The sequence below is a fragment of the Candidatus Thiodiazotropha sp. AKAK3 genome (assembly GCF_058244645.1).
Genome location: NZ_JBSYOQ010000035.1, coordinates 57,672 through 110,516 on the forward strand (window position 1 = coordinate 57,672; position 52,845 = coordinate 110,516).

The 52,845-nt window shown below is 48.6% G+C and carries 36 protein-coding genes (1 of these 36 cut by a window edge); 25 read left to right on the top strand and 11 right to left on the bottom strand.

Annotation, left to right across the window (positions count from 1 at the left end):
- From prsT to AC4IE7_RS06770, 9 genes are all read left to right on the top strand, one after another.
- Positions 1-2,763: the 3' portion of an XrtA/PEP-CTERM system TPR-repeat protein PrsT gene (prsT, locus tag AC4IE7_RS06730; RefSeq protein ID WP_490776047.1), read on the top strand. The gene continues 15 nt to the left of window position 1, outside the view; the window shows 2,763 of its 2,778 coding nt (coding positions 16-2,778); its start codon lies off the left edge, out of view; its stop codon occupies positions 2,761-2,763.
- 183 nt (positions 2,764-2,946) lie between these two features.
- Positions 2,947-3,594, top strand: coding sequence for an XrtA/PEP-CTERM system exopolysaccharide export protein (locus AC4IE7_RS06735; RefSeq protein WP_490776048.1), 648 nt, complete (start codon positions 2,947-2,949; stop codon positions 3,592-3,594).
- Between the two features lie 54 nt (positions 3,595-3,648).
- On the top strand, positions 3,649-4,626 hold the full coding sequence (locus AC4IE7_RS06740) for an XrtA-associated tyrosine autokinase (protein ID WP_490776049.1): 978 nt from the start codon (positions 3,649-3,651) through the stop codon (positions 4,624-4,626).
- 519 nt (positions 4,627-5,145) lie between these two features.
- Positions 5,146-6,240, top strand: a complete 1,095-nt coding sequence (locus AC4IE7_RS06745; RefSeq protein WP_490776050.1) for a Re/Si-specific NAD(P)(+) transhydrogenase subunit alpha — start codon at positions 5,146-5,148, stop codon at positions 6,238-6,240.
- Between the two features lie 62 nt (positions 6,241-6,302).
- Entirely contained in the window at positions 6,303-6,590 is a 288-nt protein-coding gene (locus AC4IE7_RS06750) for a proton-translocating transhydrogenase family protein (protein ID WP_490776051.1), read from the top strand.
- Positions 6,591-6,601: 11 nt separating this feature from the next.
- Entirely contained in the window at positions 6,602-8,002 is a 1,401-nt protein-coding gene (locus tag AC4IE7_RS06755; RefSeq protein WP_490776052.1) for an NAD(P)(+) transhydrogenase (Re/Si-specific) subunit beta, read from the top strand.
- A 100-nt stretch (positions 8,003-8,102) separates the two neighbouring features.
- Positions 8,103-12,041 carry an ATP-dependent RNA helicase HrpA gene (gene hrpA / locus AC4IE7_RS06760; RefSeq protein WP_490776053.1) on the top strand — a complete coding sequence of 1,313 codons (3,939 nt, stop codon included), beginning with the start codon at positions 8,103-8,105 and terminating at the stop codon, positions 12,039-12,041.
- A 381-nt stretch (positions 12,042-12,422) separates the two neighbouring features.
- On the top strand, positions 12,423-12,911 hold the full coding sequence (locus AC4IE7_RS06765) for a YchJ family protein (protein WP_490776054.1): 489 nt from the start codon (positions 12,423-12,425) through the stop codon (positions 12,909-12,911).
- Between the two features lie 96 nt (positions 12,912-13,007).
- Positions 13,008-13,643, top strand: coding sequence for a transglycosylase SLT domain-containing protein (locus tag AC4IE7_RS06770; RefSeq protein WP_490776055.1), 636 nt, complete (start codon positions 13,008-13,010; stop codon positions 13,641-13,643).
- An 80-nt stretch (positions 13,644-13,723) separates the two neighbouring features.
- Here AC4IE7_RS06770 and AC4IE7_RS06775 read toward each other — a convergent pair whose 3' ends face one another.
- From AC4IE7_RS06775 to AC4IE7_RS06785, 3 genes are all read right to left on the bottom strand, one after another.
- Positions 13,724-14,059, bottom strand: a complete 336-nt coding sequence (locus AC4IE7_RS06775; RefSeq protein WP_490776056.1) for a PilZ domain-containing protein — start codon at positions 14,057-14,059, stop codon at positions 13,724-13,726.
- Positions 14,060-14,073: 14 nt separating this feature from the next.
- Entirely contained in the window at positions 14,074-16,440 is a 2,367-nt protein-coding gene (locus AC4IE7_RS06780; protein WP_490776057.1) for a DUF1631 domain-containing protein, read from the bottom strand.
- 257 nt (positions 16,441-16,697) lie between these two features.
- Positions 16,698-16,922 carry a decarboxylase gene (locus AC4IE7_RS06785; protein ID WP_490776058.1) on the bottom strand — a complete coding sequence of 75 codons (225 nt, stop codon included), beginning with the start codon at positions 16,920-16,922 and terminating at the stop codon, positions 16,698-16,700.
- A gap of 189 nt (positions 16,923-17,111) precedes the next feature.
- Here AC4IE7_RS06785 and AC4IE7_RS06790 point away from each other — a divergent pair, with 189 nt between their 5' ends.
- From AC4IE7_RS06790 to sat, 5 genes are all read left to right on the top strand, one after another.
- Positions 17,112-17,996, top strand: coding sequence for an HDOD domain-containing protein (locus AC4IE7_RS06790; protein WP_490776059.1), 885 nt, complete (start codon positions 17,112-17,114; stop codon positions 17,994-17,996).
- Positions 17,997-18,141: 145 nt separating this feature from the next.
- Entirely contained in the window at positions 18,142-21,312 is a 3,171-nt protein-coding gene (recC, locus tag AC4IE7_RS06795) for an exodeoxyribonuclease V subunit gamma (RefSeq protein ID WP_490776060.1), read from the top strand.
- Between the two features lies 1 nt (position 21,313).
- Complete coding sequence (recB, locus tag AC4IE7_RS06800) at positions 21,314-24,865, top strand: exodeoxyribonuclease V subunit beta (RefSeq protein ID WP_490776061.1); 3,552 nt, start codon at positions 21,314-21,316, stop codon at positions 24,863-24,865.
- The gene (gene recD / locus AC4IE7_RS06805; protein WP_490776062.1) at positions 24,862-26,730 is read left to right on the top strand and encodes an exodeoxyribonuclease V subunit alpha; all 1,869 of its coding nucleotides are present in this window, start codon (positions 24,862-24,864) and stop codon (positions 26,728-26,730) included. Before recB ends, recD begins: the two co-directional genes overlap by 4 nt.
- A gap of 368 nt (positions 26,731-27,098) precedes the next feature.
- Complete coding sequence (gene sat / locus AC4IE7_RS06810; protein ID WP_490776063.1) at positions 27,099-28,286, top strand: sulfate adenylyltransferase; 1,188 nt, start codon at positions 27,099-27,101, stop codon at positions 28,284-28,286.
- Between the two features lie 182 nt (positions 28,287-28,468).
- Here the strand turns inward: sat and AC4IE7_RS06815 are convergent, their stop codons facing one another.
- Together AC4IE7_RS06815 and AC4IE7_RS06820 are read right to left on the bottom strand one after the other, a co-directional pair.
- On the bottom strand, positions 28,469-28,837 hold the full coding sequence (locus AC4IE7_RS06815; protein ID WP_490776064.1) for a type II toxin-antitoxin system VapC family toxin: 369 nt from the start codon (positions 28,835-28,837) through the stop codon (positions 28,469-28,471).
- The gene (locus AC4IE7_RS06820) at positions 28,834-29,031 is read right to left on the bottom strand and encodes a type II toxin-antitoxin system VapB family antitoxin (RefSeq protein ID WP_490776065.1); all 198 of its coding nucleotides are present in this window, start codon (positions 29,029-29,031) and stop codon (positions 28,834-28,836) included. Before AC4IE7_RS06820 ends, AC4IE7_RS06815 begins: the two co-directional genes overlap by 4 nt.
- Before the next feature lie 54 nt (positions 29,032-29,085).
- Here AC4IE7_RS06820 and AC4IE7_RS06825 point away from each other — a divergent pair, with 54 nt between their 5' ends.
- Positions 29,086-29,202 (top strand): hypothetical protein, encoded by a 117-nt coding sequence (locus AC4IE7_RS06825; RefSeq protein ID WP_490776066.1) that lies wholly within the window; start codon positions 29,086-29,088, stop codon positions 29,200-29,202.
- 100 nt (positions 29,203-29,302) lie between these two features.
- Here AC4IE7_RS06825 and AC4IE7_RS06830 read toward each other — a convergent pair whose 3' ends face one another.
- Positions 29,303-29,431, bottom strand: a complete 129-nt coding sequence (locus AC4IE7_RS06830) for a hypothetical protein (RefSeq protein WP_490776067.1) — start codon at positions 29,429-29,431, stop codon at positions 29,303-29,305.
- A 205-nt stretch (positions 29,432-29,636) separates the two neighbouring features.
- On the opposite strand from AC4IE7_RS06830, the gene AC4IE7_RS06835 reads away from it, so the two are divergent.
- Positions 29,637-31,097 (top strand): B12-binding domain-containing radical SAM protein, encoded by a 1,461-nt coding sequence (locus tag AC4IE7_RS06835; RefSeq protein WP_490776068.1) that lies wholly within the window; start codon positions 29,637-29,639, stop codon positions 31,095-31,097.
- 52 nt (positions 31,098-31,149) lie between these two features.
- Here AC4IE7_RS06835 and AC4IE7_RS06840 read toward each other — a convergent pair whose 3' ends face one another.
- Entirely contained in the window at positions 31,150-33,345 is a 2,196-nt protein-coding gene (locus AC4IE7_RS06840) for a tRNA(Met) cytidine acetyltransferase TmcA (RefSeq protein ID WP_490776084.1), read from the bottom strand.
- 178 nt (positions 33,346-33,523) lie between these two features.
- Here AC4IE7_RS06840 and hypF point away from each other — a divergent pair, with 178 nt between their 5' ends.
- The 5 genes from hypF to AC4IE7_RS06865 all read left to right on the top strand — a co-directional run bounded on the left by hypF (position 33,524) and on the right by AC4IE7_RS06865 (position 40,759).
- Positions 33,524-35,875, top strand: a complete 2,352-nt coding sequence (gene hypF, locus AC4IE7_RS06845; protein ID WP_490776069.1) for a carbamoyltransferase HypF — start codon at positions 33,524-33,526, stop codon at positions 35,873-35,875.
- A 167-nt stretch (positions 35,876-36,042) separates the two neighbouring features.
- Positions 36,043-37,125, top strand: a complete 1,083-nt coding sequence (gene amrS / locus AC4IE7_RS06850) for an AmmeMemoRadiSam system radical SAM enzyme (protein WP_490776070.1) — start codon at positions 36,043-36,045, stop codon at positions 37,123-37,125.
- Between the two features lie 141 nt (positions 37,126-37,266).
- Positions 37,267-38,055: an AmmeMemoRadiSam system protein B gene (amrB, locus tag AC4IE7_RS06855; RefSeq protein ID WP_490776071.1), complete on the top strand. Its 789-nt coding sequence runs from the start codon at positions 37,267-37,269 to the stop codon at positions 38,053-38,055.
- Positions 38,056-38,178: 123 nt separating this feature from the next.
- A complete protein-coding gene (locus AC4IE7_RS06860) occupies positions 38,179-38,871 on the top strand; it encodes a DNA-primase RepB domain-containing protein (protein WP_490776072.1) in 693 nt (230 codons plus the stop codon).
- 100 nt (positions 38,872-38,971) lie between these two features.
- Entirely contained in the window at positions 38,972-40,759 is a 1,788-nt protein-coding gene (locus tag AC4IE7_RS06865; RefSeq protein WP_490776073.1) for a hypothetical protein, read from the top strand.
- Between the two features lie 219 nt (positions 40,760-40,978).
- Here the strand turns inward: AC4IE7_RS06865 and AC4IE7_RS06870 are convergent, their stop codons facing one another.
- The 4 genes from AC4IE7_RS06870 to AC4IE7_RS06885 form a co-directional block, all read right to left on the bottom strand.
- Entirely contained in the window at positions 40,979-42,259 is a 1,281-nt protein-coding gene (locus AC4IE7_RS06870; protein WP_490776074.1) for an FGGY-family carbohydrate kinase, read from the bottom strand.
- A 31-nt stretch (positions 42,260-42,290) separates the two neighbouring features.
- Positions 42,291-42,680, bottom strand: a complete 390-nt coding sequence (gene queF / locus AC4IE7_RS06875) for a preQ(1) synthase (RefSeq protein WP_490776075.1) — start codon at positions 42,678-42,680, stop codon at positions 42,291-42,293.
- A gap of 341 nt (positions 42,681-43,021) precedes the next feature.
- Positions 43,022-43,903, bottom strand: coding sequence for a hypothetical protein (locus AC4IE7_RS06880; protein WP_490776076.1), 882 nt, complete (start codon positions 43,901-43,903; stop codon positions 43,022-43,024).
- A gap of 44 nt (positions 43,904-43,947) precedes the next feature.
- On the bottom strand, positions 43,948-44,967 hold the full coding sequence (locus AC4IE7_RS06885) for a hypothetical protein (RefSeq protein ID WP_490776077.1): 1,020 nt from the start codon (positions 44,965-44,967) through the stop codon (positions 43,948-43,950).
- Between the two features lie 777 nt (positions 44,968-45,744).
- On the opposite strand from AC4IE7_RS06885, the gene smc reads away from it, so the two are divergent.
- From smc to AC4IE7_RS06905, 4 genes are all read left to right on the top strand, one after another.
- Positions 45,745-49,248 carry a chromosome segregation protein SMC gene (gene smc / locus AC4IE7_RS06890; protein ID WP_490776078.1) on the top strand — a complete coding sequence of 1,168 codons (3,504 nt, stop codon included), beginning with the start codon at positions 45,745-45,747 and terminating at the stop codon, positions 49,246-49,248.
- 4 nt (positions 49,249-49,252) lie between these two features.
- On the top strand, positions 49,253-50,104 hold the full coding sequence (locus AC4IE7_RS06895) for a cell division protein ZipA (protein WP_490776079.1): 852 nt from the start codon (positions 49,253-49,255) through the stop codon (positions 50,102-50,104).
- Positions 50,101-52,131 carry an NAD-dependent DNA ligase LigA gene (gene ligA / locus AC4IE7_RS06900; protein ID WP_490776080.1) on the top strand — a complete coding sequence of 677 codons (2,031 nt, stop codon included), beginning with the start codon at positions 50,101-50,103 and terminating at the stop codon, positions 52,129-52,131. Before AC4IE7_RS06895 ends, ligA begins: the two co-directional genes overlap by 4 nt.
- Before the next feature lie 65 nt (positions 52,132-52,196).
- A complete protein-coding gene (locus tag AC4IE7_RS06905; RefSeq protein WP_490776081.1) occupies positions 52,197-52,490 on the top strand; it encodes a segregation and condensation protein A in 294 nt (97 codons plus the stop codon).
- Positions 52,491-52,845 lie beyond the last annotated feature (355 nt).

Consider the following 52,845-nt stretch of genomic DNA (forward strand, 5'->3'; position numbering starts at 1 on the left):
TCGATATTGATTACAGTTATTTTGCTGTTGTCAGGCTGTTCCGGTGGTGTCAGTGAAGAGAGCCGATTTCAGGATGCATCGGCAAGTTATTCGAATAAAGAATATTCAAAAGCAGTTATCGAACTTAAAAATTTATTGCAAGCAAATTCAGACCATAAGGCTGCGAGAATTCTGCTGGCAAAAAGTTATCTCGCACTGGGTGATGGTAGCTCTGCAGAAAAGGAGATCAATAGTATCAATGTTTCTCAGGAAGTAAGTGTTGAGGCCAAACAGATCATCATCACTGCCTGGGAACTGCAGGCAAAACATCAGAATATAGTTGAAAAATATGAGGAAGGTTATTTTTCCGCTCTGGATAAGAAAACCCAAAACAGCAAAGTCGCAAATTCATATATCCATGTTCGTCAGCCAGAAAAGGCAGATGAGTTGGCTCAAGAATTATTGCAAATTGAACAAAACAATGTTGATGCCCTTGTTGTTCGGGCTAAAGCTGCAAGCATGCGGAATAATGATGAGCAGGCAATCGAATATCTCAACAAGGCCATTGCTCTGGATGCTGAAAATCATCAAGTGTGGCGAGCCTTGGGGGGGATACAGTCGAAGCTGCAGGAGTTCGATCAGGCGATAGAGTCTTTGAAACGGGCAATCGCACTGGCTCAACCGGAAGACTCAAAGCAGGAGCAGTTTCTGACAAAGGTTTCGTTGATTCAATTACTGGTTCAGAAATCTAAATTCGATGAGAGCAAGCTCTATCTGGAAGAGCTGAAGAGAGGCTATAAGAGCAATCCGATCGTCGGTTATTTATCAGGACTACACAACTATATCGACAAAAAATATGATGCTGCTAAAACTGAACTGACAGAGGTTCATACTGCCTTACCCAGTCATCTGCCGACCGTACTACTGCTGGGGGCAACCCATTTTTCGGAAAACAACCTGGAGCAGGCGAATGTGCTGTTATCGCGCTATGTAAACCAGGTGCCAACACACCTGCAGGCGAGAAAGTTGCTGGGGGAGATCAAACTCAGACTGAACAAGCCAAAGGAAGCGCTTAAGATTCTCAAATCTTCTGGTGAACAGCAAAGAGATTATGAACTGCTCTCCATGATTGGCTCTGCAGCGAGTCAGTCTGGTGATTATCTGCAGGGGGTTGAGTATCTGAAAGAAGCGGTTAAATCCCATCCGGAGAATACGCGTATTCGTGAAGAGCTGGCAAAGCTCTACCTGAGCCAAGGTGCGGTAGATGACGCCATTGCAGAGTTAGAGCAGCTGGAGAGTTCACAGCAGGGTAACAGCAGTAACCTGCTGATCCTCTCATATCTGAAGAAACAGGATATTGAATCTGCCAGAAAGCAGTCAGACCAGGTCTTCGCTGGCGGTGGGGCGCTGACCGCCACGGATTTCTATCTGCGGGCAGTGATCGAGCTACTGTCAGGCAATCGACGTGAAGCGCGGAGTAATCTGAATAAGGCAGAGGAGTCAGATGCTGCCTACACACCGGCGCTTGTTGCCCTTGGCAGAATGGATCTTGAGGATGGCCGATTGAGTGAAGGCAGTGAACATCTCAATCTTGTGTTGGCGACGGATCCTTACAACACGCATGCAATGCTACTGTTAGCGCAGATAAGTGAACGCTCCGGACAACAGAACGAAGCCTTGAAATGGCTCGACAGAGCGGCTCAATCATCAAGAAATAGTACGCTGCCTCGGATTATCATCGCTCGCTACTATTTGCGAACAAAACAGGCAGATAAGGCCGCTAAGTATCTGGATGATCCGGCCCTGCGACAGAGTGAGAATCCGGCCATACTCTCGTTGATAGCTGAAATGGATCAACAGATGGGCAACCACGAGCAGGCAGAATCACTGATCGAAAGAATGATCACAATCAATCCTGACAATCGGGATGCTTATCTGCAGTTGGCTGATCTGCAGAGTAAACGTGGAGACTATAAGTCTGCACAGTCAACCCTCGACAAGGCCAGGCCCTTGTCGCAGAAGGGTCAATTGCTGCAATTCAAGATTGCCCTCGGAGACAAGCGCTTCGATAAAGCAGAATCTGTAGCCAAGGCACTGAGTAACAAGCCAGAGACTAAATACACGGGAATCATACTGCTCTCCGGAGTGGCCCAGGCCAGAGGCAGACCCCAGACTGCTATATCCCAGCTGAAAAAACATCTATCTCCAGAGGCGCCCTTTGTTCTCTATAGAAAACTGGCCGATCTCTACGCCATGAATGGTGATATCAACTCGGCAACTGCACTACTGACACGCAGAATCGAGACAAAACCAGGTGGAGATAATCAAGCGAAATTGGCGCTGGCAATGATCTACCAGTCCAATGGAAAGGTTGAGAATGCTGTAAAACTCTACGATGAGCTATTATCGGTAGAACCCGAGAATATTGTGGCGCTGAACAATGCAGCGCTGCTGATATTTGACTCTAAACCTGAAAGGGCACTGAATTTAGCGCGCAGGGCGTTTGAACGTGTTGGTGATTCATCCCTGGCAGTTACTGATACCTACGCCTGGCTTAAGCACCAGACTGGGGATACTAAGGCGGCCCTTAATTTGATAAGGCCAATTTTGAACAGAACTTCCGATCCATCCATACTTTACCACTATGCAGTGATGCTGGCGGAAGTGGGGCAAAAGGGGGAAGCTCGCGAGATTCTTGAGTCTGTTTTTGAAAATAATCAGCAATTTCAAGAATCCAATGAAGCCAAACAGCTGTTAAGTGAGTTATCATCCGCAAATGGTTAGAACTAGTTTAGTGTCTCGCCTGGAGACAGGCCTGACAGCCCCAATCCTGCGTTGTGCCTGTGCATCCCAAAGGCATTTCCATCGGGGCATCCAGGGGTCTGTGTGGGCCTCTGTAATCGCGCATTAGTGTGAGACACTACATCAGGATCTGTTCTTGATATCATTATATGACAGGAAAGTGTTATGTTATCAATACGTTATATGAAAATTAAAAAATTTATAATTCCATTCTGTTTACTTCTGGTGACTGCCTGTTCCGGCACGCCAGAAATGAATGCAGCCAACTCCGGAGGAACTGGGGGTCAGGATGGCAATTCACCCTCTTCACCGCTATATTTGATCGGTCCAGGGGACACATTGAACGTTTTTGTCTGGGGAGACCAGGAGCTGACCACAGATGTGGTTGTTCGTCCTGACGGTCTTATCACGACACCTTTGGTGGAGGATCTGCAGGCGAGTGGTAAAACACCTACCCAGTTGGCAAGAAATCTCGAAAGCCGACTATCAAAGTTTGTAAAAAACCCTAAAGTTACAGTTAGTGTTAGACAGTTTGTTGGACGCTACACAGAGCAGGTTCGTGTTGTTGGACAGGCTTCTCAACCCCAGTCCATCCCATTTCGTGAAGGAATGACCCTGTTGGATGTAATTATCGAGGTCGGTGGGTTGACTGAATTTGCATCCGGCAACAGCGCCACAATTGTTCGTAAGATCAATGGAAAAACCTCTCAGTATCGTGTCAGATTGGATGACCTGATTCGTGACGGTGATATTTCTGCTAACGTGAAAATGATACCTGGAGACGTGCTGATCATTCCGGAAACCTGGTTCTGATCAACCGGTTCCGACTATATTCAGACAGTGCCATCGAAATTGGAATTGGTTTAAATGAGCAGCATAGAAAAAGCGATTGAGCGTCTCGCTAAATCGAAGACAGAGAGTAAAAAAGCAGCTTCGCCTGATGCAGAGTCCGAACAGTCTGTAGAAGAGGGGAAGGTTACTGCTGAGATGGCAGCGCCCGAAGCGGTTGTAACTTCTGAGATGGCTGCAACTGAAGTGGTGGCGACCAAGACAGTCTCTGAAACACAATTACCAGAAGAGAAAAAGAGACCTAAAGAGAGAGATAAGTCAGATCCTGAGCAGGAATCGAAGCGGGTACGCCTCGACTATGAAGCCCTCTCAAAAATTGGTCACATAGTGCCTCATGCCGGCAACAAGCAGTTGTCAGAGGAGTATCGGATCATCAAACGACCGATAATCAGAAATGCTTTGGGTAAGGGAGCTGCCCCTTTAGCCCACAGCAATCTGGTCTCAATTTCAAGCTCTTTGCCTTCGGAAGGTAAAACCTTTACCGCCTTCAATCTTGCCCTGAGTATTGCAACAGAATTAGATTCCACCGTACTGCTGATTGATGGGGATGTACTTAAGTACTCAATGAGTCGGCTGCTCGGCATCGAAAATGAAAAGGGTCTGATCGATCTGCTGAGTGATAAGCAGTGTCATGTGGGTGATGTCATCATTCAGACCCAAATACCGAGATTAAAGTTGATTGCAGCAGGTACTCGTTCGGAAAAATCGACAGAACTCCTTGCCAGTACTGAGATGGAGCGACTGCTGGATGAGTTGTCCAGCCGATATAAAGACAGGATTATTATCTTTGATTCCCCTCCGATTCTGGCAACCAGTGAAGCAGCTGTTATAAATCAACATATGGGTCAGATTCTGTTGGTTGTGGAAGCGGGACAAACGCCAGTGGAAGCGATCAAAGATTCACTATCACGGCTCGATGAAGAGAAGGCCATAGGACTGGTGTTGAACAAAAGCCGAGAGGGCAAAGGCGAAAATTATTACGGCACATACTATTAATCAGGCTATTTGTGAAGCTTCAGGAATTACTCTTTCTTTCGAGGATCTTACAGTTTCCATTTTCAGTGTCTGATAACGCTTTCCATGAAAAGTTGATTTAAGGGTTTTTACCCTCTAAAGATTGCAGAAACAAACTCTCGGTTATTGTTATTATCGATAAAGTTTTGCTGTTTTATCCAAGGCTGGCAGTTTTTTTAACGAATCGTTTGATTATTTAAACTCTTAGTTTGTGAAAATAATCCCAAAAACAAGAAATTTATCTCTATCCATATAGTTGCTTATTTACACCCATTTGGTTGTTGTACGGCACAGGTCCGAATTGATTATTGTTGCTTAACCTATTGTAATAAATAGATTAATTAATCTTAATGTTTCCAGGCTATGCTATCTTCTACACCCAGTGGTGTGTTAACTGGCAGCAATCATATGCTCTTGTGAATAGCCTGTTTTGGCTGGATAATGCTTCGCAATCTGAATCAGATGAATTCAATTGATATAAATTTGGCTGAGTAAAAAAAGATGAAAATAGGCCTGTTAAAAGAATCCGTGGTGGGTGAGAACCGGGTTGCGCTGTCCCCCGATGTGGCAAAAAAATTGATCGCTAAGGGCTTTCAAATAGATGTTACATCCGGTGCTGGTGAGAATGCCCACTTTTCCGATCAACAATATCAGCAATCTGGCGCCCAGATTGTTTCTGCATCCGAAGCACTTAAGGCAGATATCCTGATAAGAGTGCGCAAGCCCTCTGCTGCTGAAGTGGCTGAACTCCCAAAAGGTGCAATCCTGATATCTCACATCGAATCCTGTGAACAGGATGAGACTCTCAAGCAGATCCTCGACAAAGATGTTGTGTTTCTTGCCATGGAACGGATACCGCGCATCTCAAGGGCTCAAGCTATGGATGCGCTCTCATCCCAGAGTAATATTTCCGGTTATCGCGCGGTCATTGAGGCAGCGGCTCATTATGGTCGATTTCTACCATTGATGATGACCTCTGCAGGTTCTGCCAAACCAGCAAGGTTGGTTGTGCTTGGTGCTGGTGTTGCCGGATTACAGGCAATTGCCACAGGTAGACGCCTGGGAGCAGATGTTCTGGCCTACGATATTCGACCAGAAACAAAGGAGCAGATCGAGTCACTCGGGGCCAAGGCTATCGAGCTGGATGTTGGTGAGAGCGGATCGGGTGAGGGTGGCTACGCGAAAGAGCTATCTGAAGAAGCCAAGGCAAAGCAGCAACAGGCATTGGCCGACGAGCTGAGCAAAGCCCATGTCATTATCACTACTGCATTAATCCCATGTCGACCAGCGCCGACATTGATTACCGAGGAGGTTATCAAGAATATGCGTGAGGGTTCAGTAGTCGTAGATTTAGCAGCGGCAAACGGGGGTAACTGTCCACTGACCGAGGCTGACAAAGTCGTCGTAAAACATGGCGTAACCCTGGTAGGTCATACCAACTATCCCTCGATGGTGCCCTCGGATTCCAGTGCCTTCTATGGAGGCAATATTATGAACCTTTTGGATATCATGGTGGAAAAAACCGATGATGGTCTGGTCTTGAAAAACCTTGAAGAGGACGAGATCACATCGGCAATGCGTCTTAAACCTGAATGATGACGTGTCACAGGTTGTTCAAAACGCACACTTCAAATAAATAAACGATAAAGAGTGATCCTATGCCTGACACACTAGTTGCACTGTATGTTTTCGTTCTATCCTGCTTCATTGGGTATTATGTGATTTGGGGGGTAACGCCTTCACTCCATACGCCATTGGTGGCACTGACCAATGCGATTTCTGGAATTATCATCGTTGGTGCATTACTCGTCACCGGTCTCGAGTCGGTTGGCACTGCGGCTGAAATCTTCGGCTTTATCGCTGTGTTGTTGGCCTCGATAAATGTCTTCGGCGGATTCTTAGTAACAAATCGCATGCTTGCCATGTTCAAGAAAAAAGATAAGTGAGAACCTGAACAATGGAGATTTCAGCAAATACCCAATCGATCGCGTACCTCATCTCAGCGATACTCTTTATCCTGGCTTTGAAAGGCCTCACACATCCTGCCTCGGCGAGACGCGGCAACTATCTCGGTATGGCAGGTATGGCCATTGCCATAGTTGCCACGCTGCTTGGCAGTGAGGTTCAGTCATACGGTTTTATTGTTGCAGGTGTGGTTGCAGGAGCGTTGATAGGTACCGTACTCGCTTCGCGGGTTGAGATGACCGCAATGCCTCAACTCGTTGCTGCACTACACAGTTTTGTCGGTATGGCTGCAGTATTGGTAGCCATCGGCACCTACCTTAACCATGACCTGGCAGGTACCCTCAATCCGGTGATGATGGGTGAGTTATCTGCTGGCATTATCATTGGTGCCATTACCTTCTCAGGGTCAGTAGTGGCTTTTGCAAAGTTACAAGGGTTAGTGAGTGGTGCTCCAGTCAAGTTCAAGGGACAGCATATGCTGAACGCAGCACTTGCTGTTGCCACTGTCTTACTCGGCGTCCATTTTGGCATGACCGAAAGTATGACCTCCCTTGTGTTGATGACCCTGTTGGCATTTGTGCTCGGATTTACTTTGATTATCCCGATAGGTGGCGCGGATATGCCGGTTATAATCTCCATGCTGAACAGCTACTCAGGATGGGCGGCGGCTGCGACCGGTTTCACCCTGGGTAATCTGCTGCTGATCATAGTCGGTGCTTTGGTGGGCTTCTCTGGTGCTATTCTCTCTTTCATCATGTGCAGGGCCATGAACCGTTCAATCATCAATGTAGTGTTTGGTGGCTTCGGCAGCGATGGCGGGGGTGAGACCAGTGCCGTTGGGCAAGCGGCGCAAAAAGGGGTCAAGTCTGCTTCTGTGGATGATGCCATCTATTGGATGGAGGATGCTGGTAAAGTGATTATTGTCCCCGGTTACGGTATGGCTGTAGCCCAAGCGCAACATGCCTTGAAAGAGATGATGGAGTTGCTTGAAAAGCGTGATGTAGATGTTAAATTCGCAATTCACCCAGTGGCCGGCCGTATGCCTGGACACATGAATGTACTCTTGGCTGAGGCTGATATCCCTTATGACCATGTTTTGGAGATGGATGAGGTTAATCCCGAATTTCCCACTTCGGATGTGACCCTGGTGGTTGGTGCCAACGATGTGGTAAATCCGGCAGCCAAGTCCGACTCATCCAGTCCGATTTACGGTATGCCGATTCTGGATGCATCCAAGTCTCGTCAGGTCTACTTCCTCAAACGCTCAATGAGTCCCGGTTATTCAGGTGTAGATAATCTGCTCTTCTATCAGGATAATACCTCGCTGATTTTTGGTGACGCCAAGGATACAATAGAGGGTATGGTTTCGGCACTCAAAGGTGGTGGCCACTGAGTTATTATTGGGCCAAGGGCGCGAAACAACGGGCTTCGGCCCGTTTTTTTCGTTTTGGAAGGTCAATCTTCGGAAACAGGATGATGGATCCAGGTTAAGCGTGCAGCGAGAAACATCAGATAAAGAGTCGATCCTGAAGCTGGATTCTCTCCCCGATTTCAAGGAGCTGGAGCACTGTATGATGGCAGATCGTCATCGATTCAGGCGACGCCTGCGGGGTTTGAAAAAGCGCGCTGAAAAGGATGCCAACTACTCTAAGGCGATGCTCGATCTCACACAGCAGATCAAGGCCTCCCAGCAGAGACTTGAAAAGCGTCAGGCACTTATCCCACGACCCTCGTTTCCTTCTGAGCTGCCGGTCAGTCAGCGCTTGGATGAGATCAAGAGATTGATTTCAGAAAATCAGGTAGTGATTCTTTGTGGTGAGACTGGATCAGGCAAATCGACACAGCTACCGAAAATCTGCCTGAGTCTTGGACGAGGCGTGTCCGGGTTTATCGGTCATACTCAACCACGACGTATGGCAGCACGTGCTCTGGCAGCCAGGGTCGCCGCAGAACTGGACTCTAAAACGGGAGAGCATGCAGGATATAAAATCCGCTTCAGCGACCATGTAGGCCCACTGACGCATATCAAGTTGATGACTGACGGCATCCTGCTGGCAGAGATACAGCAAGATCCCTATCTTAACCAATATGATACTCTGATCATTGATGAAGCCCATGAGCGAAGCCTGAATATCGATTTTATGCTGGGCTATCTGAAGCAGCTACTGCCTAAGAGACCTGACCTGAAACTGATCGTTACCTCAGCAACGATTGATCCTCAGCGTTTTGCCGATCACTTCGATCAGGCACCTATCATCGAGGTGTCGGGGCGCACCTATCCAGTAGAGGTGCGTTATCGTACACAAGAGGATGAGCCGGAAAATGAACGCGATGATCCGATGCAGCAGGCGATTGTCGATGCCGTGGATGAGCTCTCCCTTGTCTCCCATGGAGACATACTGGTTTTCCTGAGTGGTGAGCGGGAGATACGCGAGACTGCAGAAAACCTGCGCAAACATAAATTGAAAGCAACTGAACTGGTGCCACTTTATGCAAGATTGAGCGCTCAGGAGCAGGGGAGGGTTTTTAAGCCTCATTCCAGTCGCAGGATCGTCCTGGCCACCAATGTGGCAGAGACATCACTGACAGTTCCCGGTATCCGTTATGTGATTGATACCGGCTTTGCCCGTATCAGCCGCTACAGCCATCGCAGCAAGGTGCAGCGACTACCCATAGAGCGAGTCTCTCAGGCCTCAGCTGATCAACGGAAAGGACGCTGTGGACGTGTCGCTGCCGGTATCTGCATCCGACTCTATACCGAGGAGGATTTCACTCAACGCCCACTGTTTACAGAAGCAGAAATCCAGCGAACCAATCTAGCCTCAGTCATCCTGCAGATGAAACTGCTTGGACTGGGGGATATCAGTGATTTTCCCTTTATCGATCCTCCAGACGACCGCTTGATCAAAGATGGCTATCGGGTATTGGAGGAGATCGGTGCTGTAGATGGTGATCGCCGGGTTACCCGATTGGGACGACATCTTTCACGTCTGCCGGTTGATCCACGCATTGGCAGGATGTTGCTTGAAGCGGCTCATCATCACTGCCTGTCAGAAGTATTGGTGATTGCAGCGGCATTGAGCGTTCAGGATCCCAGGGAGCGTCCGCTTGAGAAGCAGCAGCAGGCGGATGAAGCTCATGCAAAGCATCGCCATGAGCAGTCTGATTTTATGGGCTATCTGTCCCTCTGGAAAGAGGTTGAAGAGCAACGCAAACACCTCTCCAAAAGGAAGTTTCATAGCTGGTGCAAACAGCACTTTCTCTCCTGGAATCGTCTACAGGAGTGGCATGATATCCATGCCCAGTTACGTGGCCAGATGCATGAGATGGGCTATCGAGAGGCGACTGCAGAGGCGGGCTATGAAGAGATTCATATGGCGTTGCTCAGTGGTCTGCTGAGCCATATTGGATTTAAAAGTAAGTCTCATGACTACATGGGGGCTCGAAACAGCCGTTTTTTTATCTACCCAGGCTCAGGTCTCTTCAAGAAGCAGCCAAAATGGATTATCGCGGCAGAGTTAGTGGAAACAACAAAACTCTATGCCAGAACCATTGCGCAGGTTCAGCCTGAATGGATAGAAAAATCTGCAGGTCATCTGCTGAAACGAAGCTATTCAGAGCCCCATTGGGAGAAGAAGCGGGGACAAGTTGCCGGTTATGAGAAGGTAACCCTTTTCGGCATTACACTGACCCCCAGACGAAAGATAAATTTCAGTCCCATTGACCCGGTCGTCGCCAGGGAAGTCTTTATCCGTTCTGCTCTGGTAGATGGGGATTTCCATACCCGAGCCCCTTTCTGGAGACACAATCAGGAGTTGATTGCTGAAATACATGAACTCGAGGCGAAATCGAGGCGACGGGATATTTTGGTGGATGAGGAGCGTATCTACAGCTTTTATGAGGAACGGATCGCTGAGGGTATATCCACCACGCCTGCCTTCGAGAAATGGTTGCGTAAACAGTCAAAGGACAAACCGAAGTTGCTCTATCTTAGAGAAGCAGATCTGATGCGTGATGAGTCGCAACGGGTTTCGAGTGATCTGTTCCCTGAGAAGCTCGATTTAAATGGTATGCGGCTACCATTGGAGTATCAATTTGAACCAGGTACCAATGCCGATGGTGTGACCCTGGTCGTACCTCAGGATGTGCTCAACCAGGTCAGCGATGCCCGCCTGCAATGGCTTGTCCCCGGCATGTTGCGAGAGCGTGTCATTATGCTGATCAGAGGGCTGCCTAAGTCAATACGCCGCTCTTTTGTACCGGTACCCGACTTTGCTGATGCTTGCCTGTCAGGCGTTAAGCCCAGCGATCGTCCACTAGTGCAGGTTTTGGGGGAGAGACTGAAGCAGCTGAGTGGTGTACATATTCCAGAGGATGCCTGGAATCAGAACGATCTACCGCTGCATCTGCAAATGCGCCTGAAGGTTGTCGATCAATCAGGTAAACAGTTGGAATCAAGCCGCAATCTATCCAGCTTGAAGAGACAACATGCGACCCAGAAAAGGGCTGAGCACCGCCAGCTCAGTTCACCGGAACTGGAACGCAATGGATTGAAATCCTGGGATTTTGAACCACTACCCAAGCAGTTGGCGGTGGAGCAGGGGGGGATTCTACTGCAAGGCTATCCATCACTGATAGACGAAGGTGATAGTGTCGCCATTCAACTACTCGATTCTGAGTTCAATGCTCAGGCGGCACATAAAGCCGGTGTGAGACGTCTGCTGATGCTCAAGCTGCCTAAGGAGACGCGCTATCTACGTAAGAATCTGTTGAATTTGGATCGCATACGACTGATGTACGCCAAGGTTCCCGCTGCGCCTGAAGGTATCGGTAACTTACAGGCTAAAAATATTGAGAATGAACTGGTCAATAAGGTCTTCGACAAGACCTTTCTGGATGGTCAGTCCGAAATTAGGGACGCGGCCAGTTTTGAATCCCGCTGCACCTCATGCAAAGGGGCATTGATGACCATCTCCAATGAGATGTGCAAGCAACTGCTGAATATATTGGAAGCCTATAATCAGGCACATAAAGCGGTGAATTCCATCAGCCAGATAAATTGGATGAAGTCGGTCCTGGATATGCAGAGCCATCTGGATCGACTGCTCTATAAGGGGTTCTTGCAATCAGTCCCTGAAACGCAGCTTCAGGAGTATCCCCGATACCTGAATGGGGTGCTAAAACGAGCTGAAAAGTTGGCTCATTCTGCTGTCAGGGATCAACAGAGGATGCAGGAGATGGCTGGTCTACAGCTGAAGTGGCAGCAGTGGGATGAATTGTGCAGAAAAGAGGGGCGAGCCGATGAAAGAATCGAAGAGATACGTTGGGGGTTGGAGGAGCTGAGAATTTCACTTTTTGCTCAGGAATTGGGTACAAAATACCCCATTTCGATAAAGCGTCTGGAGAGACGGGCACGGGAGCTGGGTCTTTGAATAGTCAGTAAGCGTCATAAAATCTTCATATTCATCAAGTATAATTCACCCCGTAGGAGCGAAACCTAGAAGTTCTCTAAACCGGTAAAGTGAGAACAGGGGATTTCAAGATGGGCTCGTTCCGCCTGACAGTATCGCCTCGATGAAAGAGGCATAAAGGTGGGTTCAGCACCCGCCTTTTTTTACTGTTACTAATAAAAACAATAGGTTGGGCTAACAATGCCCATTTTTATCAAATGCCTGGCCTTGCTTACCAAGGCGCGTGATCTCCAGCAAAATTATTCAATCAGATGGTGCCGTATCTTGGTGCTGTGCTGACCTCATGGTATTGTTTCCCCCAACTTACCCCTATGGAACCTCTGAACAAGTTGGGAGAGAAAGATGGCAGAATGTTATTGCGGGTCAGGCAATGAGTTTGAGACCTGCTGTGAACCAATTCTGAAAGGCAATACGCAAGCAGCTACCGCAGAAACACTGATGCGTGCACGCTACTGTGCATTTGTAATCAATAACCCTGAATTTCTGCATCACTCTCTTCATCCCGATCATCGTCATGATCATGATATAAATGCTACCCGCCGCTGGGCTGAAAATTCAGAGTGGTTGAAGTTAGAGGTGGTTGAGACAGATAAAGGCACTGCTGATGACGAAGAGGGGAGCGTCGAGTTTATAGCAACCTACAAGGAGCGGGGAACGATTCGACCCCACCACGAAATTAGCCATTTCACCAGAGTGGACGGTAAATGGTATTTTGTTGACGGCGAGTTGGTATCGCCAAAGACAGAGGTTCGAAAACAGCCTAAAGTCGGAAGAAACGAGCCATGTCCCTGTGGTAGTGGTAAAAAATTCAAAAAGTGCTGTGGTGCTTGAATAGTGCTGATATAAGAGGATCTGGAGAATCTTGAATTTCAAGTTTAAAGCCTGCAAGCCGACACCACTCTTAATAGTTGATCTAAGAGATGGGCTGTGTCTGAAATAAATTTCAAAACTGCAAGGGGAGCTGTGGGAATACTGTTCCTGGCGGGGCTGGTATTCCTCATGCCACTCTCGGTAGAGGCTGAGATTTACAAATACAAGGGGCCGAACGGCAGTACTCACTTCACTGACAAACCGATGAAAGGCAATTATCGGCTGGTATGGCGCAGTGGCAAGAAAAAAAGCCGGAACAGTCGTTACAGTCTGGCAAAATTGCGTGAAAACAAAGCTAAAGTCACACCCTTCATAGATGATATAGCGAAACGGCTGCATCTACACCCGGGCTTGCTGCATGCCGTTGTGCGAGTGGAATCTGCATATGATCCTAAGGCAGTCTCAAGAAAAGGTGCACAAGGGCTGATGCAATTGATGCCTGCCACGGCAAAAAGATATGGTGTGGCGAACTCTTATGACCCTGAGCAAAATTTGCGGGGTGGCGCAGAGTATCTAAAGGATCTGCTGAAAATGTTTGAGTTTGACATCAAGCTGGCGCTTGCTGCCTATAATGCGGGTGAAAACGCAGTCATCAAGTATGGGAAGAAAATCCCCCCTTATCCTGAAACACAAAACTATGTGAAAAAAGTGTTGAATGAGTTTGAACGAAATCGCCTGGCAATGTTGAACTGAACCGATGAGATTTAAGTTTCTGTCTCGCTCTGACTCTCCTTAACAATCACCACCAATCTCTATTTGTTCTCAAAGGCTGGTTAATCCGTATACCAAGTGAGTATCAGCTTATCGATATGAAGAATATCGTCATTTGCGATCTCAAGGATTCTGAAGCCACTCCAATAGCTATCCGGTTGCGATGCTTCTGTGCACCACACAACCTCAGCACTGAAATCTGTTGGCTTGTCTTTGGATTGTGGGTCAATCAAGCTCAGCTGAAACACAGATCCGGTTATCATCGGTTCCTGGCTGAGTAACATCAGTCCTTCAGCACTTATATTGACAAGTCTTCCCAGACTGCTACCTGAGACCTTGTCGTGTAATTCTAAAATCTGGTCAGCCACCTTTCGCGGAGTTTGACGTTTATCTTGCATGATGTCTCCTAAAATTATCGGGCTTCTTTGCCGTCATTCTCCTCATCCTCGATCAACTCACTGGCAATATCTTCGGTGGTTTTCAGTGAGCGCTGCAGCATGCGACGAATAGCATGCAGTGTCCTTTCGACGAATGGGTCTCCACTGTCTTCCAGGATGGTTGATTCTCCTTTTAAAATCTCTTGAGCCAGTGTTCTAAGTGGTTTGATGGCGGTTTGAACACCAGCACGATCGACAAACATACATGAGGCGGTAAGGGGGCTGAGCCAGGAAAGTTTAACCTTTTTAGTCTCACCGCTTTGAGCATCACGAATTTCAAACCAGGTCCCGAAGCGAATTTTGCGCAATTTTTCCATCATCGCTTCTTCATCTTCAGGTATGGACTCATCATCAGAAACCGAATCATCAGCACTATCCGGAGCCTTACTTGGCACTGCCTTCAACTGGGGCTTGGTCAGCGGCTCTTTGGCTTCATCAACAACCTCAGCCTCTTTTTGAGGGGGTTTTTCCGGTGTCGTAGTAGTGGCTTGTTCTGAAGCGATAGTGGCTGTCTCGGCACTACTGAGCAGACCAAACAGTGTTTGGCTCTTTTCCTGGTGAAAACCGCCCAATGAGGCCAGGCCTTGCTCAATAGATCTACGTAAATCAGGCAGGGTTTGCTCCAGTTCCTGCCGCTCTTTTTCTGTTTTTGGCTCGAATGCCCAGGCGATTTCGTCAGCAATCTGCAGGGCCTCTTTCCAGTCTTCACTCATCTCACCGTCTGGGTGACGCAGTAAAACAAAAATGAGCTTGTCGACCCAGGTCTGTTCGAGAAACTCTTTTGCAGGCTTGGGAAGGTGCTCACTGAACGAACGAGCTTTCATCTCTTGAGAAGAGCGTTGGCGGGCAATATTCAGTTTTTCCCGGCCTTTGATGGAATCCTGAGCGCGTTTTTCAAGAATGTCCGATTTACGACGGAACTCATCCATGCGTTTCTTGAAATTTTCCAGCAGGGTGCCAAACAAGCTGACATTGTCAGAAAACTCTTTCAACACACGGTCGACCACATTCTGCATATCGGGATAAATACCCCGTTTCAGATTGCGTTCGTCTATCCAATGGCTGCCTGCTTCAACGAGGGAATCAAGAAGTTGTCTGGCTTCATGATCACTGTCGGTGAGTAACTTACGGTCGATAATCGCGACTTTGAGGTAGGGTGTGTGCAAATGACTGATCAGCGCCTTTGCCACAGCGGGCAATACGGGATCATTCAACATGTATTCGAACAACATACCGACCAGATCGATGGTGTCTTCGTCTGCTGATTCCAGGCGGTCAGCACCAACTTCTGTGTAGAGCTTATGCCGCTCCTCAGCCAGTGTGTGTTTGACTCGGATGAGGAATTGCTCATCGATCTCTATATTTGCAATAGCACTACCGGGTGCATTGATATCCGGTACATATTCAAACCGTTTTTCTGGCTGAATATTGTCGAGTGCACTGACCAGGTTCTCTTGAGTCGCTGGAGCAGAGGCACCAGGCTGTCTGCCTGCTGCTTGAGCGGCAGCGGCTTTGGCCTTCGCCTTTTCAGGGGATACGCGCCTGCGATTGGCCATCATATCCAGTATCGAGCCGAACAGTTCCTCTCCCAGCTCCTCCTGAGTCTGCTCCGGCATGTTTTCATCATGCTCTTCCCCATCTGCAGATCCTGGCTCATTGCTGTCAGGAGACTTCTGAATGGAGGGGCGCAGGTGGGGCAGAACGCCTGCTTCTTTGAGGCTGTTGTTGAAATCGTCGTAGATTGAGCCCAGCTGCTTCAGTACATACTTATCAAACAGGGCAAGTATGATGACTTTGATACGTGCTTCCAGGCCCAGGGCGTCAATAGCATCGTTAAAGGCATGTGCGAGGTGGTGAGGTCCAGAAGGAATCTGCTTGTGTTTAACACTGCGGCCGCCGCTGACCACACTGAGTCTTTGACCCAGGGCATAAAGCTGAGCCCGGTGGTGGCCTATAGTACGGCTGATCATATTCTCCAGGGCCGTATTGACGTCCATCGACTCCTGGTCGACCAGTTCCAGTTCCGTATCCTCATCCAGGCTGGAGAAGCCGTCTATCTCGGGTTGGTCTTTCCAGAACTTATCAAAACCCTCATTTACCAATTCCCGAAATTCATGTTCCACTAATCCATGACGATTTCTGATCATCGCCATAGCTTCAAAAAAACGGTTCTGAACCTCGTTGGTTTCAGCCTTTTGGGCAAAGCTTGTGAGCGCTTTGTCTGTATTGTTGAACAGCTCTGTCATTAGTGCATTGATGAATACAATGACAGTATCCTTACAGCGATTCAACACCGGCTGAAACTGACTCTGATATCTATTTTTTCTGTCTTTTGTAGACACTATTGACGGGTCCTTCAATGGATCATGGGCTACATCGCCAGTTATTGGCAGTGCTTCTGACTTTTATCGGCTACCGAGGCCAGGCAAATGACCTATCCAATAAAGATTAGCATGAAGAACAGATCAGATGAACAATATCTTTTTGAATAAATGTGTTATCGGCCCGTGGTTGCCGTTTCATAGCTTCTCGTTAGGCTAAAATCGTTAAACATTTTAGGACACTACACTAGGGCCTATTCGATTAGTGTTAACAGGCCCTAGTCATCACCGATGATCTGTTCTTCATTGTTGTTGGATGGCGTGAGCAGAATTTCACCCTGTCCAATGGTTTTTGCAAAGACCATTCTGTATGTGGTTCCGTCATCGTCCTGGTGGGTTGCTCTCAGGCTTCTAACCTTCTCGCGAGCTGATCGATATTTTTCTATTTCATCCAGGTATTCAAGGGTTTGGTCTGGGCTGATTTTAAAAATGAAATAGGGCATGGTGCTGCTTACTCCTGCGATTTCACATACTGTTTTGGTCAAGCTTTGCCCTATTATGTCGATAACTATTGAAAGAGGATAGGTTTATAAACCACTGTGGTTGAGTCGAATATCCAATAATGTAATTAAAATCAATGCATTAAGTGTTTTTTTGTTTGGTTGGTGAATTACCCTCGCGAGGCGCATGTCATGACACCGCAACAACTTGTTATAGAGCTTGATCAACTGGTCTCACTGCCAGATGTTTGTGTGAAAGTGAATCGTTTGATTGACGCGCCTAACTATTCTGCATTGACGCTTGGGGATATTATTTCCCAGGATTCTGACCTCTCTGCCCGCCTGCTAAGAGTAGTAAACAGTGCTTTTTTTAGTTTGCAGGTACCTGTGGATACTATTTCAAGAGCAATCACCATTATCGGTACAGAAGAGCTGCGCAATCTGGTTATGGCCACCACAGCAGCTAAAGTCTTTACCGGTATCCCTGGCGATTTGGTCGATATGGCTGAATATTGGCGATACTCCATTACCACGGGGGTGATCGCTGGAGAGCTTGCCAGTCATTGTCATGTGCTCCACAGCGAACGGTTGTTTGTTATGGGGGTGCTACACGATATAGGTCGTTTGGCTATTTTTCTCAAGTTACCCCAGGAGGCCAGGGATATCCTTCTGATAACTGGCGGTGAATATGGCTTACTGGCTGAGACCGAACATGATGTGTTGGGGTTTACACACATGGATGTTGGAGAAGCGCTGTTAAGAAAGTGGAAGTTGCCAGAGAGTATTGTCGATGTTGTGGCACGTCACCACCGGCCATCCACAGCTGAGCAGCATCAGCTTGAAACAGCTCTGCTGCATATTGCTGCTGCAGTAGCTGATGCTGAAATCAATGGTTATAGCTTGGAAGAGGTTTTCGAACAGATCGATGAAGGTGCCTTGCAAACTACTGGATTACAAAAGCAGGATATGGATCGATACCTGGAAGCAGTTCCAGATAAGGTATTAGAGATCATGGATGTTGTGTTGGCACCCAAAGTAAGAAGTCGTACAAGCCAGAATCAGCACACCCAAAATTAGTCTGAAGCACCACACGATCGTAGCGCCTATTGCAGGTCAAACAGATCCAATGATCTGGAGAGCTAAAACTGGGGATCTGTAGTTTATTTCATTTTTTTTTATAAGACTCAGGTATTGAGTCTAAAGCAGGGTAGAATACGGCCTCATGTTGAGGCTCTATCAATCCAATCAGCTTGAGGTTTTGGCACAGCAACTTGCACAGTTGCTTTCCGAACCTGTCGCCGCACCACTGCAGAAAGAGCAGATCGTGGTGCAACATCCAGGTATGGGGCGCTGGTTATCACTGCAGATTGCCAGTCGATTGGGCATCTGTGCAAACCTGGATTTTCCCCTTCCCGCCAGTTTTCTTTGGCAGCTGTTCGAAAAATTGCTGCCCAAGGTTCCCCATCAGGATGGCTATCAGCCAAAAAGTCTGACATGGCGGATACATGGGCTGTTGTCGACTCAGTGTCAGCGACCCGCATATGCTGAGGTCAGACAATATCTCTCCCAAGGCGGAGAGCTACGCCAGTTTCAGTTGGCGCAATATCTGGCTACTCTATTTGACCAATATCTTCTCTATCGACCAGACTGGATTCAGTCATGGCAAGAGGGTGACTCGGTTATTTCAGGCGATCAGTGGCAAGCGGATCTGTGGCAGCAACTGGTGTCTGAGGACGACCTGCATTGGGTCACTCTGCAGCAGTCACTTTTCCACTCCGTTGCGAGTGGGGAGCTTCCACAGGAAGACTATCCTCGAGTTTCAATTTTTGGTGTGCCTACACTCTCTCCCGGATATTTGGGGATTTTGCAGCAATTGTCTGAATGGATGGATGTGCATCTGTTTCTGTTGAATCCGAGTGAGGCCCATTGGGCTGAAATTGTCACACCTGAAGAGGAGGCTCGTCTCAACCTGACAGGCACTGGAGAGGAACTCTATCTGGATGTTGGGCATCCACTACTTGCCACTTTGGGGCGTCAGGGTAGGGATTTTTTCGCAGCCATCAATGAAATGGATCCTGGTAGTACGGAGCTGTTCAAAATCCAGTCTGACCAGACCCTACTACATCAAATGCAAAACCAGATCCTGGCCCTTGAACCACCACAACCTGGATCTCTGCCCGATCACTCCATTGCTATGCATCTTTGTCATAGCCAGATGCGTGAAGTCGAGGTGCTCTATGATCAATTGTTGGCAGCACTGGATGAGTTGCCAGCTCTTCGACCAGATGAAATATTGGTTATGACACCGGAAATTGATCGCTATGCATCCTTATTGGAAGCGGTGTTTTCAACACCAGGAAGTCGACCGGTAATACCCTATCGGATCAGTGATATCAGTATGCAGCAGACCAATCCGATTGCCGAGGCGCTGCTGAAAATTTTAGCATTGCCGGGTTCCCGCTATGGTGTGAACGATTTGTTGAGTCTGTTGGAACAGCCCGCCATACGCAGCAGGTTTGAGCTGGATGAGGAGGGGTTCGAACAGATTACTCAATGGATCGATCAAGCCGCCATTCGCTGGGGGAGGGATGGTGCAAACAAACTCGATTTCGGTCTACCTGAAGAGGAACGAAATACCTGGCGTGCAGGATTACGTCAGCTTATGTTGGGTTATGCATTCCCCGCAGATGGAGAACAACTTTGGCATGGCATTTTTGCGTTGGATGCTGTGGAAGGCTCATCCACTCAGTGGCTAGGTGGTCTGCTTGCTTTCAGTGATGGGGTGTTCGGCCTGGATCATATGCTTGGAGAGTCGGCATCGCCTCAACAGTGGCACGCCCGATTAGACGATGTGATAGAGCAGTTCTTTCAGTTGGATGAAACGACTGAGCAGCAACTGATAGCAGTAAGAGAAGCCATTGATCAGATGACCCAAGAGGCTGTGGCTGTAAACTTTTCAGCGCCTGTCTCTCTGGCTGTGGTTCGGCACAGGCTTGGAGAGATCTTTAAGCAGTCTCTCGACAGGGGGTTCCTGGGCGGAGGTGTCAACGTTTGCGCCTTGGCACCGATGCGCAGTCTACCTTTTCGGGTTATCTATCTACTCGGCATGAATGATGGCGTATTTCCCAGGCAAAAAAATGAATTGGGATTCGACCTGATGAAGCAGGAGTTTCGTTCAGGGGATAGATCCCGCCGTGTGGATGATCGCTATCTCTTTCTGGAGACACTGCTCTCTGCCCGAGACCGCCTTGTGATCAGTTATCAGGGCCATAGCCAGCGGGATAACAGCCCGATGCCCGCCTCGGTGGTGGTTGAGGAGTTGCGTGACTGTCTCACACAGATGGTGGGTGAGGCGGGTTTGGCAGAGATCATCCATAAACATCCTCTGCAACCCTTTTCAGCGGACTATTTTCTTCAACAGAGCACTCTGTTCAGCTTCTCTGAGGAGATGCGAGAAGCTGCCATGCGCGTAGGTCGTGGCAAGGCAATGGATCGTCCCTTGATTGAGCAGCCCCTTGTGGCGCAAGTCGACGAGGGAGTTGTGGAACTCGATTTGATGATTCAGTTTTTTGAAAACCCGCAACGGGTTTTTGCGCAGGAGCGTTTAGGCCTGAAGCTGGATCAGATAGAGCGGCTGCCTGAAGAGCGTGAACTGTTTACCATAGAATCCTTTGACCGGAGTGACTTGGAACATCAACTCGTTGATTTACTACTGCAGGAGTATCTTGCAGAGGGTTTGTTTGAACGGTTCGATGCACAAGGTCTACTACCCCACGGTAATGCAGGCAAACTAATCTTCGGGCAAATGCTGCAACAGGCTCAGACAACGGCCGGGCAGGTACGCTCATACCAGGGAGAGTGGTTGCCTGAACCCCTTGAAGTTGATATTGCTATTGATAAAGTGAGGCTCAGAGGTCATCTGCGACAGGTCAACTGCTGTGGCATGTTGGCCTACAGCACATCTAATCTTTATCCCAATCAAATTTTGAAACAGTGGATTCGCCACTTGGTTTTGAATCATCTGCAGCCACAAGGTGTCGCTCTTGAGACTCATTTGCTGGATGCGAAAAGGGTAGGTCGCTTTAAGCCAGTGGAACAGACAGAGCAATTTTTGACGCAACTGATTCATGCCTACCAGAAAGGAATGAATGCGCCACTGCCTTTCTATCCCGGAACTTCATGGCGCTTTATGGAGAAAAATCCAGAGGCAGATAGAGAAAAGGCGCTGCAGGAAGCGGAAAAAAAATGGTTTGGTAATTCACGCAATCCGGGAGATGCATTTAAACCCTACAATCATCTGCTATACCAAGGCTACGCTCTGAATCAAGATGCGTTTGCAGAGACCAGCCAGACACTGCTTCAACCACTGCTGACTCACCTGGAGTGGGATTAGTATGAAGATTGATGAGGTCGCTCTGGAAGGCGTCAATCTTGTCGAAGCCAGCGCTGGTACTGGCAAGACCCATACACTTTCAAGTCTCTATCTCAGACTCTTGCTGGAGCGGGAGATGGGCCCTGAATCGATTTTGGTGATGACCTATACCCAAGCGGCAACAGCAGAGTTGAAAACCCGAATCCGCCAGCGGCTTATTGAAGCAAGGCAGTTGTTTCAGGGGGGAGAATCATCTGATCCTCTGCTGTTTGCTCTGGATCAAAAGCTTGCTGATAAACCCAGAGTCATCCGTCAGTTGGATTTAGCACTCGCCAGTTTCGATCGAGCAGCAATATTTACAATTCATGGTTTTTGTCAGCGAGTTTTGACTGAGTTTGCCTTTGAAAGTGGACAGTCCTTTCATACTGAACTTGTACCTGATCAGGCGATCAGGCTGCAGCAGATTGCAGATGATTTCTGGCGTCGTGAGGTATCCCGCCTATCACAACCCTTTTTAGAGGCATTGCAGGCTGTGGTTGCAACTCCGGATGAGCTGCTGAATCGACTTAAACCGGCACTGGGTAAACCCTATCTTGAAGTCAGATCTGCAAGCTGGCCTGATGGAATTGAGGCGATTGAGAGCCAGGCGCAGGAAAAATTATCTGAGCTTCGTTCTGGCTGGAGTTCAGAGCGGGATAATATTCAGAAACTGCTGAGTGACAATCAGGTTTTAAATGGCAGGGTCTATCAGTCCAAATGGGTGACCGGTTGGTGCAATAGTATGGATCTGTGGCTGAATGGGAATATCTATGTAGCACCGTTCGAAAAAGTGGAGCGATTCACGCCACAAGTCATACAGGCAGCAGTTAAGGCGGGCAAGTCTCCCCCTCAACACCCTTTTTTCCAAGCGCTGGAAAACTATCTGCCAATTGCTGAGGCCTGCATAGCTGCTTTTAAACAGGCTCTGGTGGCATGGCAAGGTGCCATGTATGAGTACATGATGGCGGAGTTGCCGAAACGCCAGGCAGAATCCGCAGAGTGGTCCTATGATGATCTGCTGCTGCAACTTCAAATAGCATTGCAAAAAGATCACTCAGGAGAATTGGGGGGGAAGTTACGTAAGCGTTATCGCGCTGCACTGGTGGATGAGTTTCAAGATACAGATCCGATACAATACGAGATATTGGATCGTATCTATCACGCCACAGATCAGCCGGTGTTTATGGTCGGCGACCCGAAACAGGCAATCTACAGTTTTCGTGGCGCCGATATCTTTACCTATCTGCATGCCAGAGAAAATGGTGTCGCCAAGCTGCATAGTCTGGATACCAATTGGCGCTCTACACCTGAGATGGTATCTGCCATCAACAGTTTGTTCAGTTTCTCCCCACACCCTTTCTTCGATTCAAGAATCACCTTCCACACAACCCGGTCAGCGGATCGGCAGATGGATCAACTGACGGAGCGGAATAAAAAAGCAGCGGCTTTGCAGATCTGGCGCCTGCCTGATGAGCCAACACAATCAATCGAGGATCTACGCCAGAGGGTGGCTGACACCACCGCTGCGGAGGTTGCCAGTCTACTCACATCCGCCTCATCAAGGCGAATCAAGATCGGGCAACGGGAAGTGATTGGCAGCGATATTGCGATCCTTGTTCGCACCCACAAGCAGGCTGCTCAAATTGCAACGGCTCTGGGCACAAAGGGGATATCGAGTGTCCGCAGCAGCCAACAGAGTGTCTACTTGAGTGTGGAAGCTGAGGCATTGGAGCGGGTTTTGATTGCACTATTGGAACCCCATCGTGAGCGTGCAATGCGTGCCGCTCTGGCGACTCTCCTGTTTGGATGGCGCGGGGCAGAGATAGATAACTTGAATTTTGACGAAAAGGCGCAAAGCCAGATCTCCAAACGCTTTTTTGAATACCATCAGCTATGGCGCAGCAGTGGATTTATCGTAATGTTCCGAGGACTGATGAGCGAATTCGAAGTCGAAAACCGCTTCCTCGACTATCAGGATGGGGAGCGGCGGCTTACCAACCTCTACCACTTGGTGGAACTGATACAACAACAGGATAGTGCTCAGCGACCAGGGATGGAGGGATTGGTTACCTGGTATCGCTATCAACGCCAATCCAGTTCACAGGATGAGGAACGTTTGTTGCGCCTTGAGAGTGATGGGGATCTGGTCAGAATTGACACAATGCACCACAGCAAGGGATTGGAGTACGGTATCGTATTCTGTCCCTATTTGTGGGATGAGTCTGTCGAAAAGAATTCTAATAAACCCTTTCTTTTTCATGATCCAGCAGCTAACGATGCACCAACCCTTGAGCTTGGACCTGAACGTTTATCTAAAAACTTTAACTATCGCCAATATGAGGTTCAGGCAGAAAACCTTCGTTTGGCCTACGTGGCACTGACCCGTTCGCGCTTTCGCTGTTATCTACCCTGGGGATTGAATAAATCGAGTCGTCAATCTGCATTGTGTTGGTTGTTGCATAGTGGTGGATTACACCAGCCGAGTGATGAATTGAGTGATTGGCAGGCAGCAGCAAAGGCATTAGAACAGAAACAGGATGAGCAGCGGCTGGCGATGTTATCTGAATCAGCACAAGGTACGATTGAGATCATCCCGATGCCTGAATTCGAGGTCGAGGGGCAAATGCCTTTGGCACTGCCACCGGAGCTTAATCCGGCAAGACAACTATCGATTCGAATCCCCAAGCACTTGCAAGTATCAAGTTTCTCTTCATTGGTTGCAGGATTGCCAGAGGATCTACCGGATCATGATGGTTTGGTCTCAGCCGGTTCTTCTGCTGCGGAATTTGAAGAGAAAATGGATGTGCATGGCTTTCCCAGAGGTTCTGGGCCAGGTAGTTGTCTGCATGCGATTCTTGAAGAGCTCGATTTTAATCAACCTGACCTTCACGCAGTGGAGGGGTTGGTAGGGGAGAAGCTTCAGCTGTTTGGTATTGACTCCTGCTGGAGCGCTGTAGTCGTAGAGTGGATGTTGGCCCTGCTGCAGACGCCACTATCCGGGGAGGGTATCAGATTAGGGGATGTTTCTAACAAGCAGCGCCTGAATGAAATGTCATTTCATTTTCCGATTAAGGCATTTAACACCAATCAGATATATGCTCTGGCCGATAAATGCAGTTTTAGTGATACCCCAGGTCTACTTGAAGGCTTGGGAGTAGTAAACAGTGCCTCAGTTGATGGCTTCATCAAGGGATATATCGATTTGGTATTTGAGGTTCAGGGACGCTACTACCTGGCAGACTATAAGTCGAACTGGCTGGGAGCAGACTACCCGGCCTATCACAAACAGGCACTGGCCCAGGCCATGGTGGGACATCACTACTCCCTGCAATATGTGCTCTATACCTTGGCTCTGCATCGTTATTTGCGGCTGCGTATTCCAGACTATAGCTATGACCGCCATTTTGGTGGTGTCTTCTATCTGTTTCTTCGAGGAATGCACCCGGATGGTGATCAGCAGTTGGGAATATTGCAGGAACGACCACCCGCCGAGTTCATCGAGGCATTGGATAATCTGATTGGAGGCCAGCTTTGAATCTATGGCCTGAATTTCAAAAACAGCAGGAGCTGGGAGACTTTTTGAAGGCGTTGCGCCAACATAAAGTGATTGGTGACCTGGACTATTACATGGCGCTTTTTCTGCTTTCAGAAGCGGAAAGTCCCAGTCTGAATCTGGCATTGGCTGTCGCATTGAGCTGCCGCGCGACACATGAAGGGCATGTCTGTCTTGATTTGGATGAACTTGCTGAATCGGAAATCACTCCAGCCGATGGGCTGGTAGTGAAGTTCCCGACAATGGAAGAGTGGCGCTCGGAACTATTGAGCAGTGGTGTAGTAGGGGAGCCCGTTCTCTGGCAGCCACTTGTATTGGATGAGAACAACAGGCTCTATCTCCATCGCTACTGGGATTATGAACAGCGTCTGGCTGGCGTGCTTCTATCCCGTGAACAGCAGAGACCAGCCTCAATTGATGAAAAAAAATTGAGTGAGGATCTCGATATTCTGTTTCAAACCCCACAAGGGCAGACCACAGATTGGCAAAAGTGCGCAGCTGCCACTGCTATATTGTCAAATCTCACCGTTATCTCTGGTGGACCGGGGACAGGTAAGACCTCAACCGTTGTACGTATTGTGGCGTTGTTACGCCAACAGCCTGGTGGTCAAAATCTGCGTATCGGACTGGCAGCACCCACTGGCATGGCAGCAGCCCGGCTGCAGCAGTCCATCAGAGAGTCGAAGGCAAAATTGCCCTTGCCCCAGGAGCAGCTTGATGCAATCCCCGAAGAGGCCTCGACTCTGCACCGAATGCTTGGGATATCACATCAGGGTACTGGTTTCAGGCACCATCATGACCATCCGCTACTACTGGATGTGCTGATCCTGGATGAAGCTTCAATGGTTGATGTGGCATTGATGGCGAAGCTACTGGATGCCCTCCCCATGAGCGCCAGACTGATTCTGTTGGGTGATCGCAATCAGCTCTCTTCAGTAGAGGCGGGTTCGGTACTTGGTGATATCTGTTCTGATTGTGAAGGGCCGGATCAGGTATTTGCCCACAGCCTTTCACAGCTCACTGGTCAACCTGTTGATAGTCCATCCATGTCTGGGAATGGGTTGAGTAACAGCGTGGCGCTATTGCGCCATAGTTACCGTTTTTCTGAGGAGAGTTCCATCGGCAGACTCGCAAATGCGATCAACCAGGGGGATGTTGAGGCTGCGATCAAACTCCTTCACAGAGAAGATGCTGACCATGAGACAGGTTGGTTGGAGGATGAGCAGCAGACCATTGCGCTGGGGGCTGCTCATTTTGCTGGCCTGTTTGATCAACTTAAGTTGGGTGCCACTGTCGATCGACTTTTCGATATGCTGCACTCATTTCGCATTCTCTCTGCTTTGAGAGAGGGGCCTTCCGGTGTAATACAGCTCAATCAAGGGATAACCGATCGATTGAAAGAGATGGGCTATATCCAGGAGAACAAGCTCTGGTATATCGGACGCCCAGTGATGCTGACACGAAATGACTATCAGCTGAATCTCTATAATGGTGAAACAGGGATAGTGCTGCCTCATCCCGATCAGCCCGAAGAGTTAGCCGTTGCTTTTGCCGGCTCGGATGGTGCCATACGTTGGGTTTCACCATCCCGTCTGCCCTATTGCGAGACTGTCTATGCGCTCACTGTACACAAAAGTCAGGGATCTGAGTTTCAACGGGTACTGCTCCATCTTCCAAAACGTGACACCCCTGTTCTATGCCGGGAGCTGATCTATACCGCCGTAACACGATCAAAACAACAATTCAGCCTGGTTGCTACAGAAGCCATCTTCAGAGTGGCTATAAAGAGAGGTTTGCAACGCCATAGTGGATTGGCCGATCTTCTGAGACGGGCCCATCAGGATTGAGCCTGGATTCCTAGAGATAGAGAGGGCTATGCGTGAGCAGAAGAAAAATCGAAACAGTGCCAAGTGGCAGCTTGCCCATTTGAGAGCAGATATTTTGCTGAGCACATAAAAAATTACTTGGGTTGTATAACTCCTTGTTGTGGTAGGGTATGGGCTGTTTGAGTAGAGGTATGAGCAAGTAACGCTCGTATTATTTAATAAAAAACAGTGGTTTATATTGCATTTTTAAGAAACTGTCTTATATGTGGCAGGGAAACGTAAAGATGCAACCCACATATCAAAAATGGGCAGATCCGGTTTGATGTTCTCAATTTAAGCTCAAATCGGACAAACAGATTTAGCGATCAAAACGAAGGAGAAGAAACGTCATGATCAACCCTGTTGGTTCCTCAGAACTACAACCTTTGTTTGTCTATGACCCCGATTCACACCATAAGCTCTCTCATGAGGCCGAATCCCTACCCTCAGTAGTGATCAGCTCCCAGGCTGCAGGTAATGCGGTAATGATGGGTGCAGGCTATTTCAATCCGCTGAAGGGCTATATGTCAGTTGCGGATGCGATGGGTGCTTCTGAGAAGATGACCCTTACTGATGGCAGCTTCTTTCCCGTACCTGTACTCTGCCTGGTGGAGAGTACAGATGCGATAGGTGATGCCAAGCGTATTGCGCTCAGGGATCCCAATATGGAAGGCAACCCTGTACTGGCAGTAATGGATATCGAATCGATTGAGACCGTCAGTGACGAACAGATGGCAGTGATGACTGAGAAGGTCTATCGTACAACCGATTCAGACCATCCTGGCGTCTCTGCATTCAACAACCAGGGGCGCATTGCACTCTCTGGCCCCATTCAAGTTTTGAATTTCTCATATTTTCAGGCTGATTTTCCGGATACTTTCCGTACTGCAGTTGAGATTCGTAATGAGATTCAGGAGCGTGGCTGGAGTAAGGTTGTTGCTTTCCAGACCCGTAACCCGATGCATCTGGCTCATGAAGAGCTGTGCCATATCGCTATGGATCGACTCGGCTGTGATGGCTTAGTAATCCACATGCTCCTTGGCAAGCTGAAGAAGGGTGATATTCCTGCGCCTGTGCGTGATGCGGCGATTCGCAAGATGGTGGAACTCTATTTTCCACCTAACAGCGCAATGGTGACCGGTTATGGATTTGACATGCTCTATGCTGGCCCAAGAGAGGCGGTACTGCATGCCTATTTCCGCCAGAACATGGGCGCAACCCACTTCATTATCGGTCGTGATCATGCTGGTGTGGGTGACTACTACGGTGCCTTTGACGCTCAAACTATTTTTGAGGAAGAGGTTCCTGCTGGTGCCATGGAGATCGAAATCTTCAATGCTGACCACACCGCCTACTCAAAGAAACTCAATAAGGTTGTGATGATGTGTGAAGCACCTGATCACACCAAAGAGGACTTCGTCTTGCTTTCAGGCACCAAGGTGCGTGAAATGTTGGGCCAGGGTATTGCTCCTCCTAAAGAGTTTTCCCGTCCAGAGGTTGCTCAAATCCTCATGGATTACTATCAATCAGTGAATTAACTGATTGTTAAGGCAATAAAAAAGCCCGCTTAAAAGCGGGCTTTTTTTTATCCATAATGATTGTCCTTATCGCCTTCTGTTTATAGATCAGCTATTAGATCCTTATTGTCTAAAGCTAAATTAGTGGAAGGGCTCTTGTGATCAATCACCACCAGCGGAATGCTGTTCTTTATTGGACATCTTCAAGCAGCCGCATACGCCATTCCCAGCTTATCGGCCAAAATATGTAAGCGCTTGTCGCGGGTCCACAAACGCGCTCCCCGATCCAGCACCACTGCTGCCATCAGGTGGGCATCCACATAGCCAATTCCACGCCCCATTAATTCGTGCTGCTCGATAAAAAACAGCACTTCGCCATCTTGAGCCACAGCGGCCTGAGGCAGGTTTTGCAGTAACGACAATACCTCTACCCGCTGGCGCAGATTGCCGCAGGCCAACTCACCCAGGACGAAGGGGTGCATCAAGACTTGGGCACTATTGAGCAGGGTCATCAGAGCGTCGTCTCCGGATCGAAGGTGGTCGATCCAAACGGAGGTGTCGACCAGAATCATTGGCCATCCGGACGTCGGCGGGGGGGGAGCTCCAGCTGTGGTTCACTGCCACCCAGCCGCGCCAGCCGGCGAGCGCTTTCGCGTTCAATCAGTGCGCGTAGTCCCTCGCGGACCAGTGCTGTTTTTTCGGTCACTCCACAGATGCGCTGGGCCTCTGAAAGCAACTGGTCGTCGATATTTAGTGTTGTACGCATGGTGCACCCGATGATGGTTAGTGATGCACTAAATAGTACATCATATGATGCGTTATGTCGTGCTCGATGAGTGGGTCCAGTAACTTCTTGCTTTCAGGCACCAAGGTGCGTGAAATGTTGGGCCAGGGTATTGCTCCTCCTAAAGAGATTTCCCGTCCAGAGGTTGCTTAAATCCTCATAGATTACTATCAATCAGTGAATTAACTGATTGTTAAGACATTAAAAAAGCCCGCTTAAAAGCGGGCTTTTTTTTGCCTGTTTTCAGGTGGCTTCAGGTTGGATCCTGGCAGAGATCAGCCTCCGCTTCGATCATCATCTCAACGATGATCTCAATCTCATCAGGATAGGACTCTGCCATTGCGCGCAACTCGTCACAGCTGATTTGTAGCATCTCATTCATAACAAACACCATTTAGAATATAATTATATACTAATATAGTTTATGATTTCAGTTGAGTCAAGTTTGACGCTTCAGGAATCTGTGGTGATTCACGCTTTTATCTTATTGTTAATCCTGACAGTAATTCAATTGATTAGGTTACACTAAGATGTAAACTGTATTTAATTGCCTGGCTGGCCAACTGATCTCAACCTCTCTCTAACTCATGTCAAACCGAAAAATAACCTTCATAAATCCGCCCTACGACTCCATTGCCAAGGGGTATGAGTTCGTCAAGGAGATTACCAACAACTCACCCTCCCTTGGGTTGATGTACCTTGCTGCGGAGGTCAGGGAGCACGGCTATATAGCGGAGATTATTGAGAGCAATATTATGAATCTCTCAATTGAGGGGGTTGTAGAGAGAGTCGTTGAGACAAGTCCGTCATATGTTGGCATTACCCTGTTTACTGTTGGTGTCTGGAATACTGCTGCGATAGCGGGGGCGATTAAAAAGAGACTGCCTGAGACCACTATTATAATTGGCGGCCCCCATGTCTCCTCCATGGGGCGTGAGACCATGGAGCGTTTTTCCCAGTTTGACTATGCAGTACTGGGAGAGGGAGAGAAGACCCTGATGGATCTACTAAAGGCCATTGAGGGTGAGGGTGACCTGGCTGAGGTGCCTGAGCTGATCTACCGTGATGGCCCCTTTATTAAACAGACCCAGGGGCGAGCTATCAATCGCGATCTGGACTATCTGCCAATGCCCGCATGGGATCTGTTGCCCGATTTTCCTCAAGCCTATAAACCCGCCATCTATGACTATCCACGTGGACCTGTGGCAACTATAGCGGCCTCGAGAGGTTGCCCCTTCCATTGCAAATTCTGTGATACCTCAACCTTTGGGGATCGTGTTCGATACTACTCACCGGGTAAAGTGGTTGAGATGATGAAGCATCTCAAGCAGCACTATGGCATACGGCATGTGATGTTCGTTGATGACCTTTTTCTCGCAAGTAAAAAGCGGGCGTCTGAATTCTGCAAAATCTTGATTGAAGAGAATCTGAACATGACCTGGTCCTGTACTTCCCGTGTCGATACGGTGCACGAGGAGGTACTTGCCCTGATGAAAAAAGCAGGCTGCTGGGAGATCAGTTTTGGACTGGAGAGTGGCTCACAGGAGATGCTCGAAAAGATGGTGAAGTCTGCAAAGGTCAAGGATTCGGAGCGTGCCGTCAAAATGACTGCAGCGGCGGGTATTCGCACTAAGGGTCTTTTCATGCTCGGCTATCCTGGGGAGACAATTGAGTCGATCGAGGAGACCAAACAATTTGTACGCAACATCCCCATGACGATTATGAATCTGACCAAGTTTACCCCTTATCCTGGTTCGCCTATCTACTATGATCTGTATGGATCAAATATTCGCGAAGATCACTGGGAAAAGATGAATGGGATGAATTTTCTTTGGTCACCTGAAGGGATCACTATCGAAGAATTGGATCAGCACTATCGGCAGATGCTGGTATCGTTCTATCGTCGTCCAGCAATCAGTTGGCACTACACCTGGTTATCAGTGCTCTACCCACAGCATATGATTCGATTATTGAAATTCGGATCGCATTTTCTGAAGTTCAAGATCAGTAATCTTTTCCGCAAGAACGCACTTGAAAGCGATGCCTGATTTTCTCACTCTGCATAGGCCAGGATAGAGATAGAAATTACAGCGACACCTGTCAGCCGTCACTGCGTATGGTTTGTATAAGCTTGTGAGCTGTTTCATTGCCAGCACTCAAAACAATACTCTGCATGATTTGGCGTAAGCGGCTTTCAACCGCTTTGCGGCCGGTTAATCCAAGTGCAGAGGCACAACTTCCCCAGGACTGTTTTTGCAACACGCGTCTGATTAATAGCCTGCTCTCTGATTCATCCAACAGACTTAGGGATAGTGCGTGGAGAGTTAATGTCTGGATTGTACTGAAGGTGTATTCGTAGCCTCTGTTTGCAAAGGCATAGGCAGTTATATCGATCCAGTCTTGATCTGTCAGGTCTGTCAATGGCAGAGTTTCGATATCTTTAAGCAGGGGCAGGATCAGTTCAGTTGAGAGTTGAGCGAGTGAATCAGTCAACAGGGCGGGGAGCTGTTTGGCATACTGTTTTCTCGCCTGAACAAGCATCGCTTCGCCTTGGGAACTGAGCGATTGTATGAACATCACCGACTGTTGACTGCTGCTGGCACCGGAGTGCAGTCCCAGTCGAACGGCCTGCATATCGTTGCCTTGCCAGAATCTGATTAATCTTGTAGTAGCACCGAAACTGACTCCCAGGTAGTCACACCTCTGGTTTACTGCATGGGTTTTAATGGCGGTCAGGAGACGCTTTCCCAGCCCTCTATTCTGCAGTGCAGGGTGAACGGCAATCCTCATAATACGTAATCCCTTCAGGGTGGATGCAGTTCTCAGTCCGAGATGGGCAGATAGGGATTGAGCCACAAGATGCCCCCGTGGTCGTCGCCGACCCAACCAGATCTCTTCGGCCAGATCAGGGGCGAATTCACCTTCAGTAGCGAGCAGGGCTACAGCCACTACCTGCTGCTGATGCAAAAGCATCACTGTTTGCAGATTTGGGCCATCCAGCAGATGCCATAGATCCCGTGGGGTAGTCCGGTAGTGGGCTAGCACCAACAGTCCGAATAGTTGGTTAAGCGTGTTCTCCTGTGCCAGCAGTTGTTGTTGGTCTGGAAAAGCCAGCGAGAGCTTTTCCAGATTCAGATCGCAGATCTGGCTATCCTGAGCAGGCTCAGCATCCAATGCAAGTAACCTGAAAATCAATCTTTCAAGTGGGTCGTTGGGAGCCCAGCGAATGGGGCATTCCAGGATTTTTTCACGCCACTGAGGTCTCTCTTTTTGAAGGTGCTTTTTGAAACGATGGCTAAAGCCCAGTCCGGTTCCCTCATAGCCATGTATGGTTGTGGCGAAGACTATACGAGGATAGTGGTGCAGCATCTCTTTCAGTAACGGCGTTGGGATTGCAGCAGCTTCATCAACCAGCACAAGGTCAGCTGCAGGATGGTCAGAGATCAACAGATCCGGGGCAATATATTGAATGACACCATTCTCATGGTTAACTGTTTCTACACTGGTTTGAGTGCAATTCAACTCCCTCGCAGCCATCTCGAACAGGCTGACTACCGAGCTCTGCCTTGATGCGGTTACCAGGATACGTCGATATCCTCCAAGGATAAGCCGTGCGGCTGCAATACCTAAAGCAGATGACTTACCGCGACCTCTGTCAGAGGTGAGCACCAGAGGCCTCTTCCCATGCCCTTTGACAACATGTATTACGGCTTCTACAGCATCCGCCTGATCCTGGGTCAGGCAGGATTGGTCATCAGGTAGATTCACCGACTCAGCTGAGGCTGATGGTGGTGCCCAGAATCCAATCTGATCTGGGGTGCTGCAAGCAGTAGTCTGGTCTGACTGCAGCATCTCTGAAATCCTGCTCAGCAGCCGACTTGGTTTTGTCAGGGGATAACCGGCGACAGCAATTCTTTCAGATTCTGGGTCATCATATTCTGCCCAGGTCGTAAGTGGGGGTGTTAACAGTAGTAACAAGCCGCCACCTCTCAGTGTGCCACTCAGGGCGCCAAAGGCATCCGGGTCGAACCCGGAATAGGCGTTATAGACAAGCAGGGGGCATTCGCCGCCTAAATGCTCTAAAGCCCGCTGGTTACTAGATTGCCGGATCTCTTTCGGTGCATGTTCACCAATCCATAGGCTGTTCGCATCGTCTACAGAATCGACTATCTGGCAGGCCTGCTCGACACACCACGCCTGTTCACCAGAGATACGCAGTAGAAAACGATGTCGTCTCTGTTGAGCCAGTTTTTGGCAATCATTGGCCAGTTGTCTGATTGATGTGTAGGTATTGATAGTGGCTTAAGGGGCTGTTGTTTCAGTTATAGTCTGTGGATTCGTTTCAAAAGATTATATATTGTGATCAAGCATGCCATGAATTTTTGGTTTCTGTAATAGCAAGGTCATGAGGATGATAGGACAATGACGCTTCAAAAAGATAGTTGGCCGCGCCATATCAGGTCATTTTAAGTCAGTGGCACAGCATGAGACAGCTGAGCGAATCCGTGTACAGGGACTGGTTCAGGGTGTTGGTTTTCGTCCCACGGTCTGGCACTTGGCTCGTGAGTGCGGTTTGCGAGGCAGAGTCTGGAATGATGCAAAAGGCGTACAGATCCATCTCTGTGGTGAATTGTCGCAGATCGACCGTTTTTGCCGTCGATTGCTTGAACAGCCGCCTCCGCTTGCAAGGATTGATCTGCTTGAGCGTGAGTCAGTCTCTGAATTACCGGAAGCGTCTGAATTCGTTATCGCCACCAGTCAGGGAGGGGAGATACAGGCTGGGGTGGTAGCAGACGCAGCAACCTGTGATGCCTGTCTTGAGGATTTTCAAGATCCCCATAACCGACGCTATCGCTACCCCTTTACCAACTGCACCCATTGTGGCCCCAGGCTAACCATAGTCGAAGGCATACCCTATGACCGCGCCAATACCAGCATGCGACATTTCACGCTTTGTGAAGATTGTCGCCGTGAGTATGAAAACCCGGCTGACCGACGTTTCCATGCTCAGCCCAATGCCTGTCCAAGTTGCGGTCCCAGGGTTTGGTTGTGTGATGCTCAGGGGAATCAAATCGAATCTGACAACAGAGATGAAGATGCGATTCATGAAGCCAGCCGGCAGTTAGATCAAGGCGCGATAGTTGCGATCAAAGGTGTAGGGGGGTTTCATCTGGCCTGTGATGCAACCAATGAGATGGCGGTGGCGACCTTACGTCAAAGGAAGAGACGATACCAAAAACCTTTTGCCCTGATGGCAAGAGACTGCTCGGTGATTCGAAACTACTGCTCTCTCAGTGAGACAGAAGCTAGATTATTGGCTGAGAGTGCCGCACCGATTGTACTGCTGAGCCGTGATGATGAAGCTCTGCTGCCTGACAATCTCGCACCGGGGCAATCCACCCTGGGCTTCATGCTGCCCTATACACCACTCCACCATCTGCTTTTAGCCAGTTGGGATAGACCATTGGTAATGACCAGTGGAAACATTGTCGAGGAGCCACAATGTATCGACAACCGGGAGGCAACAGAACGTCTGCAACCTTTGGCCGATCTGTTTCTGTTACATGATCGGGAGATCATTAACCGGGTTGATGACTCAGTGGTTCGATTGATTGATAGTGAGCCGAGGCTGTTGAGACGGGCACGAGGCTATGCTCCGGAACCTCTGTCACTGCCTGAAGGATTTGAGCAGGTTCCTGAACTGTTGGCCTTGGGGGGTGAGTTAAAGAATACCTTCTGTCTGCTTCGTCAGGGACAAGGGATACTATCCCAGCATATTGGTGATCTGGAAAACCTGATCTCATATCAGGACTATTTGAAAAACCTGGAGTTGTACACCAGCCTTTATGATCACCATCCAACCCATCTGGTAGCAGATCTGCATCCCAACTACCGATCGACACAACACGCCAGGGCATTGGCAGAAGAGAGCAATTTAGAGTTACTGCTGGTACAGCATCATCATGCTCATATCGCCAGTGTACTGGCAGACAATCGCTGGCCACTGAGTGGTGGACAAGTGCTTGGCATCGCCCTGGATGGATCAGGTTATGGTGAAGATGGCACTATCTGGGGCGGAGAGTTTTTACTCGCTGACTACACCGGTTATCAGCGACTCGGCCACCTCAGTAGCGTTGCACTACCAGGAGGAACCCAGGCGATCAGACAGCCCTGGCGTAATACATTCAGCCAACTCAATCACTATCTGGGGTGGGAGAATGTAATCAACCAATGGTGTGATCTGGAGCCGGTGAGCTGGTTGAGTAATCAGCCTGTGGAGGTGCTTTCGCAGATGATCAGAGGTGGTGTCAACTCGCCACTGAGCAGCTCCTGTGGACGCCTGTTCGATGGGGTGGCAGCGCTATTGAATATCTGTCGTGAGCAGATCAGTTATGAGGGGCAGGCGGCCATTGAGCTGGAGTCATTGGCTCAGCAGGGACGCAACTCCGGGAATGGGAACTACCGACTGCAGATTGTTTCTGATTCCAATCTGCTTCGGTTGGATAGTGGATCCCTATGGTCAAGTTTGCTGGAAGATCTGAGGAGTGGGATTTCCCGAGAGATTATCGCCTGGCGTTTTCACTTTGGGCTGGCTCTGAGTGTTGCTGATATGGCCTCAGTCTTGGCAAGACAAGCGGGGGTCAACACAATTGCCCTCTCTGGTGGGGTTTTTCAGAATAAGACCCTGTTTGAGTTGGTTACAGACCATTTGATCAAGCAGGGTTTCGGGGTGCTCTCCCACCATCAGCTGCCCTCAAATGATGGGGGATTGGCCCTGGGACAGGCAGCAATTGGAGCAGCGAATGTGTTAAAGCTGAATCAATAGGAGCATTGGTGCATATCGCATCAGCGTTTGTTCCGTCTGCGTATAGAACATGACTCAGAAGATGAAACAGAGAATGCAATATTCAGTTGCCCGGTGAAGCGAACCTACAGATTCAGATTGAACAGACTACATTTATAGTAGAGAACCCATCATGTTGGGTGTGTCTGATGAATAACCATTTTCCAACAAACTATTGGCATAGCGTCTCAGAAGATCGGGTACAGTGCGATCTCTGCCCCAGGTTCTGCAAGATCAAAGCGGGTAAACAGGGATTCTGCTACGTGCGGGAAAACCATCAAGGCGCCATAGTATTGAACACCTATGGTCGTTCGAGTGGGTTCTGTATCGATCCGATAGAGAAGAAGCCGCTGAATCACTTTCTCCCTGGTACGCCAATACTCTCATTTGGCACTGCCGGGTGTAATCTAGCCTGTAAATTCTGTCAGAACTGGGATATCAGCAAGTCGAGAGAGATGCAGACTCTGGCAAACACGGCATCCCCGGAAGCAATAGCACAAAGTGCCCGCAGAAGTGGCTGTCGAAGTGTCGCCTATACTTACAATGATCCTGTGATCTTTCATGAGTATGCGATCGATGTAGCCCAGGCCTGTGCGGAGCTCGGCATCAAGTCAGTTGCGGTAACTGCAGGTTATGTCTGCGCCGAACCCAGGGCTGAGTTCTATCGGTATATGGATGCGGCAAACATCGATCTTAAGTCATTCAATGAAGCTTTCTACTATAAATTAACCGGTGCGCATCTGCAGCCAGTGCTGGAGACCCTCGAGTATCTCAAGTCAGAAACCTCAGTCTGGTTTGAGATTACGACCCTGCTGATACCCGGAGAGAACGATTCAGATCAGGAGATCGAAGCGATGAGTCAATGGGTGGTGGAAAAGCTGGGTGCTGATGTGCCGATACACTTCACAGCTTTCCATCCTGATTGGAAAATGCGTGATCATCCTTCTACACCCCATGCAACCCTGAGTCGTGCACGAAAGATTGCCATTGAGAATGGCGTACACTATGTCTACGTCGGTAATGTACATGACCCGAATGAGTCGAGCACCTGGTGCTATCACTGCGGTGCACGGTTGATCCAGCGGGATTGGTATGAATTGGGGGACTGGGCGCTTACTGAAGATGGGAGCTGTAAAAACTGTGGAGTCCGATTACCAGGGCTCTTTGAATCTCAACCAGGTAATTGGGGAAGTCGTCGGCAGCTGATCAAGGTATCACTGGTCGATTCTTGATCAAATGTGACATGAGATGATTTGGATCAAGCTATATGACAGCTAGTTGTTGCGAAGTTTTTCAACATAGAGTCAGTATAGGGCTTATGTGCACAATTTTTGAATTCAGCATAGCCAGCGTCTTAGATGTAGAGGTGCTTTATGACATCAATCAGACAACCTGCAGTTTCTGATATCTTCTATCCTGGAGATCCTCAGGGACTGCGAAAAATGGTCTCTGACTATCTCGATCATGTGGTACCCCATGGCGTCCCACCCAAAGCTCTGATAGCGCCTCACGCTGGTTATATCTATTCAGGTGCCGTGGCTGCGACAGTCTATGCTCGCCTTAAGTCAGTAACTGAAAAGATTCAACGGGTAGTACTGTTAGGGCCTTCCCATCGTGTTCCCTTTCTTGGATTGGCAGTCAGTGGGGCGGATTACTTTCGAACTCCTCTGGGTGATATAGCCCTGGATAGAGAAGCCATTGCCCAGCTGGTCGATATGCCTCAGGTTGCCTATCTTGATCAGGCCCATACCAATGAGCACTCACTAGAGGTACAACTCCCTTTCCTGCAACAGGTATTGGAGTCATTCAGCTTGATTCCAATTGTGGTTGGTGATGTTTCTGGAGAGGTTGTATCAGAGGTTCTTGGCAAGCTTTGGGGAGGTGATGAGACACTGATTGTGATCAGTTCTGACCTCAGTCATTATCATGACTATGTCACGGCGCAACGTATGGATCAGCAGACCAGTGAGTCGATTCTCTCTCTCGACCCTGACTCAATCAGGTATGAAGATGCCTGTGGCAGAATTCCGATACAAGGTCTATTGTTGCAAGCGAAAAAATTAGGCCTGCAGGGAGAGATTATAGATCTGCGTAACTCAGGTGATACCGCTGGGGATAAAAACCGTGTAGTGGGTTATGGCGCCTATGGTTTTAATGAGTGACTGATTGTTTTACACCGTCATTGAGTGGAAAGTGCGCGATATAACCACTGGATGGGGTGATGAGGATTTGATTTGGTCCATTACCCCTCTGTCGACTATGAGCTGTACTGCTCTTCATAATCAATGAGTGGCCGTTTCTATCGGGATTTAAATGTGGCTCATATTGCTCAGTGGATCGCAGAGCAGGGCAGAGTGCTTGAGCCGCAAAGAGATGAGGCAGAGACTTTTCTGAAACATCTGGATAAGGCGGGGGCGGTTTTTTCCTTTCGTACCTTCTCCGATTCGGCATACACCCGGTCAGGGGCTCATGATCCACTTGAAAAGGCGTTGCATGGTTCAATATCAAACTGCTGGGATGAACTTGTTCGGCTCAACAAAAAAGGTGCAGTAGTCACAGTTACTGTCAATCGTACCAATGGTCGTGGCCGGGAGATTGGTGATATTACTCATGTGCGGGCACTGTTTATCGATGATGATCTGGGTGGTGATCCCCAAAGCTTAACCATTCCTCCTCATATCCGGGTAGAGACCTCCCCCCATCACTTTCATAACTACTGGTTGGTAAAGGATCTTGGTTTAAATCAGTTTCAGGCTTGTCAGCAAAGGTTGGCCAAACGCTACCAAGGAGACAGTCGTGTACAGGCGCTCAATCAAGCGATGCAGCTGCCTGGCTTTTGGCGCAGGAAACAGATCAGTCAGCCCCGATTTCCCAGAGTGGTTGAGACTGCTAAAGCCCGGCCGCTTAATAATCAGCAGCTTGAAAAGCTACTAGGGCCTGTTAACAGGGACGATTCGAATAGTGCTAACGGGTCCTAGGGAGACACTGATGCACAGCCTCATACCTGCAAGTTGCTACTAGATCTTGATATACAAGGCGTTTATTCTATCAATACTTTTAGATAATGGAGTTAGGGTTGTGTTAAAAGGATTTAGTTTTTTTATTGTTTTACTACTGGTATCTACAAACGGCGCTCTTTTTGCAGCCCACCTTAATCACGACCGTACCGGACAGGTAGCACTGCTACCATTCTACACGGTAAACAATAACATCATCACCAACTTCACGGTGACCAACACCAGTAACTTATTCAAGGTGGTGCGGGTACGCATACTCGACTCCCTTATCTCTGCGGATCTACTGAACATCAACCTCTATCTCTCCCCCTATGATGTCTGGAACGCTACCTTGCGTATGAACCCGAACAGCGGGCTTCCCAATCTCATCACCGAGGATGAGAGCTGTACTTATCCGACAAAATCTACATTTCAGGCCGGTGTAGACCTGCAAAATAGCTATACAGCTCTAGCAGATGAGGATCTTTCACAAGGTTATATTGAGATTATTGAGATAGGTGATATCGCCGATGGTGATGGGCCAGCTTCGGATGGTGGCAATGAGGCCGAGATCGACATTAGTGGGATTGCTGACGGGATTGTCGATACCGCTGCCGGAGATCGTTCCATTCCGGATGGGTTGTTGCATGGTAACGACGGACAACCGGCAGACTGCTCTGTTGTTAGCGATGCCTGGGCGGCGGGTGTGTCGAATACTAGTGAGATCAATGGTTTTGAACCGGGGAGTATGGGGTCGAATGGCATCGCAGAGGATAGCGGTGATCCAGCTTCACCCTATGACAACAGCCACAACGCAGGTCTGGTAGCGCCAAACGGTGCTATTAATGCCTATGGCATCATCATCAATGCGGCCAGTGGTACCGCCTTTGTGGAGGAAGGGGTGCACATCGATCGTTACACCTCGGTTGCCCAGCACTACCTAACAGATGATCCCGTGCATTATCGTCTGCCTTCGTTGGCCTCCGGGAATATCCAGGAGGCGTACATCACCAATGCACAGGGTGACGGGATGAAGGGAGACACCCTGCCGTTGACCGAATATGACACCGGCGCACTGCACAATATCTCGCCATCACGGTCAGTACCCATGGGATCAAATCCTCTCCCGATTGCGATGTTACTGAGCGCAAGTGCCATTTCAGCACCATACTTTGTTGATGAGCGTGTTAATGGAATGACCGATATAGTATTGACCTTCCCGATGAGGAAACACGGTATCTATATCGGTAGATCACTGACCAATCAATTGTACTCGTATGTACCTGCTTGTGTGGGTGCCCTGGATGATGGAGTGGATGATGGTCGTGAGGTAACTCTGCTTGGGGTGTTGGTTCAGGACTATCCGCATGATGGGATGGGAAATCTTTGTATCTCTGCTGGATTTGACATAAATGGGTCTGAAAATTTTGTCTCTAATATCATCAGTACAATAGAGTATTACGACTACAAAAGTAGGGCGCGCCCGATGTGGGATTTTCGTATATCTTACGGTATTGTTCCCATTGATGCTGAATGGTATGACTTTGAGCGTAGTGTCAATGTGAAAGGCATCATCCACCGTTACAGTCATCCTTTTCTAGGAGCAGGAAATGTCAGTAATCAAGGCACAGTGTTCATTGTGGATGATGGTTATCCCGCAGGTTGGCTGACTGTCACCTTCTTCGATATTTATAACTACGAAACCAACCCCGATATCAGCCTGCTGACCGAATCCATCGGTGGCTTAGGCCCAGATGTTAATCAGAGTTGGATCGGTGTTCCTGTGATCGGTTTTTCAGCCATGGCAAGTGATGTCCAGTCCAATCAGGTGGGTGAAGTGGTTGAGTTGATTCGTAGTGTAGAGCGTTAACAGGCTCTTAACATCACAGGTCTTTTTTTACGATGTCGTTGATTGAGATGGGCCGTTATGTTCAATCTGAAACCATTCAAGCAAGGCTAGCAAAAAAGTGTCAGCAATGTAGCCTGGATGGAGTGCAACGGAATCCGGGAAGATTGGTGCACTGTTCTCCCGGATTCCGTTGCACTACATCCAGGCTACGGACTTGTAGAAGTTCATTGCACTATGTTTTTAACTAGGGTTGACCCCTTTCAATGCGAGCAATGCTACACCATATGCTGCCTCTTGCTGTTCAGACCGAATGACCGGCACCTTTAACCGCTGCTGGCGCATGATTCGCCAGGGTTCATTGATAGCGCCACCACCAATTGAGAATACCTGTTTCGGTGTAGGCGTGCCCAGACTTGCCAGGCGTTGATAACCCTGTTGTTCGATATTGGCGATGCCTTCCAGCAATCCTTGGAAAAAAAGCAGATCACTGTTGGGCTTTGGTACTAGCTTGGGGGGCAGATCGGGGTCATTGACTGGGAATCGTTCTCCTGGCGAGTTGAGTGGGTAGTAATCCAGTCCCGTCGACTGATCGGGTTTAAGTTCAGGTGAGAGTCTGGCCATATCCTTGTCATTGAAGTGATGCCGTAGAACTGCGCCTCCACTGTTTGATGCACCACCGACTAGCCATCGATCCCCCAGGCGATGGCTATAGATACCATACTGGGAATCGAATACCGGGTGATCTGAGAGAATCTTCAATACCAGGGTGCTGCCGAGAGAGGTCACAGCATCGCCTATGGCAGTGGCGCCTGAAGCTAAACAGGCCGCGTTGCTGTCTGTGGTGCCTGTGACGATGGGGATACCGGGCATCAATCCTGTCACATCAGCAACGTGCTTACTCAACTTTCCAACTTTGGTTCCACAGGGATAGACTTTCGGGAAGGCTTCGAAAGGGATGTCGAGCTGCGAGATCCAGACAGGCCACTGACGTTTAATCGGATCGTACCCCAGCTTCAGGGCATTATTTTCATCGCTGATTGGGATTTCTCCCGACAACTGCCCCAGAATCCAATCCGCCTGGTGTAGTGCATAAAAGCTTTGGCTGCCGATCTTTTTATTAAGATGCAGGAGTTTTGCCAGACTTGAACTGGCACTTAGAACCGGACTGCCTTCAGGCGCCAAGATCTTAAGTAGCTCCAAACCATCACGACTGCGCGTGTCGTTGTACATCAAGGCCGGGGTAAGTGGCTCTCCTTGCCGGTCTGTGATCAGTAGGGTTGATGAGGTGCCATCCACCGCAATACCGTCCACACTCTGATCAGCAGTCTCTTCTCCAATTGCCTGGAGCAATTTGATCACCGCCTGCCACCACTCGAGGGGATTTTGTTGCTGATATCCTTCGGCGGGAGATGTTGACTCCGGTAAGGGAGAACTGACCATCGATTTGACCACTCCATTTTCGTCGATGGCAATGGCGCGACAGCCGGAGGTGCCCAGATCGATTCCGATAAAAAGGCTCATGGGCATGCCTCCAGCTTTTTACCCCTCCTGTCTAAGGGAGGGTAACCGCTACAGGTGGTTGCCAACCTTCGGCTCTATGGTCCGCTACAACTGTGGTATAGATCCCGCCACGAACATTGAACTCTGCTGTGAGACGCATATAGCGGGGTTGGGTGGCACTCACCAGATCAGCGAGAATCTCATTGGTCACTGCTTCGTGGAATGCCCCTTGATCCCTGAAGGACCAAATGTACATCTTCAGTGCTTTAAGCTCAACGCAGAGTTTCTCAGGTACATACTCCAGAGTCATTTCAGCAAAATCTGGCTGACCTGTCTTTGGGCAGAGACAGGTAAATTCGGGAATATTGATACGAATCGTATAGTCTCTCTCCTGCTGAGGATTGTCGAAGGTTTCCAGATCTTTGCTTGGTTGGCTGGGCATGGTTTTACATTCTCATCATTAAAATCGCGTTGGATTATACGTGAGCCGCTGCCCAGTCTAAAGTATTTCATTTATATTCAAGTGAAAACAATAACTTATAAAAAACAGTCCCACGGGATGGACAGTCCTTCTAGTATCTTAATAACGTGTGTTGACGCTGTCGCGATATAACCGAACTATTTTTGGGACAGGTCTGGATCCACGCAGCTATTCCATAATCAAGCAGGGTATGTTCAATTAAGATTCCTGTAGGCGTGTAAACCGACCATACCGATGGATCAATCCAGTTCCGCCGTATTTCTGAGACGAAATTAGAGATTTGTCAACTAATCTACGTGAACTTATCTTTGTTTGATATAAAACGACATTACTACAGGTGCATTCAGTGAGATGGGTTTCATAATCAACATGTTTCCATATATTATGAATTCAGCAGGAAACCATGCGGGTTCTTTGCCATCAGAATAGCTTACTTTGTACTTACCTTCGATTTTCTGTTTGTTTGTTACATTACTTTGGAATTGGTAAATGGTTTCGCCGACAGAGAACCCAATAATCTTGTGCTTATTTTTTGTGTGTACATGACCAATATACTCATCTTCACCCTGTTTATTTTTGATTATAATAACGGTTGTGCCAAGAGTATCTCGCCAGGTGCCGGTGATATCGCTGCTATCAGAAAAATTTGCAAATACCAGGTTTGCCATCAGGCCGGCTGCTCTGGCGAAAATGCTATTCATTGTTTCAATAGAGTCGTAACCATTATCTGTCAGTCCTATAATTTGGGAATCCAGAGCAATATCCAAGTCTATGAAAGGGCTGTTCTGAGATAAAGAAGATATTTTTATTTTAAATTTAGCGCGACTTATGTTCTCTACAAAGTAATTGTGATTATTCTTAGTTAGTATATGTGATCTTAAACCGTTCTCAATTGAGAAACTAATATCTAGAGAAAGGGTATTATTATCAACTATGTTTTCTTTTCCTATGACTATATCAAGGCCGCTTAACAAGAATTCGTTTTGAACTGATAGTAGCAAATCTTCTTTATACGGATCTGCTATACGATCCTGAGCAGTTACGTTTACGATGGCATGTTTCGGTGTGTCCGTTGGTGTCTTATCCTGATAAAAATTAAAATTAGCCGATGCAAAGGCGTAATTGGATGTATAGATTAATATGCCTAGTAGTAGGCTAATTGATTTTAAATGTATTTTTTGCACGACCGTGAAATCCTTTAATATTTATTAAAGAGAGTATTGTGTATTTAACGATAACGTCTGGTTGATTTATTTTTGGCTGTTCTTTTGACTGGTCCGTTGTAGTATGAGGAAAATGATCCGTCACTAGAGAGAAGCCACAAACGATTGTTCTGCTCTTTTATGACTCTTCCTACCGTTACGTGGTCAAAGGCACGGCCAAAACTAATATATGGCTTACCATGGTAATCTACAAAATTAGAAACTTTTTTCTTTTCTAGATTCTGTGAGTCATACTTATTTAATAGAGCCTCATTTATAATGTTTAAGCTTTCCTCAATTCCTTCTGCATAGTATTTACGGAAGACGGATGCACGATTTTCTGCCCAAAGCTCTATATTTTTAGCATAGACATGTGTCTCTTGATTATCGATTGCGCGCAACAATAGTGCATCGCTCAGGCTTGTTGAATAGTAGGAAAGGAATTGTGTGATTGGTGGTGAGTAGTATGAAACTGTAGTTATGTAAGACGGCGTACCCGATTTTTCCAGCCAAAGACTAACGACGCTATCCATCATGAGGGTCCGATAGTTGGGGTCTAGGCTATAACTTATCTTGATGACAATGGTTGGTTGCTCTGTTTTTTTTACCAATGCAATTAGATCTGCCTCATATTCGGGTGTCTCTTCTACCAATTTAATTCGTTCTGGTGTGGTGAATATAAATTTATCCTTTAGTTTATGTATGAAGTCGCTTTTAAAGTCCAGATCGCCAACCCTATTATTTAAGGGGGCGACTAGATTATGCATTTTCTTAATGCTAGCAGAAGTGTGGATTGCATCTAGAACACCACCAACCAATCCACCAAATGCGCCGCCGTACTGTATTTGAGTGTTTATAGTCGTCTGACTGGATCTTGTTGCGTGTACTGTTCCAATAAGATGATCCTGAGGAATGATCACTAAAATATTGGCGTCAAATACTGAATCAGAGTAATTATTCTCAATAATCTTCTGCTGCGTGGTCGCACAACCATTAATCAGATATAAAACTACAAATAGAAAAGCTGTTTTTCTTAAAATATACACTTTCAATCCTTTGTCTCGTAACAAAAAATCTAGTTGAATAAATAATGCATGCAAGTAGAGTCATGACAATATTGCTGAATGCTGGTTTACATATTCAGCATGAAAAGCTAAACAGATGCTGGAAATTTAGGCTTTGCCATCAAATGAAGGAATAGACTGCAGAAAATGAAAATATTAGAGGTGGCGCGTGTGGCCAAATAATTCCATTTTTGATGGACTCCCTATTCACGTACTCCATATAGATACTAACCATAAAATTTTTTATAAGTATACAGTAGAAAAGTTAATTTTCTAGTTGAAAAGTTGATTGGATTGGGAGTTAAAGTATTTACTTTTAATGTCATGCTGATGAGTTATAGCAAAGAGGACAGTTGCGGAGCTAGAGGTTGTCTGTGTCGACTAGCGAGCTAGACATAATCTAATTGGGTATCAGTCGTGGATTGATGTCGTTGGTGTGGTTCGGGACTGCAACGGATGGTTTGGCTGGTGCCGAAGTAAGAGGTTTAGCTGGAGTCGAGCTTGTTTGACTCTCAGCGAGAGTATCTGTTCTGTCTGGCTAATAAGACAATATCCGGTGAGTATCCCGAGATCCTCAACCCATTTAGATTCGTTGTTTGAGAGACGATAAAGTCATTGTCTGTAGTGAGAGCTAGTGACGGTCCATTGAGTCCCGTATCATCAATAACAATGCCGAATCCGGCCTGATTACCTCGTGAAGTGCAAATTTTTGCACTGTCCTCTGTAACAATGCCCCTCTTTGGTGTATTTTAGCCGCCCATGCGTTTGGAGAAAATCAAGCTCGCCGGATTTAAATCATTCGTCGATCCAACTACTGTACCTATACCCAGTAATCTGGTTGGCATCGTTGGGCCTAATGGTTGCGGCAAATCCAATGTTATCGATGCGGTTCGCTGGGTGATGGGTGAAAGCTCAGCCAAGATGCTGCGTGGCGAATCGATGGCGGATGTCATATTTAACGGTTCCACTGCCCGTAAGCCGGTTGGTGCCGCGACTATTGAACTGATGTTCGATAATGCCGAGGGTCGGGCCGGTGGTCAGTATGCCCAATACAGCCAAATATCGGTCAAACGCCAGGTCTCACGGGATGGGCAGTCCCTCTACTATCTGAATAACGTGCGTTGTCGCCGTCGCGATATAACCGATCTGTTTTTAGGGACAGGTCTGGGACCACGTAGCTATTCCATAATCGAGCAGGGCATGATCTCCCGCCTGATTGAGGCTCGACCTGAGGATCTTCGCACCTTCCTGGAAGAGGCTGCGGGTATCTCCAAATATAAAGAGCGCCGACGAGAGACAGAGAATCGCATCCGTCATACCCGTGAGAATCTCGAACGTCTTACCGATCTGCGGGATGAAGTGGCAAAGCAGCTGCAACATCTACAGCGTCAGGCGGCTACCGCTGAGAAGTATCAACTTCTGAAGAAGGAGGAGCGTCAGACCAAGGCAGAATTGTTGGCGCTGCGCTGGCGTACTCTCGATAACGACCTGCAACAGCGGGAGCGTAAGATCGCTGAGCTGCAGAACCATCTGGAAGCAGCGCTTGCTGAACAGCGCAAACTCGAATCTGTGATTGAAACGGACCGTGAGAAGCACACCGAAGCCAACGATCTGTTCAACGAGGTTCAAGGTCGCTTTTACAGCCTTGGCGCCGATATCAGTGGATTGGAGCAGGCAATACAATTTGCTCGGGATACGATGCGCCAGCAACAGCAGGATCTGGAGCAGGTTGAACAGGCCTTTCAGGAGTCAGAGGCACATCGCGCCCAGGATGAAGAGAGACTGACTGAGCTGGACAATAATCTGCAGACTGAAGAACCTCTGCTGATGGAGGCCCGCGAAGATGAGTTGCGCTTATCAGAAGTCTTGAATAAGGCTGAGCAGGCGATGCAGAGTTGGCAGGCTGAGTGGGAACAGTTCAATCAACAGGCAGCTGAACCGGCTCAATCTGCTCAGGTGGAGCGTACGCGCATCAACCATCTGGAGCAGCAAGGTAGCAATTTAGAGCGACGTTTGCAGCGTTTTGATGAAGAGTTGGCAAGACTTGATGACAGCCGTCTGCTGGGTGAGATCGCTGAGCTTGAAACTGAAGAGTCGGGACAGAAGGAAGAGGTCGAAATATTACATAATCAGTTGAGCGAAATGGTTGAGCAGATCAACCAGCAACGGGATCTGAATAGTCAGGAGATGAACCAACTCGATCAGGCCCGAGCCGAGCTGCAATCGAACAAGGGGCGACAAGCCTCTTTGGATGCACTACAGCAGGCAGCGCTGGGTGAATCGGGAACTGATATGGCCCAGTGGCTCGACCAGGCGCAACTGAATACCGCGCAACGCCTGGCACAGCAGATCAAAGTCGCACCACAATGGCAGCAGGCTGTTGAAGTTGTATTGGGTTTTTATCTGCAGGCAGTTTGTGTCGACAACCTGGAGCAACTGCAAGCCCACTTGCCACAGCTCGAGAAAGGTGTTGTGACATTGTGGGAGGAGCGGACTACTGACTCAGAGCCACTTCACCCTGATGCGCTATCAACCCAGATCGAAGCGCCCTGGGATCTACATGGGTTATTGGCAGGCGTTCGCATGGTGGATGATCTCGACACTGCTCTGCATCGCCGTCACAGTCTCAATTCCGGTGAATCTTTAATCACGCCTGATGGGATTTGGGTTGGTCGTAACTGGTTGCGAATCACCCGTGAGTCGGATGAGAACGCCGGTGTGCTTGGTCGTGAGGAAGAGCTGAGAAGCCTTAAAGAGACTCTGCAACAGCAGCAGCATCAGGTGACCACATTGGCAGACCACCTGGAGCAGGGGAGAGAGAGACTCAAACAGCTGGAGCAGGAGAGGGAGCAGTCGCAAACACGCTTCAATCAACTGAATAGAGCGCTGTCTGAAGTCCGCTCAAATCTGAGTGGCAAGCGTACCCGGGCAGACCATTTGCGCCAACGTCGTGAACAGCTGCAGCAGGAACAGAAAGAGATTGCCGAGCAGATCGAAACTGACCAAATGCTGATGGAAGAGACCAGACAAAGACTGCATGCAGCCCTGGAATCGATCGAGACCCTGGGAAGTCGTCGCGAGTCACTGGTAAAAAATCGTGATGATCTTCGAAACCAGGTAACCGAAGCAAGAGAGAAACTTAATCAGCAACGGACAGCAACCCATCAGCGTGAGCTGCAAGTTGAGTCGATGCGCACGGTACACGCCTCTCTGAAACAGAACCTGGAACGTGCCCGCAGTCAGCTCAGCCACTTATCCCAGCGTCGTGATGAGTTGAAACATAGTCTGGACAGTGCTGATGTTCCAATCCAGCAGCAGTTGCAGGATCTCAATATCAAACTCGAAGAGCGGACTGGCGTCGAACGGGAGCTGAACCAGGTCAGGCAGGGCTTAGAGGATGTCGATGGACATCTGCGAAAGAGTGAGCAACAACGGCATCAGGCTGAGCAGCTGGTGCAGGAGCGTCGGGAAAAACTCAATCAAGCACGCCTGCAGAGCCAGGAAGTGACAGTACGTTGCAGCACCCTCAAGGAGCAGCTGAACGAGGAAGGACTGGATACCGAAGATCTCTTTAAAACCATGCCTGAAGATGCCAATGAACAGACATGGCAGCAGAAAGCTGAGTCACTGGCCAGCCGAATCCAGCGTTTGGGGCCGATCAATCTGGCCGCTATCGACGAGTATCAGGAGCAATCAGAGCGGCTGAAATATCTCGAAGAGCAGCATACAGATATCACCAGCTCTCTTGAGACCCTGGAGAATGCCATACGCAAAATTGACCGGGAGACCCGCACTCGTTTCAAAGAGACCTTCGATAAGGTGAACTCTGGTATCAAGGAGCTTTTCCCCCGCCTTTTTGGTGGTGGACATGCATACCTGGAGCTTACAGGAGAAGACCTGCTCGACACCGGTGTGACCGTAATGGCGCGTCCACCCGGTAAGCGCAATGCCAGCATCCACCAGTTGTCGGGTGGAGAAAAAGCATTGACTGCAGTGGCCATGGTGTTCGCAATTTTTCAGCTCAATCCGGCACCCTTTTGTATGCTTGATGAGGTTGACGCCCCCTTGGATGATGCCAACGTTGGCCGCTTTTGCGAGATGGTGAAATCTATGTCAGATCAGGTACAATTTATATTTATTACCCACAATAAAATTACCATGGAAATCGCTCATCAACTCTCTGGTGTCACCATGCATGAACCAGGTGTATCGCGCTTGGTAACCGTCGACGTGGAGGAGGCGGCTCAACTGGCCGCACTGTAACGTCATGGATGCCACAACACTGCGCATCGTTCTTCTTGTACTCGGGGTTGTCTTTCTGGGTGCGATATATCTCTACGAAACCCGCAGACGCAAACGTGAAATCGCTCAGGCGCGGCGTCGAGTGGCCCCTGAATTCAACGAGCCGCAGATCAGCGAGTCGATCTTAGCGGACGAGCCCGATAGTGATCCTGTAACGCATGATGACCAGGATAAGCTCTCTACGGATGAGGAAGATACCTGGGCTGAATGGGATGATGAAGATACCGAACAACTCTACCCTGGGATAGATGGGATCAAAGGCATGCATGCTGAAGATGCTCCAGAGTCTGACCTGGAGTTGAATGCAGGGGAACCAGCTGCTACACCTGAACAGCAGGAGTTATTCGGTTTCAGTGCTCAAGAGGAGTCCCCGGTTGATGTGCCGAAGCTGATCTTACAGATCAATCTCAAAGCTAAAAGTGCACCATTCAACGGCGTTAATATTCAGAAAGCGATGAATGATGTCGGGCTTGTGCTGGGTAAATTGCCTATCTATCAGCGACTCAGCAGTGACAGCAGACAAATTCCACAGTTCAACATTGCCAGTATGGTGGAGCCTGGAACCTTTCCGGATAAGGATTTGGAGCAATTCGAAACACCGGGATTGACCCTGTTTACCCAGCTACCTGTCCCTGGAGGTGATGGCATGGCCGTTTTTTCGGATATGTTGTTCACCGCAGAACGGCTTGCCGCAACGCTCAATGGCGAACTGCAGGATGAGACCCATAGTGCCCTGACCAAGCAGACGATAGAGCATCTGAGGGGGCAGATTACTGAGCACCGTCGGCAGGTACAGCTGGCCAGGAGTAAGGGTTGAAACCAACCCCTGAGACCGTCGCAAGGGTTGATGAGTTGCGTAGGGAGATCGATTACCACAATCGACGCTACTATGTTTATGATGAGCCTCAGATTCCGGATGTCGAATATGACCGCCTGATGCGGGAGTTGCAGGGGCTGGAACAGCAATACCCCTCTCTGATCAATCCAGACTCACCGACCCAGCGGGTGGGTGACAAACCCCTGTCTCACTTTAATGAGGTTGCTCATCAGGTTCCGATGCTCTCCCTCGACAACGCCTTCGATGAGGCAGAGATGAGGGATTTTGAACGGCGTATTCGAGACCGTTTGAAAATTGATACTGAGCAACCGATCCACTACCTGGCTGAACCCAAACTCGATGGTCTGGCGATCAATCTGCGTTATGAGAAAGGGCGTCTGGTATTAGCGGCAACGCGGGGTGATGGCAGCCGTGGTGAAGATGTCACGAGTAATGTTCGAACCATCAAAGCCATTCCTCTGAATCTTCAGGGTGATGAGTGGCCTGAAATCCTCGAGGTCAGGGGCGAAGTATTCATGCCCAGAGCCGGATTCGAAAAATTTAATGAACGCGCCCGAAAAGCGGGTGAAAAGAGCCTTGTAAATCCACGCAATGGGGCGGCAGGATCACTGCGTCAGCTCGATCCTCGTATCACTGCACAACGGCCATTAGCCTTCCTCGCCTATGGGTTCGGTGAGGTGATCCCCTCCCGATCCGGGATCAATCTCAGCGACACTATAATCGCGCTCAGAGAGTTTGGTATTCCAACTTCACCACTAATGGAGGTAGTCGCAGGGGCTGAAGGGTGCATCGACTACTTCCAGCGTCTGGCAAAACAGCGGGATGCTCTGCCCTATGACATCGACGGCGTGGTTTTCAAAGTGGATGATATGAAATTTCAGGAGCGGCTTGGATTTGTATCCAGAGCGCCACGTTGGGCTGTGGCCTACAAGTTTCCGGCTCAGGAAGAGTTGACCAAAGTCGAAACAATCGAATTTCAGGTGGGCAGAACCGGAGCAGTCACGCCTGTAGCGAGACTGCACCCCGTGTTTGTTGGAGGCGTCACTGTGAGTAATGCCACGCTGCACAACATGGATGAGGTGAAGCGCAAGGATGTTCGAGCTGGCGATACTGTAGTGGTTCGTCGTGCTGGCGATGTAATCCCTGAAGTGGTCAGTGTGATACTGGACAAACGACCGGATTCGAGTCTCCCAGTGGTGCTGCCAGACCATTGTCCAGTTTGTGACTCTGAGATAGTTACTGCGGAAGGGGAGGCGGTTGCACGCTGTTCCGGTGGCCTCTATTGCCCGGCACAGAGGAAAGAGGCGATCAAACATTTTGCTTCACGCAAGGCGATGGATATCGAAGGATTGGGGGACAAACTGGTCGAGCAGTTGGTTGAACAGAAGTTGGTGAATACCCCTGCCGATCTTTATACCCTCACTCTGGAACAGCTTAGTGGTCTTGAGCGAATGGCAGATAAGTCTGCACAGAATCTGCTCGATGCGCTGCTAAAGAGTAAGCAGACTACCCTGAATCGTTTTCTCTACGGGTTGGGGATACGTGAAGTAGGTGAGGCGACCGCCCAGGCGTTGGCTCAACACTTTTTAACCCTGACTGCAATTGAACAAGCCGATGAAGCATCACTACAAGAGACACAGGATGTTGGGCCTGTCGTGGCAGCACATATCGTCTCCTTCTTCCGCCAACCACACAATCGTGAAGTAATAGATGAGCTGCTGGAAGCGGGTATTGAGTGGCCAGAGATCGTAAGAGCTGAAGCTGAGCAGACCCATCTGGCAGGCAAGACTTTTGTTCTTACTGGCACATTGAGTCAACCTCGTGATGAGATAAAAGAGATTTTAATTGCCCAGGGTGCGAAGGTTACCGGTAGCGTCTCCAGTAAGACTGATTTCCTTGTGGCAGGGGAGGCAGCGGGATCAAAGTTGGCGAAAGCAGAAAAACTGGGTGTAGAGATCCTCGATGAAGAGGCGCTGAAAGTTTTGCTGAATAACGTCTCCCAATGAGCGTTTTATTGGCATCTGTCTCATGTTAGCTTTGTGTTATTGATCTGTCTTAATGGAAAAAGCCAATGAATGAAGTATCGAGTAATGAGCGGGAGATTATGATGGTGATGCGTAAGCTGCTCACCACCATCGTTCGCGAAGTCACCCCAGAGTCCAAGAGTCTGAGGCACCCACTGTCTGATAATACCATCCAGGATATTCGCCACTGTCTTGGTTTGATTACAGCACGGGAAAAAGAGTTGGCAGATGAGGGGGGAAGAACCGCTCAGGAGCGTCCCTACTTTGTGGATGAGCCACCGCAAACAAAGGTCGTGCCTATTTCAAGCATCGGTAAAACAAAAAAAGAATCCGAGGAGTAGGGCAGATTCAATCGTAAATGAATTCAGCTTTGCCCTAAGCAAACCTAACCCTCTGGTAGGGTGGGGCCACGCCCCACCAAAATCCATACAGAGTCATCCAAACCACTAAACCGGACTGCAGCAAACCCAGGATAACCTGCATCATTCCCCGGATTCCGCTGCGCTTCATCCAGGCTACAGTAATGCACTCAAAACCTATCTGCGGATTTTCGCAGCTTGCTTTTACAGCACCCTCATAGAACAGGATGAGACCTAACCCTCTGGTAGGGTGGGGCCATGCCCCACCAAAACCCATACAGAGTCATCCAAACCACTAAACCGGACTGCAGCAAAAACAGGATAACCTGCATCTTTC

Excerpts from the sequence above, each read along its gene's own strand:
- AC4IE7_RS06870 (WP_490776074.1), bottom strand. The coding sequence starts at position 42,259 with ATGAGCCTTTTTATCGGAATCGATCTGGGCACCTCCGGCTGTCGCGCC.
- queF (WP_490776075.1), bottom strand. The coding sequence starts at position 42,680 with ATGCCCAGCCAACCAAGCAAAGATCTGGAAACCTTCGACAATCCTCAG.
- recB (WP_490776061.1), top strand. The coding sequence starts at position 21,314 with ATGAAGATTGATGAGGTCGCTCTGGAAGGCGTCAATCTTGTCGAAGCC.
- recC (WP_490776060.1), top strand. The coding sequence starts at position 18,142 with ATGTTGAGGCTCTATCAATCCAATCAGCTTGAGGTTTTGGCACAGCAA.
- AC4IE7_RS06765 (WP_490776054.1), top strand. The coding sequence starts at position 12,423 with ATGGCAGAATGTTATTGCGGGTCAGGCAATGAGTTTGAGACCTGCTGT.
- sat (WP_490776063.1), top strand. The coding sequence starts at position 27,099 with ATGATCAACCCTGTTGGTTCCTCAGAACTACAACCTTTGTTTGTCTAT.
- AC4IE7_RS06895 (WP_490776079.1), top strand. The coding sequence starts at position 49,253 with ATGGATGCCACAACACTGCGCATCGTTCTTCTTGTACTCGGGGTTGTC.
- AC4IE7_RS06740 (WP_490776049.1), top strand. The coding sequence starts at position 3,649 with ATGAGCAGCATAGAAAAAGCGATTGAGCGTCTCGCTAAATCGAAGACA.
- AC4IE7_RS06745 (WP_490776050.1), top strand. The coding sequence starts at position 5,146 with ATGAAAATAGGCCTGTTAAAAGAATCCGTGGTGGGTGAGAACCGGGTT.
- AC4IE7_RS06825 (WP_490776066.1), top strand. The coding sequence starts at position 29,086 with ATGTCGTGCTCGATGAGTGGGTCCAGTAACTTCTTGCTTTCAGGCACC.
- AC4IE7_RS06785 (WP_490776058.1), bottom strand. The coding sequence starts at position 16,922 with ATGCCCTATTTCATTTTTAAAATCAGCCCAGACCAAACCCTTGAATAC.
- AC4IE7_RS06750 (WP_490776051.1), top strand. The coding sequence starts at position 6,303 with ATGCCTGACACACTAGTTGCACTGTATGTTTTCGTTCTATCCTGCTTC.
- smc (WP_490776078.1), top strand. The coding sequence starts at position 45,745 with ATGCGTTTGGAGAAAATCAAGCTCGCCGGATTTAAATCATTCGTCGAT.
- AC4IE7_RS06755 (WP_490776052.1), top strand. The coding sequence starts at position 6,602 with ATGGAGATTTCAGCAAATACCCAATCGATCGCGTACCTCATCTCAGCG.
- AC4IE7_RS06830 (WP_490776067.1), bottom strand. The coding sequence starts at position 29,431 with ATGAATGAGATGCTACAAATCAGCTGTGACGAGTTGCGCGCAATGGCA.
- AC4IE7_RS06820 (WP_490776065.1), bottom strand. The coding sequence starts at position 29,031 with ATGCGTACAACACTAAATATCGACGACCAGTTGCTTTCAGAGGCCCAG.
- amrB (WP_490776071.1), top strand. The coding sequence starts at position 37,267 with ATGACATCAATCAGACAACCTGCAGTTTCTGATATCTTCTATCCTGGA.
- AC4IE7_RS06835 (WP_490776068.1), top strand. The coding sequence starts at position 29,637 with ATGTCAAACCGAAAAATAACCTTCATAAATCCGCCCTACGACTCCATT.
- amrS (WP_490776070.1), top strand. The coding sequence starts at position 36,043 with ATGAATAACCATTTTCCAACAAACTATTGGCATAGCGTCTCAGAAGAT.
- AC4IE7_RS06775 (WP_490776056.1), bottom strand. The coding sequence starts at position 14,059 with ATGCAAGATAAACGTCAAACTCCGCGAAAGGTGGCTGACCAGATTTTA.
- AC4IE7_RS06735 (WP_490776048.1), top strand. The coding sequence starts at position 2,947 with ATGTTATCAATACGTTATATGAAAATTAAAAAATTTATAATTCCATTC.
- AC4IE7_RS06860 (WP_490776072.1), top strand. The coding sequence starts at position 38,179 with ATGAGTGGCCGTTTCTATCGGGATTTAAATGTGGCTCATATTGCTCAG.
- AC4IE7_RS06790 (WP_490776059.1), top strand. The coding sequence starts at position 17,112 with ATGACACCGCAACAACTTGTTATAGAGCTTGATCAACTGGTCTCACTG.
- AC4IE7_RS06905 (WP_490776081.1), top strand. The coding sequence starts at position 52,197 with ATGAATGAAGTATCGAGTAATGAGCGGGAGATTATGATGGTGATGCGT.
- AC4IE7_RS06815 (WP_490776064.1), bottom strand. The coding sequence starts at position 28,837 with ATGATTCTGGTCGACACCTCCGTTTGGATCGACCACCTTCGATCCGGA.